Annotated in this window: 58 protein-coding genes and 3 pseudogenes (1 of these 61 cut by a window edge); 28 read left to right on the top strand and 33 right to left on the bottom strand. The window is 62.5% G+C overall.

Annotation, left to right across the window (positions count from 1 at the left end; genetic code table 11):
* The 4 genes from AC0L2K_RS30465 to AC0L2K_RS30450 form a co-directional block, all read right to left on the bottom strand.
* Window positions 1-205, bottom strand: partial view of a phosphoribosyltransferase-like protein gene (locus AC0L2K_RS30465; RefSeq protein ID WP_473533147.1) — the beginning only. It extends 626 nt beyond the left edge of the window; the window shows 205 of its 831 coding nt (coding positions 1-205); its start codon is at window positions 203-205; its stop codon lies beyond the left edge, outside the window.
* A gap of 199 nt (window positions 206-404) precedes the next feature.
* Window positions 405-644 (bottom strand): hypothetical protein, encoded by a 240-nt coding sequence (locus tag AC0L2K_RS30460; RefSeq protein WP_473533146.1) that lies wholly within the window; start codon window positions 642-644, stop codon window positions 405-407.
* Window positions 596-1060: a hypothetical protein gene (locus AC0L2K_RS30455; protein WP_287316514.1), complete on the bottom strand. Its 465-nt coding sequence runs from the start codon at window positions 1058-1060 to the stop codon at window positions 596-598. The genes AC0L2K_RS30460 and AC0L2K_RS30455 overlap by 49 nt, the downstream gene beginning before the upstream one ends.
* Window positions 1061-1450: a DUF6152 family protein gene (locus AC0L2K_RS30450; protein WP_473533145.1), complete on the bottom strand. Its 390-nt coding sequence runs from the start codon at window positions 1448-1450 to the stop codon at window positions 1061-1063.
* A 571-nt stretch (window positions 1451-2021) separates the two neighbouring features.
* On the opposite strand from AC0L2K_RS30450, the gene AC0L2K_RS30445 reads away from it, so the two are divergent.
* Entirely contained in the window at window positions 2022-2342 is a 321-nt protein-coding gene (locus AC0L2K_RS30445; RefSeq protein WP_128176348.1) for a DUF1476 domain-containing protein, read from the top strand.
* 126 nt (window positions 2343-2468) lie between these two features.
* Here the strand turns inward: AC0L2K_RS30445 and AC0L2K_RS30440 are convergent, their stop codons facing one another.
* The 5 genes from AC0L2K_RS30440 to AC0L2K_RS30420 all read right to left on the bottom strand — a co-directional run bounded on the left by AC0L2K_RS30440 (window position 2469) and on the right by AC0L2K_RS30420 (window position 6008).
* Window positions 2469-3020, bottom strand: coding sequence for a DUF4142 domain-containing protein (locus AC0L2K_RS30440; RefSeq protein ID WP_473533144.1), 552 nt, complete (start codon window positions 3018-3020; stop codon window positions 2469-2471).
* Window positions 3021-3163: 143 nt separating this feature from the next.
* Complete coding sequence (locus AC0L2K_RS30435) at window positions 3164-3907, bottom strand: DUF899 family protein (RefSeq protein WP_473533143.1); 744 nt, start codon at window positions 3905-3907, stop codon at window positions 3164-3166.
* Window positions 3908-4061: 154 nt separating this feature from the next.
* Complete coding sequence (locus AC0L2K_RS30430; protein ID WP_473533142.1) at window positions 4062-4493, bottom strand: lysozyme inhibitor LprI family protein; 432 nt, start codon at window positions 4491-4493, stop codon at window positions 4062-4064.
* A gap of 157 nt (window positions 4494-4650) precedes the next feature.
* Window positions 4651-5139: a GNAT family N-acetyltransferase gene (locus AC0L2K_RS30425; RefSeq protein WP_128169571.1), complete on the bottom strand. Its 489-nt coding sequence runs from the start codon at window positions 5137-5139 to the stop codon at window positions 4651-4653.
* A 5-nt stretch (window positions 5140-5144) separates the two neighbouring features.
* Entirely contained in the window at window positions 5145-6008 is an 864-nt protein-coding gene (locus AC0L2K_RS30420; protein WP_128169572.1) for a lytic transglycosylase domain-containing protein, read from the bottom strand.
* Window positions 6009-6186: 178 nt separating this feature from the next.
* On the opposite strand from AC0L2K_RS30420, the gene AC0L2K_RS30415 reads away from it, so the two are divergent.
* The gene (locus tag AC0L2K_RS30415) at window positions 6187-6756 is read left to right on the top strand and encodes a methylated-DNA--[protein]-cysteine S-methyltransferase (protein ID WP_128169573.1); all 570 of its coding nucleotides are present in this window, start codon (window positions 6187-6189) and stop codon (window positions 6754-6756) included.
* Window positions 6757-6767: 11 nt separating this feature from the next.
* Here the strand turns inward: AC0L2K_RS30415 and AC0L2K_RS30410 are convergent, their stop codons facing one another.
* Window positions 6768-7094: a hypothetical protein gene (locus tag AC0L2K_RS30410; protein ID WP_287176003.1), complete on the bottom strand. Its 327-nt coding sequence runs from the start codon at window positions 7092-7094 to the stop codon at window positions 6768-6770.
* Window positions 7095-7424: 330 nt separating this feature from the next.
* On the opposite strand from AC0L2K_RS30410, the gene AC0L2K_RS30405 reads away from it, so the two are divergent.
* From AC0L2K_RS30405 to AC0L2K_RS30395, 3 genes and pseudogenes are all read left to right on the top strand, one after another.
* Window positions 7425-7637 carry a cold-shock protein gene (locus tag AC0L2K_RS30405; RefSeq protein ID WP_023678332.1) on the top strand — a complete coding sequence of 71 codons (213 nt, stop codon included), beginning with the start codon at window positions 7425-7427 and terminating at the stop codon, window positions 7635-7637.
* Window positions 7638-7897: 260 nt separating this feature from the next.
* Window positions 7898-8098, top strand: a complete 201-nt coding sequence (locus AC0L2K_RS30400; protein WP_128169575.1) for a hypothetical protein — start codon at window positions 7898-7900, stop codon at window positions 8096-8098.
* Window positions 8095-8354 (top strand): annotated as a pseudogene (locus tag AC0L2K_RS30395) (type II toxin-antitoxin system RelE family toxin). Before AC0L2K_RS30400 ends, AC0L2K_RS30395 begins: the two are co-directional and overlap by 4 nt.
* An 8-nt stretch (window positions 8355-8362) precedes the next feature.
* Here the strand turns inward: AC0L2K_RS30395 and AC0L2K_RS30390 are convergent.
* From AC0L2K_RS30390 to AC0L2K_RS30380, 3 genes are all read right to left on the bottom strand, one after another.
* On the bottom strand, window positions 8363-8974 hold the full coding sequence (locus AC0L2K_RS30390; protein WP_473533141.1) for a glutathione S-transferase family protein: 612 nt from the start codon (window positions 8972-8974) through the stop codon (window positions 8363-8365).
* 114 nt (window positions 8975-9088) lie between these two features.
* The gene (locus tag AC0L2K_RS30385) at window positions 9089-9943 is read right to left on the bottom strand and encodes an EAL domain-containing protein (RefSeq protein WP_287176000.1); all 855 of its coding nucleotides are present in this window, start codon (window positions 9941-9943) and stop codon (window positions 9089-9091) included.
* Window positions 9940-10854, bottom strand: a complete 915-nt coding sequence (locus tag AC0L2K_RS30380) for an EAL domain-containing protein (RefSeq protein ID WP_473533140.1) — start codon at window positions 10852-10854, stop codon at window positions 9940-9942. Before AC0L2K_RS30380 ends, AC0L2K_RS30385 begins: the two co-directional genes overlap by 4 nt.
* 206 nt (window positions 10855-11060) lie before the next feature.
* On the opposite strand from AC0L2K_RS30380, the gene AC0L2K_RS30375 reads away from it, so the two are divergent.
* Window positions 11061-12263, top strand: a complete 1203-nt coding sequence (locus AC0L2K_RS30375) for a pyridoxal phosphate-dependent aminotransferase (RefSeq protein WP_473533139.1) — start codon at window positions 11061-11063, stop codon at window positions 12261-12263.
* Between the two features lie 62 nt (window positions 12264-12325).
* Here AC0L2K_RS30375 and AC0L2K_RS30370 read toward each other — a convergent pair whose 3' ends face one another.
* A complete protein-coding gene (locus AC0L2K_RS30370) occupies window positions 12326-13849 on the bottom strand; it encodes an MFS transporter (protein ID WP_473533138.1) in 1524 nt (507 codons plus the stop codon).
* 70 nt (window positions 13850-13919) lie between these two features.
* Window positions 13920-14327, bottom strand: a complete 408-nt coding sequence (locus tag AC0L2K_RS30365) for a (R)-mandelonitrile lyase (protein WP_023799792.1) — start codon at window positions 14325-14327, stop codon at window positions 13920-13922.
* A 370-nt stretch (window positions 14328-14697) separates the two neighbouring features.
* Here AC0L2K_RS30365 and AC0L2K_RS30360 point away from each other — a divergent pair, with 370 nt between their 5' ends.
* A complete protein-coding gene (locus AC0L2K_RS30360) occupies window positions 14698-16749 on the top strand; it encodes an elongation factor G (protein ID WP_473533137.1) in 2052 nt (683 codons plus the stop codon).
* 744 nt (window positions 16750-17493) lie between these two features.
* Entirely contained in the window at window positions 17494-17991 is a 498-nt protein-coding gene (locus AC0L2K_RS30355; protein ID WP_473533136.1) for a methyltransferase family protein, read from the top strand.
* A 231-nt stretch (window positions 17992-18222) separates the two neighbouring features.
* On the opposite strand, the gene AC0L2K_RS30350 is transcribed toward AC0L2K_RS30355, so the two are convergent.
* Together AC0L2K_RS30350 and trxB are read right to left on the bottom strand one after the other, a co-directional pair.
* Window positions 18223-19119 (bottom strand): LysR family transcriptional regulator, encoded by an 897-nt coding sequence (locus AC0L2K_RS30350; RefSeq protein WP_023799796.1) that lies wholly within the window; start codon window positions 19117-19119, stop codon window positions 18223-18225.
* Between the two features lie 72 nt (window positions 19120-19191).
* Window positions 19192-20166, bottom strand: a complete 975-nt coding sequence (trxB, locus tag AC0L2K_RS30345) for a thioredoxin-disulfide reductase (protein ID WP_027151125.1) — start codon at window positions 20164-20166, stop codon at window positions 19192-19194.
* Window positions 20167-20423: 257 nt separating this feature from the next.
* Between trxB and AC0L2K_RS30340 the strand changes: the two genes are divergently transcribed.
* Window positions 20424-20909 carry an Lrp/AsnC family transcriptional regulator gene (locus AC0L2K_RS30340; protein ID WP_077379873.1) on the top strand — a complete coding sequence of 162 codons (486 nt, stop codon included), beginning with the start codon at window positions 20424-20426 and terminating at the stop codon, window positions 20907-20909.
* On the opposite strand, the gene AC0L2K_RS30335 is transcribed toward AC0L2K_RS30340, so the two are convergent.
* From AC0L2K_RS30335 to AC0L2K_RS30320, 4 genes and pseudogenes are all read right to left on the bottom strand, one after another.
* Entirely contained in the window at window positions 20906-21571 is a 666-nt protein-coding gene (locus AC0L2K_RS30335) for a D-glycero-alpha-D-manno-heptose-1,7-bisphosphate 7-phosphatase (RefSeq protein WP_473533135.1), read from the bottom strand. The two genes, AC0L2K_RS30340 and AC0L2K_RS30335, sit on opposite strands and share 4 nt — an antisense overlap.
* Window positions 21564-22136: a D-sedoheptulose-7-phosphate isomerase gene (locus AC0L2K_RS30330; RefSeq protein ID WP_473533134.1), complete on the bottom strand. Its 573-nt coding sequence runs from the start codon at window positions 22134-22136 to the stop codon at window positions 21564-21566. The genes AC0L2K_RS30335 and AC0L2K_RS30330 overlap by 8 nt, the downstream gene beginning before the upstream one ends.
* A gap of 7 nt (window positions 22137-22143) precedes the next feature.
* Window positions 22144-23634: a D-glycero-beta-D-manno-heptose-7-phosphate kinase gene (rfaE1, locus tag AC0L2K_RS30325; protein WP_473533133.1), complete on the bottom strand. Its 1491-nt coding sequence runs from the start codon at window positions 23632-23634 to the stop codon at window positions 22144-22146.
* A gap of 152 nt (window positions 23635-23786) precedes the next feature.
* Window positions 23787-23873, bottom strand: a pseudogene (locus AC0L2K_RS30320) (LysE family translocator); the annotation flags it as partial.
* Window positions 23874-23969: 96 nt separating this feature from the next.
* Here AC0L2K_RS30320 and rfaD point away from each other — a divergent pair.
* Genes rfaD through waaC form a run of 3 tightly spaced genes read left to right on the top strand, consistent with a single transcriptional unit; the run spans window position 23970 to window position 26871 of the window.
* Complete coding sequence (gene rfaD, locus AC0L2K_RS30315) at window positions 23970-24920, top strand: ADP-glyceromanno-heptose 6-epimerase (protein ID WP_473533132.1); 951 nt, start codon at window positions 23970-23972, stop codon at window positions 24918-24920.
* Window positions 24893-25900 carry a lipopolysaccharide heptosyltransferase II gene (gene waaF / locus AC0L2K_RS30310; protein WP_287240002.1) on the top strand — a complete coding sequence of 336 codons (1008 nt, stop codon included), beginning with the start codon at window positions 24893-24895 and terminating at the stop codon, window positions 25898-25900. Before rfaD ends, waaF begins: the two co-directional genes overlap by 28 nt.
* Window positions 25897-26871: a lipopolysaccharide heptosyltransferase I gene (gene waaC / locus AC0L2K_RS30305; RefSeq protein ID WP_473533131.1), complete on the top strand. Its 975-nt coding sequence runs from the start codon at window positions 25897-25899 to the stop codon at window positions 26869-26871. The genes waaF and waaC overlap by 4 nt, the downstream gene beginning before the upstream one ends.
* A gap of 138 nt (window positions 26872-27009) precedes the next feature.
* On the opposite strand, the gene greA is transcribed toward waaC, so the two are convergent.
* Both greA and AC0L2K_RS30295 read right to left on the bottom strand, forming a co-directional pair.
* On the bottom strand, window positions 27010-27483 hold the full coding sequence (gene greA, locus AC0L2K_RS30300; RefSeq protein WP_023799806.1) for a transcription elongation factor GreA: 474 nt from the start codon (window positions 27481-27483) through the stop codon (window positions 27010-27012).
* 283 nt (window positions 27484-27766) lie between these two features.
* On the bottom strand, window positions 27767-28306 hold the full coding sequence (locus tag AC0L2K_RS30295; protein WP_473533130.1) for a tetratricopeptide repeat protein: 540 nt from the start codon (window positions 28304-28306) through the stop codon (window positions 27767-27769).
* A gap of 197 nt (window positions 28307-28503) precedes the next feature.
* Here AC0L2K_RS30295 and AC0L2K_RS30290 point away from each other — a divergent pair, with 197 nt between their 5' ends.
* The 6 genes from AC0L2K_RS30290 to AC0L2K_RS30265 all read left to right on the top strand — a co-directional run bounded on the left by AC0L2K_RS30290 (window position 28504) and on the right by AC0L2K_RS30265 (window position 34354).
* Window positions 28504-28929 carry a DUF3775 domain-containing protein gene (locus tag AC0L2K_RS30290; protein WP_023799808.1) on the top strand — a complete coding sequence of 142 codons (426 nt, stop codon included), beginning with the start codon at window positions 28504-28506 and terminating at the stop codon, window positions 28927-28929.
* Window positions 28930-29004: 75 nt separating this feature from the next.
* Window positions 29005-29988: an extensin-like domain-containing protein gene (locus AC0L2K_RS30285; RefSeq protein WP_473533129.1), complete on the top strand. Its 984-nt coding sequence runs from the start codon at window positions 29005-29007 to the stop codon at window positions 29986-29988.
* 192 nt (window positions 29989-30180) lie between these two features.
* Complete coding sequence (locus tag AC0L2K_RS30280; protein WP_473533128.1) at window positions 30181-30981, top strand: extensin-like domain-containing protein; 801 nt, start codon at window positions 30181-30183, stop codon at window positions 30979-30981.
* Between the two features lie 89 nt (window positions 30982-31070).
* A complete protein-coding gene (locus AC0L2K_RS30275; protein ID WP_473533127.1) occupies window positions 31071-31778 on the top strand; it encodes an LssY C-terminal domain-containing protein in 708 nt (235 codons plus the stop codon).
* A gap of 231 nt (window positions 31779-32009) precedes the next feature.
* The gene (locus AC0L2K_RS30270) at window positions 32010-33320 is read left to right on the top strand and encodes a hemolysin family protein (RefSeq protein WP_287316561.1); all 1311 of its coding nucleotides are present in this window, start codon (window positions 32010-32012) and stop codon (window positions 33318-33320) included.
* Window positions 33321-33418: 98 nt separating this feature from the next.
* Window positions 33419-34354, top strand: a complete 936-nt coding sequence (locus AC0L2K_RS30265; RefSeq protein WP_473533126.1) for a methyltransferase — start codon at window positions 33419-33421, stop codon at window positions 34352-34354.
* Here AC0L2K_RS30265 and AC0L2K_RS30260 read toward each other — a convergent pair.
* The 3 genes from AC0L2K_RS30260 to AC0L2K_RS30250 all read right to left on the bottom strand — a co-directional run bounded on the left by AC0L2K_RS30260 (window position 34344) and on the right by AC0L2K_RS30250 (window position 37187).
* The gene (locus AC0L2K_RS30260) at window positions 34344-35234 is read right to left on the bottom strand and encodes an alpha/beta fold hydrolase (protein ID WP_473533125.1); all 891 of its coding nucleotides are present in this window, start codon (window positions 35232-35234) and stop codon (window positions 34344-34346) included. The genes AC0L2K_RS30265 and AC0L2K_RS30260 overlap by 11 nt on opposite strands.
* Window positions 35231-36139 (bottom strand): alpha/beta fold hydrolase, encoded by a 909-nt coding sequence (locus AC0L2K_RS30255; RefSeq protein ID WP_473533124.1) that lies wholly within the window; start codon window positions 36137-36139, stop codon window positions 35231-35233. Before AC0L2K_RS30255 ends, AC0L2K_RS30260 begins: the two co-directional genes overlap by 4 nt.
* 175 nt (window positions 36140-36314) lie before the next feature.
* On the bottom strand, window positions 36315-37187 hold the full coding sequence (locus AC0L2K_RS30250) for an NmrA family NAD(P)-binding protein (RefSeq protein ID WP_473533123.1): 873 nt from the start codon (window positions 37185-37187) through the stop codon (window positions 36315-36317).
* 84 nt (window positions 37188-37271) lie between these two features.
* Between AC0L2K_RS30250 and AC0L2K_RS30245 the strand changes: the two genes are divergently transcribed.
* Window positions 37272-38204: a LysR family transcriptional regulator gene (locus AC0L2K_RS30245; protein WP_473533153.1), complete on the top strand. Its 933-nt coding sequence runs from the start codon at window positions 37272-37274 to the stop codon at window positions 38202-38204.
* 78 nt (window positions 38205-38282) lie between these two features.
* Here the strand turns inward: AC0L2K_RS30245 and AC0L2K_RS30240 are convergent.
* From AC0L2K_RS30240 to AC0L2K_RS30230, 3 genes and pseudogenes are all read right to left on the bottom strand, one after another.
* Window positions 38283-39134, bottom strand: a pseudogene (locus AC0L2K_RS30240) (AraC family transcriptional regulator).
* Window positions 39135-39254: 120 nt separating this feature from the next.
* Window positions 39255-40070 (bottom strand): oxidoreductase, encoded by an 816-nt coding sequence (locus AC0L2K_RS30235; protein WP_473533122.1) that lies wholly within the window; start codon window positions 40068-40070, stop codon window positions 39255-39257.
* Window positions 40071-40266: 196 nt separating this feature from the next.
* Window positions 40267-40689 carry a RidA family protein gene (locus AC0L2K_RS30230; RefSeq protein ID WP_473533152.1) on the bottom strand — a complete coding sequence of 141 codons (423 nt, stop codon included), beginning with the start codon at window positions 40687-40689 and terminating at the stop codon, window positions 40267-40269.
* 131 nt (window positions 40690-40820) lie between these two features.
* On the opposite strand from AC0L2K_RS30230, the gene AC0L2K_RS30225 reads away from it, so the two are divergent.
* The 5 genes from AC0L2K_RS30225 (at window position 40821) to AC0L2K_RS30205 (ending at window position 45448) form a co-directional block, all read left to right on the top strand.
* Window positions 40821-41723: a LysR family transcriptional regulator gene (locus tag AC0L2K_RS30225; protein WP_473533121.1), complete on the top strand. Its 903-nt coding sequence runs from the start codon at window positions 40821-40823 to the stop codon at window positions 41721-41723.
* A 613-nt stretch (window positions 41724-42336) separates the two neighbouring features.
* A complete protein-coding gene (locus AC0L2K_RS30220; RefSeq protein WP_473533120.1) occupies window positions 42337-43278 on the top strand; it encodes a cupin domain-containing protein in 942 nt (313 codons plus the stop codon).
* A gap of 286 nt (window positions 43279-43564) precedes the next feature.
* A complete protein-coding gene (locus tag AC0L2K_RS30215) occupies window positions 43565-43930 on the top strand; it encodes a putative quinol monooxygenase (RefSeq protein WP_023799825.1) in 366 nt (121 codons plus the stop codon).
* Entirely contained in the window at window positions 43927-44670 is a 744-nt protein-coding gene (locus AC0L2K_RS30210) for an SDR family oxidoreductase (protein WP_473533119.1), read from the top strand. Before AC0L2K_RS30215 ends, AC0L2K_RS30210 begins: the two co-directional genes overlap by 4 nt.
* A gap of 121 nt (window positions 44671-44791) precedes the next feature.
* The gene (locus AC0L2K_RS30205; RefSeq protein WP_473533118.1) at window positions 44792-45448 is read left to right on the top strand and encodes a DUF1579 family protein; all 657 of its coding nucleotides are present in this window, start codon (window positions 44792-44794) and stop codon (window positions 45446-45448) included.
* Window positions 45449-45639: 191 nt separating this feature from the next.
* On the opposite strand, the gene AC0L2K_RS30200 is transcribed toward AC0L2K_RS30205, so the two are convergent.
* Window positions 45640-46152, bottom strand: a complete 513-nt coding sequence (locus AC0L2K_RS30200) for an OmpA family protein (RefSeq protein WP_027155108.1) — start codon at window positions 46150-46152, stop codon at window positions 45640-45642.
* Window positions 46153-46162: 10 nt separating this feature from the next.
* A complete protein-coding gene (locus AC0L2K_RS30195) occupies window positions 46163-46822 on the bottom strand; it encodes a L,D-transpeptidase (protein WP_077380658.1) in 660 nt (219 codons plus the stop codon).
* 247 nt (window positions 46823-47069) lie between these two features.
* On the opposite strand from AC0L2K_RS30195, the gene AC0L2K_RS30190 reads away from it, so the two are divergent.
* Window positions 47070-47435 (top strand): helix-turn-helix domain-containing protein, encoded by a 366-nt coding sequence (locus tag AC0L2K_RS30190; RefSeq protein ID WP_473533117.1) that lies wholly within the window; start codon window positions 47070-47072, stop codon window positions 47433-47435.
* A 96-nt stretch (window positions 47436-47531) separates the two neighbouring features.
* Window positions 47532-48173: a hypothetical protein gene (locus tag AC0L2K_RS30185; protein ID WP_167366605.1), complete on the top strand. Its 642-nt coding sequence runs from the start codon at window positions 47532-47534 to the stop codon at window positions 48171-48173.
* Between the two features lie 186 nt (window positions 48174-48359).
* Here the strand turns inward: AC0L2K_RS30185 and AC0L2K_RS30180 are convergent, their stop codons facing one another.
* Window positions 48360-48860 (bottom strand): carboxymuconolactone decarboxylase family protein, encoded by a 501-nt coding sequence (locus AC0L2K_RS30180; RefSeq protein ID WP_473533151.1) that lies wholly within the window; start codon window positions 48858-48860, stop codon window positions 48360-48362.
* A 623-nt stretch (window positions 48861-49483) separates the two neighbouring features.
* Here AC0L2K_RS30180 and AC0L2K_RS30175 point away from each other — a divergent pair.
* Window positions 49484-49960, top strand: coding sequence for an NAD(P)-binding domain-containing protein (locus tag AC0L2K_RS30175; protein ID WP_473533116.1), 477 nt, complete (start codon window positions 49484-49486; stop codon window positions 49958-49960).
* A gap of 126 nt (window positions 49961-50086) precedes the next feature.
* On the opposite strand, the gene AC0L2K_RS30170 is transcribed toward AC0L2K_RS30175, so the two are convergent.
* Window positions 50087-51322: a class I SAM-dependent methyltransferase gene (locus tag AC0L2K_RS30170; RefSeq protein ID WP_473533150.1), complete on the bottom strand. Its 1236-nt coding sequence runs from the start codon at window positions 51320-51322 to the stop codon at window positions 50087-50089.
* An 884-nt stretch (window positions 51323-52206) separates the two neighbouring features.
* Between AC0L2K_RS30170 and AC0L2K_RS30165 the strand changes: the two genes are divergently transcribed.
* Window positions 52207-53931 (top strand): hypothetical protein, encoded by a 1725-nt coding sequence (locus AC0L2K_RS30165; RefSeq protein WP_473533115.1) that lies wholly within the window; start codon window positions 52207-52209, stop codon window positions 53929-53931.
* Window positions 53932-54451: the final 520 nt, after the last annotated feature.

Raw genomic sequence — 54451 nt, 5'->3', positions numbered from 1 at the left:
GAACATGAGCAGAAATTGCCTTTGTGACATCCACCATTTCGAAGGACGTTATTACTTTAAAATCATTTATAAGTTTTATAATTAAGTTACGAGACTCAACATCATGACAATCGTTCCAAAGCCTAATGAGAGCGTCATATTCGCTTACTAACCATCTGCAACTTTTGCAGACGTCAAAGAGTACTTTAAAATCGCCAGAGTCCATAAATTGAGTTGCACGAGGCGCGTCTGCAATAACTTTAGTCAGAGTTCAGCTCCCCAATTTGGCGCAACAATCTACCCATTTCTGTATCTTTCAGGCAATAGGGGCGATCGCAAAAAAGCACTATACTTAAGATGAAATGCCTACCCATAAATCGGGCTTCTTCGCTTCCCCAGGTCAAAATTTGGTGGCGAGCCACCCCTCACGCGACCGCGACACACTCGATCTCGATATTAAACTCCATCGGCCATGAGGCTACCGGCACGAAGCTGCGCGCCGGCGGATTGACGCTGAAATAACTCCGCATAGACGCCTTCAGCGACGCCTCGGTCTGCGTTTCGATGTCGCCGCGCATCATCTCGCACCTTACGAAGGCCAGTGCCGACGCTCGGTTTAGTTGAGAAACCCAATAAACCGCCCGGCGAACAGCACCGACGTCCACAGCACCAGCGACAGCAAAGCCAGGATGGTGACGGTCCCGCCGGCCGGCTCGTCACCGCCTTTTGCGTGGCGCATGAAGGTGAGAAAATTGGCGCCGGCGAGGAGTATGAGCGTCATCTTGGTGAGAAAAATCGGCATCGCCGCATACTCCCTCGCCCTGATTGAAAACAGCAGCGACCCGGTGACAAGCGCGCCGGCGAACGCGGTAAATGCGGTGCGGCGCAGCAGCGCGATGAACGCCGCCTGCGGCAGCGAGCGGAAGGCGCCCAAGATCCGGAGGTCCATGAGCCAGACGCTGGTCAGCAGCGCGCCGATCGACATGATGTGCAGCGCATTGACTATGGGATAGGCGACGAAGGAGGCCTTCAGCCCCCTTACGATGGCGAGTTGCTCGATGCCGGCGAGGAGCTCGTCCATTCACGCCGGCGGCACGCGGTCGGGATAGACGTCATAAGCCTTGCCGTTGACGATGACGCGGGCTGCTTTCATCCACTTCTCGGTCTCGTCGCGCGAGCGGTGGCCGATAGCGGTCACCTCGTCGCCGACTTTGGCGACCTCCTCGGTGAAGCCGGCGGCCATCGTGCGGGACGGCGGCGCCAAATCCACCCGCCAGGCCTCTCCGTCGGCGTCGACATCCAGCGTGGCGTGCGGATTGCCGATATAGATGGCTGTGATCTTGCCCCGGAGCTCAAAAAACCCATCCTGGGTCCACGACCAACCGTGATGGGCGTAAGCTGCGGTGCCAGCGGCAAGGATCACTGCCGCTGCCAGCGTGACGCACCGAATCCGGTTGAAAGGTGACTGCATCGCTCGCCTCCTCGGCTCATCCCGCCAATCGAGACTAGGTCACGGCGCGACAACGTCAAATCACATCGATGCGAAGGGCATCGGCCACGCGACCGATTGTCGAAGCCGGCGCGCCGCCCCTGAACCCCCTGCCGGGCACCACACGTCAAACATTCCGCAGCAGGCGCCGCCGGCGAAGCTGCCGATCTCCCCCCTTGCGGGGGAGATGCCCGGCAGGGCAGAGGGGGGTACTGTCCCTCCGACCTGTCAACCGATTATAGCCACGCCCTCAGGCTGTTTCCGGTTGGGAATGGGTTAAAATCGAGAGGTGGCGATCCTTCCCACCCCCCTCTCTCCTGCCGGACATCTCCCCCGCAAGGGGGGAGATTGGATGCCGCGCTGGCTTTCGCCAACCACCAACGCTGAAAGGCAGGGCGGTGAGCGGCAGCGCCAGCTCCCGAAGCGATTGCCCTGCGGGTTGAACGGTCCGGTCTTGCTTATGACATCCATGCACGCCATGTTCGGCCCCTACCCGCCGCCCTTCTTCTTCATCGGATGAAGGTCGGAGACCCACACCTGAACGAGGCAAATTATGAGCAGTATGAGAGACCGTCAGGAAGGCTTCGAAAAGAAGTTTGCGATGGACGAGGACACGAAGTTCAGGGCCATGGCGCGCCGCAACAAGCTGCTCGGCCTATGGGCCGCCGAAAAGCTCGGCAAGTCAGGTGAGGACGCCGACGCCTATGCGAAAGAGGTGGTGCGCGCGGACTTCGAAGAGGCCGGGGACGACGACGTGTTGCGCAAAATACGCGCCGATTTCGACGCGGCGGGCATCGCTCAGTCGGATGTTCAGATTCGCGGCGTCATGAACGACCTGCTGGCGACGGCGGTCGAGCAGATCAAAAACACCTGAGAGAGCGCCGACTTAAAGCGCGACGCGACGCGCTTTAAGCTCTCTTTTATGTGTTTCCCAAAACCGCTGCGCATCTCGGGTCAGGCCCAGAGTCAGGCCCGAGGGCATGCGTTTGGGTGACATGCATTAGCTGTGAGCGGCCACCAGATCCTTAAGGCGCTCTTCGTGCGCCCGCAGCGTCGGTAGCGTCTTCTTGGCGAATTCCTTCAGCGCCGGATCTTCACCCGACTGCGCATAGGTTGAAAACAGCGCCAGCGCCTGCTTGTGCGCCTCGCTCTGCAGGAGGATGTATTTCGCCTGGAATTCATCGCCATCGAGGTTCTTGAGCTGGTCGAGCATCGCCTGGTCTTTCGGCAGCAAAGCCGGGCCGCTCGCTGTCACCGAGGCCGTGATCTGGCTCTGCTCGAGAGCTGCCTTGAAATCCTCGCCAGCCTTGGTGTGATCCCTGATCATCAGCGAGGCGAAATCCTTCACATCGGCGGCGACATTCTTTTGTTCGGCCAGCTTGCTGCTTTCAATCTCGAACCGGTTGGCGCTGGGGACGGTTCTGGAGAAGGTCTCGGTGTCGATCCTGGTTTGGCCGACAGAAGGTATATCGGCCGGCGTGGCGGATTGGGCGAAGGCCGCCGGCGCGCCGGCAAGCAAGGCGACCATGGCAAGCGTGAGATTTGTTTTCACAGGAAATCTCCGGGTTTGTGATCCTCGGAGAGTCCAACGCGACACCAGCGGCGAAGTTGCGCGACTGGACAGGAATGAGGTGTCGGCGATCCTGCCAACACCCCCGCTCGGCGCCGATACGCCGGAAATATGCTTGGCAAAGCTCAGTGGCAGCAGGCGCCGGCATATTGCAGCTGCTCGTCCCAGTCCGGCCGGCCCTCCGGCGTGAAATCCATCAGATTCCACAAGGGCTCGCAAGTGCCGATGGCACGCGGGTCCTGACCGGGTTCGGACGGCGCGAAGCCAAGCTCCGAGCTCCAGAAATGCCGGATGCCATCGGCGTCGCGATGGAACACCGACAGCATCGGAAGTTGCGCGCCGTCGTCGGCCTCGGCGTGATAGTCGCGCTTGAAGCTGTTGCCGGGCGAGGAGAGCAGCCGCAAGTTCGTCCAGCCGCGATCGCGGCCAAGCGTGATCAGGTTTTCAAGCGCGGTCTTGCCCACAACGGCAAAATTGAAGCCGGCGGCCTCGAGATGGCCGATGGCGCCGTCGAACTGGTCGAGCAGCGCCGTGCAGGACGGGCATGGCTGGTCGGCCCGCGCGAGCTTGGCCGTGCCGCCGCTTGTCGCCACGTCGCGCGTCTCCTGCGGGTGGCGCGGAAACATCATCGAGTAGATGATCAGCGTGTCCTTGCCGGGTGAAAACAGCTCCGACAGTTTTATGCGGGCCGGCTTGCCGTCGGCGCCAAGCCCGTCGAACACATAATCCTGAGGCACCAGCCCGCCCGGCGGCAGTGCACGGCGGGCGACGGCCACATCCTCCATGGCGCGGCGCAGCTCGATTTCCTTTTGCAGCAGCGTTTCGCGGGCGGCGCGATATTCAGCGGATTCGTTGGGAAAGGTGATCATCGTCATCTCCATCAGCCGTGCTTGTGGCGGCGCGCGCCCTATGCGGCAGCGCACCTTGCCTCTCAAGGACGCATCGCGAAGCAGGGTTCCGACATTTTGCACGCCTAACCCGGCGATAAGGCCTTAACGGCTCCGCCTTAGCCAGCGACAGAGGCTACTGCGGCGGCACTGGGCAGCTCGTGTCACCCTCCTGGCAGTTGAGATAGCCCTGAAAATCCTTCAACCTGATGTTGGTGAGGCTCGCCTTGCAGCCGGCTATGACCATCGGATACATGCTGCCTGCCATATCGGTCGGGCCGCCCTGGAAAGCGCATTCGGCATCGCGAAAGGCGACCCAGGCGCGCTGCGCGCCCACCAGCAGCTTCTTCGTCGCAGCGTCGTCCTTCAGCCTGCCCTCGATCTGCCTGTAGGCGTGGTTGAGCTTCTTGTCGGCTTCGGTGAACGACTTGCCTGCGCATTCGTTCATGGTCGCCTGGTCCTGTGCGTCGGCGCAATCGTCGGCGCGCACGACGCCCGCAAGAAGCGGAAGGGCGAGGATCACCAGACCGGTTTTGGCCAGACCCGGTTTGAAAAGTAAAAGCCGCATCGTGTTTCTCCGGTTTCGGTCGAGACCCCGCCCGCGGCACGAAAGCCGCAGGATCGCAGCTTAACGCCCGAACGGTTGCCGGCAAGAAGCAGCCTGCCGACTTGGTGGACACTTCGTTTCCGCGCAATGCTCGCTGATCGGCTTCGCCAACCGCTCCTCACCCCGCCCAGTCGACTTCGAACATCCCCAGCCGCTCGTAAAGCCTGACGGCGGCAGCATTCTCAACCGTGTTGGTTTTGAGATCGACATGCGCAGCGCCGCGTGCGTGAAAGGTGGTGAAGACGTGCCACATCAGCGCTTCGGCGATGCCTCGGCCGCGCGCCTCGGGGTGGACGGCAAGGTCTTTCACGAACGCCCTCGTCCAGCACAGTGCCGCACCCGCCAGCCGACCCTTGATGTCGATAACCAGGAAACACAAGGCAGGGTCGAATTCCGCGTCGCTTGAAATGCGCGGCCACCATTCGTCGAACGGCCCGTCGGCGCCGTCGTCGAATACGGTGGTCAGCAGCGTATGCAAAGCCAGCGCGTCGGCGGCCTCAAAACCGCGCATGACGAAACCTTCCGGCCAGCGAGGCGGGGCGAGCGTGTCGTCGAGGATCTTGCGCAGCCTTATGTCGTTCGGCGCCGGCGGGCGCGGCTCAGGCATGGCGTTCAGGCGTCGGGCTGCAGGCGACGCCGACTGCGGTCGCGGCCCAGGCCGGTTTGTTCCAGCATGCCCTTGCGCTTGGCGTCGTAATAATAGCCGCTCTGGTAGAGCCGGTCGGCGCGCTTGGCGTTGCCGCCGGCCACCAGCCAGGCGCCACGCAGATATTTCACCGCATATTTCAGATTGGTCTCGGCGTCGAACAACCCGCTCGCCGGCCCGTCATAGCCCATGCCGCGCGCCGTCGCATGCTTGATCTGCATCAGCCCCCAGTGGCCGCGACTGTAGGCCTTGGGATTGAAGGTGCTCTCGCGCTTGACGACGCGGCGCACCAGATCGACCGGAACCTGATAGAGGACGGCATATTTCTCGATCAGCCGCTCGATCTCGCCGCGCGGTCCCGCGGAATACTCCTTGGCAAGGCTGGTCGAAGGCAGGGCGGACTGATTCTCAGGCAGGGCGTAGGCGACCTGCTGGACGCCGGGCATCGTCTTGCCTGTCTCGCCGGTGACCGGCATCGCAACGGCGGCGGTCGCATGGACAGGCGCTGTGCCGGCTGGCGCGGCATCGGCCATCATGGCTGCAGGTGCAGTTGCGGCCAACGGGGTCGGGCCGGCAAAGGCAGCTGGCTGGGCAGGCGTCGCGGCGAGATCGACGGCCAGCGCCGCGGTCTGGACGGGCGTGACGCCGGACGATTCCGGCAGCACCGAAACGGTGTCGGGCAGCGCCAGCGCATAGCCGGCTTCGCTACCAGCTGCGGCGGTTTCAGTCAGGGAAGGCACGGCCTTGGTCTGCGCGGTCGAAGTGCAGCCGCTGAGACCGGCCGCAGCGAGCATCACGCCGATCGCGGGAAAGATGATTTTTGCTGGCAAGCCGCGCTCGGGTCCGGTTCGTCTGTTAAGAAGTCCTTACACCAGCGGCTTTCCCCCGGCAATCCGCAGCCAGTTGGGATTTCCAATGGTTTTCGGGTGGCAACAGACCCCTGAAAATGCGATATCCGTTCTCGATATGTACTGGATTGCCATTCGTTCCCAAGGAAAGGAGCACATCATGGAAGACACCTCTCAAGCCATCGCCGGCCACGCCGTCTTCGAAACCGTGATCGGCTTCATCGGCATCGTCTGGAGCGAGGCCGGGCTGACGAGGCTTTGCCTGCCCCAGCGCAGCCGCGACGCCGTGGAACGGCGGCTGCTGCGCCATGCCGGCAACGCCGCTTCGAGCGCCCGACCGCAATGGGTTGCCGAGCTGATCGCGTCGATAAAGGCCTATGCCGCCGGCGAGGACGTGGATTTCTCCGGTGTGCCGGTCGATCTCACCGGTGTCGACGATTTCCGCCTCGCCATCTACGACGCGGCGCGCAAGCTCGCCTTCGGCGAGACTACCACCTATGGCGAACTGGCCAAGCGCGCCGGCCATGCCGGGCTGGCGCGAGAGACGGGCGCCGCGCTCGGCGCCAACCCGGTGCCGCTGGTCATCCCTTGCCACCGCATTCTTGCCGCCGGCGGCAAGATCGGCGGTTTTTCAGCGTCAGGTGGCTCGACCACCAAGGAGAAGATGCTGGCGATCGAAGGCGTGCGCGTCGGCCCGTCGCCCCCGGCGCAGGTCTCTTTTGGATTTTGAGGCCGACATTGCTAGTCCGGAAAGATGCGCCGGCGGAAATGCCGGTCTGTTTCCACGCGCTTGCATTTGTAGACGATGCAGGAGTTGGTATCGGCGCTCGGCACCGAAGCGCGTACCCTGACCTCGCCCATGTTGCAGAAACTCTCGCTCCGCACATAACGGTCGTAGAGCGGCAGCCCCGGCGTGCGCGTCGACTGATAACGCAGGATGACGGCGCCTTCCCGTGCGATGGTCGCGCGCACCGTGCCGCAGCTCATGCGGCTCGGGTCATAGCGCGAGATCGCCTGCGCCTCGGCGGCGACCAGCGTCAGGCAGGCGGCAAACAGGACAGTTTTCATGGTCCTCTCCCCAAACAGGACCGGACGCTCGGAGGCGGCACGGTCCTTCCCCGCAGCGTGCGCGATAGGCCATGCGACCCGGCGCCACGCCCGACGTTGCAACGCTTTCACGCGACTGGGGCGGCCATTGGGCAGCACGGCATCAGCGCCTTTTTTGTGCAGTCTTGTTTTTTGCGGAGAAGCGGACTATATGAGGTCCATTGATATTTCGGCCGATCGATCCGGGCCTCGCGATATTCGCGTTTGCTGACGTCTATCCCCAAAATCTCGATACAAACCGGCTGGACTTTGGTTCGGTCAAGCTAAAGCAAACGTATAAGGACTATCGAAATGGCAACAGGTACGGTCAAGTGGTTCAATTCCACCAAGGGTTTCGGCTTCATCCAGCCTGACAGCGGCGGCGCGGACGTTTTCGTCCACATCTCCGCAGTCGAGCGCGCTGGGCTGTCGACGCTGGTCGAAGGCCAGAAGATCAACTTCGAGATCGAGCAGGACCGCCGCACTGGCAAGTCGTCCGCTGGATCTCTGAGCAAGGCAGCCTGATTTTGCGAATGGCGCGCGCCGGGCGATAGCTCGGGGCGCGCGGCAAGTCACGGATGTACTGACGGTCGCGCGAGAAGCGCGTCGGAGCGGAAAGAACCCGACAAGCCGAAGCAGCAGATTGCTGCCGGCCCGGCCAAAGCGCTCCCGATCAGGCTACCAAGCATGGGAAGGCGGGATTTTGTCCCGCCTTTTTGCTGTCCGGATTTCCGGATGAAACGGCTACCTTGGCCTTACTGTACCAATCATGGTATTTTTGAATAATGAGCAAGCTTGAACAGATTGAGAAATCCGTCGCCGAACTGAGCCCTGAGGAACTGAAGGCATTTGCCGCCTGGTTCGAGGCACTGAAAGCGGAGATGTGGGATCGGCAGATCGAAGCCGACGCCAAGGCTGGCAGGCTGGATAAACTTACCGAGCAGGCCTTGGCCGACCATCGCGCCGGCCGGACCCGGTCTCTGTGACTCATGTCGCCACTCCCTTATTCTGGGAGGCTTATGCAAACTGCCTTCGTCGATCAGAGCAAAGGCGGACAAACGATTCGCCAAACTGCGTTCTGATCCGTTTCACCCGTCGTTGCATTTCAAACAGGTCGGACGCTATTGGTCGGCGCGGGTTAATCTCAACTACCGCGCCGTAGCTGTCCGCGACCACGATGACGTGGTCTGGTTTTGGATCGGCACCCACTCCGAATATGACCGCCTCCTGAAGTGGCCATAAGGACAGAACTACCCCAGCCACTCCATCGGCACATGCCCAGGATCAGTCTCGACCCGTTTCAGCCAGGCCGCCACCGCCGGGTAGGCGTCGAGCTGAAAACCGCCCATCTCGGCCGTATGCGTATAGGCGTAGAGCGCGATGTCGGCGACGCTCAAGGCCTCGCCGGCAAAGAACGCACTGCCCGCCAGATGCTTGTTCATCACGCCGAGCGCCTTGTTGCCGCGCTCCAGCGTCAGCGCCAGCCGTTCCGGTGTCGCGTCCTTGGCCCGTTCGGGAAAGGTCAGCAGCGCCTTGCGCACCGCGATATAGGGTTCGTGGCTGTATTGCTCGAAGAACAGCCATTGGTAGGCCAATGCTCGCTCGTATTTGTCGGCCGGCAGCAACCGCGTGCCTTCGGCGAGATAGAGCAGAATGGCGTTGGATTCGGCAAGCCGCCGGCCGTCGTCGAGCTCGAGCAGCGGCACCATGGCGTTCGGGTTCTTGGCGACATAGTCTGGCTTGCGCGTGTCGCCGGTGTGCGAGCTGACCTCGACATTGGTGAGAGCGATGCCGAGCTTGGCCATCAACAGGCGCGGCTTGTAGCAATTGCCGCTGTCGATCATTCCATACAGTATGGTCATTCTTGCTCCCATCGCCGCTCCCCTCGGCGGAGCCGCCTTTACCGGCAATTATCCTGGCAGCGACGGCTTCATCCAGTGATTTGTTTTGGCGCAACCATCAGCGCCGGTGATAGATCACCCAAACAACGGCACGACGTTGTTGGCCATGCCAAGCAGCCTGTCTATGGGCAGCGGCTCCTCGTCGAAGACCGTGCCGGCCAGCGCCGGCCGGGCAAGGTAAAATCCTTGCATCAGGTCAACGCCGCCGTCCAACGCGACGCGCAGATGCGTGGCCTGCTCGATGCCTTCGACCAGCACTTTGGCGCCGCGGTCATGCAGCGCGGAGACCAGCGGCCGGAAAAACCGTTCGGCGGCGGCATGGCGGCAGAATTCCGCGAACCAGGTGCCGTCGATCTTGACGATGTCGGGCTGGACAAGAGCGACCCGTTCTTCCGTCGAATGCCCGGTGCCGAAATCGTCGATGGCGATGCGGATGCCGTCACGCCGCATCTCGCGCGCCAGGCTGACGAGCACCTTGTCTTCAGCCGCCTGCTCGGTGATCTCGCAGACCAGCATGCCGGGGTGCAGGTCGAAGTCGGCGAGACGCCTGGTCATCAGCCTGATTTCTGCCAGCGCTCGCCCGGGGTCATCGTTGATCAGCGGATTGTAGTTGAAGAACAGGTCGAGCCCGCCGACGCCGATGTTGCGGAAATTCCGCAGATGCAGTACCCGGCACATCGTCTCGACGAACAGGCGATCCGCCACGGGGATGCCCTCGAAGAATACGCGCGGCGCGACCGGCCTGCCGGCGCGGTGCGGCTCGATCAGGCCTTCGACGGCGACGGCCTTCAAAAACCTGCCGCGCGGCGCAAAGATCGGCTGGTAGGCGCTCCTCAGCCGGAACGCGCCATAGACGCCATATTCGATCCCGACTTCGTCGGCAAAGATTGCCTCGCCGACATTGCGCCGCCTGTCGGGCCTTTTGGTCATGGCACCACCTTGCGCCCGAAAGCCCGTTTCGGCCGCGGCGAAGGCGAGACGGTCGCAGGCGCCGCGCCGGCGTCAGGCGCCGTCACCGGCATCTGCCTTTCCTTGCCGAAGACTTGGCTTTCGTTGCCGAAGACGTGAAAGCTGGTCGGTGCAAGCTCCGGGCGCGCCAGCGCAAATCCCTGCACCATCGAGGCTCCCGATTTCTCGGCCAGTTCAAGCTGCCAGCCCTCCTCGATGCCCTCGAACACGGTGCGGATGCCTTGCTGTTCGAAAATTGCCACCATGGCGGTCAGCAGCGCGAAGCCGGCGCCGGACTCCATCAGTTGCATGATCCAGTGGGCATCGAATTTGACGATGTCAGGCCTGAGCTCCTTGATCCGGTCGATGTCGGACTCTTCGGCGCCGTAGTCGTCGACCGCGATGCGAAACCCGTTGGCCCTGAGCGCCTCGACGAAATTGTAGAGCGTTTCCTGCGACGCCGACTTTTGTTCGGTCACCTCGCAGACGACGCGGTTCGCATCGATCTCGGCCTCATGCAGCACCAGCCGCATGTCGCGCAGCGCGCTGTCGGCGATGCTGCGATCGGTGAACACCGACGGATCGAAGTTGATGAAAATGAATGCCTCCTGCGGCAGGCAGGCGCCGGCGTTCAAAAGGTGCAGCGTCCTTGTCAGCGCCTCGATATGCAGGCGGTCGACCGTCGGACAGGCGTTGAAAAAACTCACCGGCGTCTGCGGCTCGGCGTCGCGGAACGGCCGGATCAGGCCCTCGAATCCGGTGATGGACAATTTGCCGTTGCTGAAGGCAAAAATCGGCTGGAACGCGCTTTGCAGCGTATAATTGCCCCAGACACCGCTGGCGGTGCCGTCATCGTGGCGGACGATATGGGCAAGCCCGATGCTGCGCGACACGGTTCCTCCCGTTGCGAGACTGGTGGAATGGGTCGTGATCCAGCCGACCGGAGTTTTACCGCGTGTAAGTGAATTTATTGTTGCCGGATTTGCCGGGGATTTGAGGTCTGGCTCATCCGACAATGCTTGCGCTTGGCGGGATGATGCGACATGAGAGACGCCGCGGTCGGACGCACCGCCTGGCCCTACAAGGAGACAACGCCGTCATGGCCTTTCTTGCCGACGCCCTTTCCCGCGTAAAGCCTTCCGCGACCATCGCAGTGACGCAGAAAGCGCGCGAGCTGAAAAACGCCGGCCGTGACGTGATCGGGCTGGGTGCCGGCGAACCGGACTTCGACACGCCGGACAATATCAAGAACGCTGCGATCGAGGCCATCCGCCGCGGCGAAACGAAATATCCTCCGGTGTCCGGCATCGTGCCGCTGCGCGAGGCAATCGCCCAAAAATTCAAGCGAGAGAACAATCTCGATTACCGGCCGGAGCAGACCATCGTCGGCACCGGCGGCAAGCAGATCCTGTTCAATGCCTTCATGGCGACGCTGAACCCCGGCGACGAGGTCATCATTCCGAGGCCGTACTGGGTCAGCTATCCCGAGATGGTAGCGATCTGCGGCGGCACCCCGGCATTTGCCGACACCTCCATCGACAACGGCTTCAAGCTGACGGCGGCGGCGTTGCAAAAGGCGATCACGCCGCGCACCAAGTGGCTGTTGATGAACTCGCCGTCGAACCCGTCGGGCGCCGCCTACAGCGAGGCTGAATTGCGCGCTCTGGCCGACGTGCTGCTCGAACACCCCAATGTCTGGGTGCTGACCGACGACATGTACGAGCATCTGATCTACGGCGATTTCGTCTTCACGACCATCGCCGAGGTCGAGCCGAAGCTTTATGAGCGCACCCTGACCATGAACGGCGTGTCGAAGGCCTATGCGATGACTGGCTGGCGCATCGGCTATGCGGCCGGGCCGGTGGCGCTGATCAAGGCGATGGACATGATCCAGGGCCAGCAGACCTCCGGCGCCTGCACCATTGCCCAGTGGGCATCGGTCGAGGCGCTGAACGGTCCGCAGGATTTCATTGCGAAAAACAAGGCGATTTTCCAGGCTCGGCGCGATCTCGTCGTGTCGATGCTCAATCAGGCGCGCGGCATCACATGTCCGTCTCCCGAAGGGGCTTTCTACGTCTATCCGTCCTGTTCCCAGTTGATCGGCAAGAAGACCAAAGACGGCAAGCTGATCGACAGCGACGAAGCCTTCTGCTCGGAACTGCTCGAGGCCGAGGGCGTGGCGGTCGTGTTCGGTTCGGCATTCGGCCTCGGCCCGAACTTCCGCATCTCCTATGCCACGTCGGAGGCGTTGCTCGAAGAGGCCTGCGCCCGCATCCAGCGCTTCACCGCCTCGCTGACCTGATCAAGCGCATCTCGAACACCAAAACCCGGCTCGCAATCGGGTTTTGGCGGTCGGCGCCAGCCTCATCCCTGGCGACTGTGATTGGTTTCGCGCGCCGAACGAGCCTCGGCCGGCGCCAGAATGGCGGCCAGAAGCCCGGCCGTGACGAACGAAACGATGGCGGCCGTCAGCATCGCCGCATGGAAGCCCCCGGCATAGGCGGCTGCGAACAGATCGAGCAGGCCGTCCTTGCCCATCGCCGCATCGGCTGCGAAATCGTGCCTTGAAACCGCGGCGCGGGCCACCGCTCCGGCATTGGCGACACCGGCATTTTCAAGACGCGCCGTCAGCAGGGCTGTTGCCCGCATGCTCATTAAGGCGCCGAGCAGGGCGATGCCGATGGCGGTGCCGCCCTGGCGGGTTGCGTTGATCACCGCCGACACCATGCCCGAACGCTCGCGCGGCGCAAACGACATCGCGGCAGCGCTGCCGGTCGGGATGGACAGCGCATTGCCGAGGCCGCCGACGGCAAACAGCAGGCCGATCGTCACATAGGGTGTCGAGGGTCCAACCCAGCACATGCCCAGCATGGAAAGACCGCTCGCAAGATAACCCGATGTCATCAGCGCCGAGTGTCCGTAGCGCTGACTGAGCCTGCCGATCGCCGGCGACACGACCATTTGGACGAGGAACAGCGGTGCCATGCGCAGGCCGGTCTGTGTCGGCGACCAGCCCTGTGCGTGCTGCAGGAACATCGAGTAGAGGAAGACGCCGGTGTAGGAGGTGAGGCCGAGCGCGAACGAGGCGACATTGGCGACGGCGAAGCGAACGTCGCGAAACAGGCCAAGCGGCAGCATCGGCCGCGGCGTACGCGCCTCGAAGACAAGGAAGGCTGCCAGGCCGGCGAAGCCGACGACAAGGGCGATAACAGCCTCTCGATCGCCCCAACCTTTTTCGCCTGCCGATATCAGGCCGAAGGTCAAGGCGCCCAGCCACAGAATGCTGAGCGCCAGGCCGACAAGGTCGAGATGGGCATGCTCGGGGTGTGAAGTCTCTACGATCGAAGCCGCACCGAGCGCGATCGTGGCCAGGCCGAGCGGCAGGTTGATCAGGAAAATGCTCTGCCATCCGGCGGTTTCGACCAGGATGCCGCCGACGACCGGGCCAGTGAGCAGCGAGACAGCTGCGAACGACGCCCAGCCTCCGATAACGCCGGCACGCTCGCGACCGTCGGGAAACGCCTGCGTCAGAATCGACAGCGCACCCGGAATGATCAGCGATCCGGCTATCCCTTGCACCACCCGGCCCACCAGCAGCACCGACAGGTTGGGCGCGATTGCACATATGGCAGAGCCAGCCACGAAGATGCCGATGCCTGCCAGCCAGGAGCGCTTGCGCCCGTAGCGGTCGCCGATCAGGCCTGCCGACAGCATGAAGGCCGACAGGCAAAGCGTGTAGGCGTCGATCACCCATTGCAGCCCGGCGAAATCGATGCCGAGCGCAATCTGGATCGTCGGCAGGGCGACGTTGACGATGCTGATGTCGAGCAGTGCGACGAATGTGCCGAGATAGACTGCGGCAACAAGAGGCAAGCGACGGTTCGACATGAAACCCAAACCTGAGCGTGGAAATCACCTACAATGATCAGACGCGACCATGATCAGACGAGACGCGCTTTTAGGTCCGATCAACGCCGCCATACTGCTCGTCGGTCACCTTCTCCAGCCAGTCGGCATGGACGCCGTCGAGCGCCTCCTGCATGGCGATATGGGCCATCGCCGATTTTGGACCGGCGCCGTGCCAATGCTTTTCGTCAGGCGCAAACGAGATGACGTCGCCGGCCCTGATTGCCTGTATCGGCTCGCCCCAGCTTTGCGCCAGGCCGGCGCCTGACACGACATAGAGCGTCTGGCCCAACGGATGCGTATGCCAGTGGGTACGCGCGCCGGGCTCGAAACCGACCATGATGGCGCGTAGCCGCGCCGGCGCTTCCTTCTCGATGATCGGCGTCTGCCACACGCGGCCGGTGAAGTACTTTTCCGGCGCAATGACGGTCGGCACGCTGCCGCAAGCAATGATCTTCATCGTCGCAAAGTCCTCAAACTGATGGCGGATCGGTCGGCGACGACCGTTCCTTTTTGTCGCAGGAAGCGGCACTTTCATCCGATAACCCATCGTGGCGCAACCGCTTTTGCGGCTGTTCGGCGACGGACCCTGTCACGGCATTGACGGAAAGCCCAGGCCCGCATTCGACGGCTTCGCCGATCATGGCTCAACATCCGCGACATCAGGCGATCCCCCGATTCTCAAATCACCCGATTCTCAAATCACTTGCCCTCCCGCCTAACCCGTGGGACGATGCCTTTGGGTAGGCGGCAAACTGAAAAAAGCCCCGCCCGCGACGGTCGACAGGCCGGCCGCCGCTCCCAGGGAAACGCCTGAGTGGAGGTCAGTCATGGGAACTCGCGCCGGAGGACGACGCACGGGACCGAAATGCATTGCCATCGTCGGTCCCTTTGCAAGCGGTAAGACGACACTTCTCGAAGCCATATTGGCCCGCACGGGCGCCATCCCCCGCCAGAATCCGGTCTCCTCGGGAAACACAGTTTCCGATCATTCGCCCGAGGCACGCGCCCACGCCATGAGCGTTGAGGCGACGTTTGCCACCACCGACTTCATGGGCGAGCAACTCACTTTCGTCGATTGCCCCGGCTCCATCGAATTCTCCTTCGAGGCAGAGCCGGTTCTGGCCGCCTGCGACATCGCCGTGGTCGTCGCCGAAGCCGACGAGAAGAAGATCCCTGCCCTGCAGCTGATCATGCGCAAGCTCGATGATCTCGGCGTGCCGCGCATCATGTTCCTCAACAAGGTCGACAAGGCGATATCAGGCGTGCGCGACACGCTGAAGATGTTGCAGCCGGCAAGCTCGGTGCCTTTGCTGCTGCGCCAGATTCCGCTGCGCAAGGACGGCGTGGTGATCGGCTCGATCGATCTGGCGCTGGAGCGCGCCTACATCTATCGCGAATATGCCGAAAGCGAAGTCGCCCAGATTCCCAGCGACGACAAGGCGCGCGAACTCGAAGCGCGCTTTTCCATGCTGGAGACGCTCGCCGACCATGATGATCAACTGATGGAGCAGCTGCTCGACGAAATCGAGCCGCCCAAGGACGCCATCTTCGACGACCTGGCCGCCGACTTGCGCGATGGTGCCGTGACGCCGGTGCTGATCGGCACCGCCGAGAAGGGCAATGGTGTGCTGCGGCTGCTAAAAACGATCCGCCACGACGCGCCTGATGTTGAAGCAACATGCAAGCGCCTCGACGCAGCTGACGGCAATGCGACCGTCGTCCAGGTGATGAAGACCATCCACACCGCGCATGGCGGCAAGCTGTCGATCTCGCGCATCCTGTCCGGCCAACTTGCCGACGCCTCCGAACTCTTCCTGTCGAACGGCGCGACGGCAAAGGTCTCCGGCATCTACAGAATGCTCGGCAAGGACCAGACCAAGCTCACCTCGGCCCCGGCCGGCGACACGGTCGCGCTCGGCAAGATGGACGAGGTCACGACCGGTCAGACCTTGAGCTCGGTCAAGGGCGGCATCAAGCCCTTGGTCACGCTGACGCCGCCGCAACCGGTCTATGCCTTTGCGTTGCGACCGAAGGAACGCAAGGACGAGGTCAAGATGTCGGCGGCCATCCAGCGCCTTGCCGAGGAAGATCCCTCGCTCAGCGTGCGCCACAATCAGGATTCGGCTGAAACCGTGCTGTCGGGCCATGGCGAAATGCATCTGCGTGTCGTGCGCGAGCGGCTGGAGGGCAAGAACCAGATTCCGGTCGAAGGCCATCCGCCGGCTGTGCCTTACCGCGAGACGATCCGCAAAGCGGCGCAGCAGCGTGGCCGTCACAAGAAGCAGTCGGGCGGCCATGGCCAGTTCGGCGACGTGGTGATCGAGATCAAGCCGCTGCCGCGCGGCTCCGGTTTCCAGTTCACCGACACCATCACCGGTGGCGCCGTGCCGAAAACCTATATCCAGTCGGTCGAGGCCGGCGTGCGCGATTATCTGAAATCGGGCCCGCTCGGCTTTCCAGTGGTCGACGTCGCCGTCAACCTGTCCGACGGCTCCTATCATTCCGTCGATTCGTCGGACATGGCCTTCCAGATGGCGGCAAAGCTGGCGATGAAGGAAGGCATGGCCACCTGCTCGCCGGTGCTGCTTGAACCGATCATGAAGGTGGAAATCGTCACGCCGTCCGACGCGACATCGAAAATCATCGCCCTGATCCCGCAGCGGCGCGGCCAAATCCTCGGCTACGATGCGCGGCCCGGCTGGCCGGGATGGGATGTCGTCGAGGCGACCATGCCGCAGGCCGAGATCGGCGATCTGATCATCGAACTGCGTTCGGCCACCGCGGGCGTGGCCAGCTATCGTGCCAGCTTCGACCATATGGCTGAACTCACCGGCCGCCTGGCCGACGAGGCGTTGAACGCCAATGGCAAGGCCGCCTGACACTGGAACTTGGCGACAGTCAGGCTGCAGAACACAAGGAAACGGCGTCCGGACATGATCCGGACGCCGTTCTCTTGCGGACCGTCTTCGTGGGAGGCGAAATGCCAGGTCCGCCGCACATGCCGCCAACGCTTGACAGCCTCAGCGGAAGAATAGTTCGGACGCGGTAGCCGCCTGAGCCCGGATCGTCCGAGTGATGCCCCCATCTCCCGCACGAACCACACCGCGTCCTATGATCTGCTTAGTCGATGCTGCGCGCCCGCGACATGTTACCTGAGGTTACATGTCACTGTTACATGACAATTTCGGTCGGCTTTGCGTCAGCGCCGGCAGGGTTCGGGATACAAAAAAGCCGGATCAACGAAGATCCGGCTGAGTTTGATTGGAAGTGCCTGTTAAGGCTAACCTCCAGAGGGGAACACTCGAGGGCGCTAATGGGAGGAGAACGCGCCCAGGAGATGATCTATATATGTGCTCATCATGCCCAAGAAACAAGCATCTATTTTGCAACACTCGCATGCAAAATGACACAGGCTGTGGTCTAACCCGTTGCTTGGCCTCGTAGGACCAGAAGAATCGCGAAATGCAGTGCGCAGCCAGTCAAGATTCATTGCGAAATGGCAAATCAGCGCCGATTTTCGGTCCAGAACGCAGAAAACAACGAATGATGGCGAATCAGGCAGCGCGCGTTTATTTTTGCGGCAGCCATGCATCGGCCCGAGAATCGCGCCGAAGGAACCCCCGATGAAGACCCGTCGGGCGATCGCCGGCAGCGCGCTGTTCTTCATCGCAGCGCCCGGTGTGGTCGCGGGATTGCTGCCCTGGCTGTTGACCGATCGCTATCGCATGCCATGGTCGACCCTGCCCGGCCTGGTTCCGGTCGGCTGGGTCCTGATTGTCGTCGCAACGGCCTTGCTGCTTAATGCCTTTGCCCGTTTTGCTCTCGAAGGCCGAGGCACGCCCGCTCCGGTCGCGCCAACCGATCGTCTGGTTGTCGGCGGCATCTACCGCCATGTCCGCAACCCGATGTATGTGGCTGTGCTGGCGATCATCCTTGGCCAGGCGCTGCTGTTTTCGAGCGCGGCCCTCGTCGCCTATGCCGCTATCGCCGCCGTCGCCATGGTCTCGTTCGTGAAGTTCCATGAGGAACCGACGCTTGCCCGCCGCTATGGCGCCGAGTACGAGGCCTACCGCCATGCCGTTCCAGGCTGGCTGCCCCGCCTGACGCCATGGCGTGAATAATTTCAGACGAGCGTGAACGTCAAAGAGATTGACTGCCAAGATTGCGCTGCCCCTCACCTGCCTGCCGGCATCCTCTCCCCGTATAGTGACGGGGAGAGGGCGCTCTCATCCACGGTTTCGCCAATCACCAGCGTTGCAGGAAGGTTGCCGAGGTTCCGGCAAGTCCCTTCTCCCCGTCCTTTACGGGGAGAAGGTCCCGGCAGGGGGATGAGGGGCAGCGCGAACCTTGGATCAGAACGACCAGCTTCGGGCCTTGGCGATGATGAAATCGCGGAACACGTGCAGCTTCGCCTGGTTCTTCATCGCATCGGGATAGGCGAAATAGGTGTCGAAGGACGGCACTTCGGTCTCCGGCAGCAACTGCACCAGGCCTGAATCCTTGCTGACCACATAGTCGGGCAGCATGGCGATGCCGGCGCCACCCTGGACCGCGCGCTTGATCGACAATATGTCGTTGATCTGCAGCGTCGGCACCCTTTGCCCGCCTTCGAAATCGCCGACCGTTTCCAGCCAGTTCAATTCCGACAGATGCGCCGGCACCGGCACGCCGAAGGTGACGATGCGATGGCTCTTCAGCTCGGCGATCGACGCCGGCTTGCCATATTTGTTGACGTAGGAAGGGGCGGCGTAGAGATGGAAATGCACCGTGAACAGACGGCGCTGGATGAGATCGGGCTGCTGCGGCTGGCGCAGCCGGATCGCGCAGTCCGCCCGCCGCATCGTGAGGTCGAGTTCCTCATTCGCCAGGATCAGCTGCAGGCTGATCTCGGGATAGAGCTCGATGAATTCCTGCACGCGCTCGGTCAGCCAGCCGGCGCCGAGCCCCACCGTGGTCGTCACCCTGAGCACGCCGGAAGGCCGATCCTTGGCCTCGGTCAGCCGCGACTTGATCGTCTCCAGCTTCATCAGCACGTCATGCGCCGTGCGGAACAGCATCTCACCCTGCTCGGTCAGCACCAGGCCGCGGGCATGGCGATTGAACAGCGGCACGCCGACATCATGTTCGAGCGCGCTGACCTGCCGCGAGATCGCCGATTGCGACAGATGCAGTGTCTCGGCGGCATGGGTGAACGACCCAGCTTCCGCCGCAGCGTGAAACACGCGTAGCTTGTCCCAGTCCAACGCCATGATGCCCCCATTCTGTTTTCTGGCGTCTGAATGAAAAATCAGGCTTTTGCGCGGCTTTTCTCGGCCGCTTGTTTACTCCGCCGCTTCGCGGTGAACTTCGATCCCGGCGAGGTACTTTTCCGCCTCGAGCGCGGCCATGCAGCCGAGCCCCGCCGCCGTCACCGCCTGGCGGTAGATGTCGTCGGTCACGTCGCCGGCGGCGAACACGCCCGGCACGTCGGTGCAGGTCGAATCCGGCGCCGTCCACAGATAGCCGTTCGGCTTCTGCTTCAGCTTGCCGGCGAACAGCTCGACCGCCGGCGCATGGCCGATCGCCACGAACACGCCGTCGACCGTCAGATGCATCTCCTGGCCGGTCACCAGATTGCGCAGCTTCAGTCCTTCCACCGACGGCGGCAGCGGCATCTTGCCGGACTGGCCGGTGATCTCGTCGACGACGGTGTCCCAGATGACGCGGACATTGTCCTTCTTGAACAGCCGCTCGCTGAGGATGCGCTCGGCGCGGAAGTCGCTGCGCCGGTGGATGACCGTCACGCTCTTGGCCAGGTTGGAAAGGTAAAGCGCCTCCTCCACCGCCGAATTGCCGCCGCCGATCACCGCGACATCCTTGCCGCGATAGAAGAAGCCGTCGCAGGTGGCGCAGGCCGATACGCCGAAGCCCATGAAGGTCTGTTCGCTCGGGATGCCCAGCCATTTCGCCTGCGCACCGGTGGCGATAATCAGCGCGTCGGCGGTATAGGTGGCGCCGGAATCGCCCTTGGCACGAAACGGCCGCACGTTGAGGTCGACCTCGGTGATGATGTCGTTGATGACGTCGGTGCCGACATGCTCGGCCTGTTTCAGCATTTGCTCCATCAGCCACGGACCCTGAATCGGATCGGCGAAGCCCGGATAGTTTTCGACATCGGTGGTGATCATCAACTGGCCGCCCTGTTGCAGGCCGGCGACCAGCATCGGCTTCAGCATGGCGCGGGCGGCGTAGATTGCCGCCGTATAGCCGGCGGGACCGGAACCGATGATGAGAACGGGTGCGTGCTTGGACGTCATATCAGGGCTTTCACAACAACCGGACGCGAATGAAGCGTCCGGCACAGGGATCGATTTCGGCCCTAATCTAGGTGTTGCAGGCGACGCCAGCAAGACGACCCGGCCTTCGTCCCCGGAAAGCTTCCGCACAAACAGACGATCCATGAACATCCTGGCGGCGACTGTTCGAAAATCAGTGACTGAAGGGATGGAATGGACACCAAAGTCGTTTAATTACAAGATCACGAAAGATTCTTGCGTGAAGCGCCAAGGTATCCATGCCGCTCAAAGCCGATCTCGATGCCATCGACTGGAAGATCCTGCGCGAGCTTCAGCACGATGGGCGCATGACCAATGTCGAATTGTCCGGCCGCGTCGGCATTTCTGCGCCGCCATGCCTGCGTCGCGTCAGGCGGCTGGAAGAGACCGGCATCATCCGCGGCTATCGCGCCTTGCTCAATGCGCCGGCGCTCGGCCTGGATGTCGTCGCCTTTTGCCTCATCGGCCTGCATCACCAGGCCGACGCGGAGCTGAAAACCTTCGCCGAACGCACCCGCGGCTGGCCGATCGTTCGCGACGCCTGGATGGTGTCGGGCGAATCCGACTTTTTGCTGCATTGCGTGGCGAGCGACCTCGGCGCCTTTCAGACCTTCGTCATCGAGGAACTGGCCTCGGCGCCGAATGTCGACACGGTGCGGACGGCACTGACCATCCGTCGCGTCAAGGACGAGGGCCTGGTGGCTTTCAGCGAAGCGAGACCTTAATCCCGGCCGAGCTCGGCGATGGCGTCGCAGAGTTTGCTGTGATCGTTATCGGTCGTCAGGTTACGCGTCCTGGACGCACCTTCGCCGGGAGTCCGATCGGATCTGCCGTTCACCAGCCAACCCTCGCAGAGCCCGGCTCGCCGTCCGGCTTCCATGTCATCGGCCTTATCGCCGACGATGATCGATCGGCTGATATCCACGCACAGCAGATCGCGGGCGCGCAGAAGCATGCCCGGATTGGGCTTGCGCATCGGATGATCAACTGCTGCCAGCTCGCCCGTCCCGCTCGAATGGTAGGCGCAGGCGAGCACCAGATCGATCCGGCAATTCTGCGCTTCGAGAAGCGCCAGCAGCCGGGCATTGACCGCGGCGAACTCCGGCCAGCCGAAATAGCCGCGGGCTATGCCTGATTGATTGGTCACCACGACGACCGGGATTCCGGCCCGGTTGGCGGCAGCGATCACTGGCGCGATATCTTCGCGCAGCACGATGTCAGCCGGATCGCTGGGGTAGTCGGTGTCGACATTTATGGTGCCGTCGCGGTCGAGGAACAGCGCCGGCGTGCCAGCTGGAAAAACCGAGGTACCAATCCGCTCGACCCACAGGCCCGGCGCTTCGAGCGGGTACGGCTGCGAGGTTGTGACAGCGTCCCGATCAGCCATCACAGAGGCGCGCTTCGACTATTTCGCATAGATGATGATAGAGGCACAGATGCCCCTGCTGGATGATCGGCGTCGAGGTCGAGGGCACGTTGAGCAGGATGTCGGAGAGCGGCTTGAGCTTGCCGCCGGTGTCGCCGGTCAGGCTGATCACAGTCATGTCCATCATGCGCGCCTGTTCGGCGGCGGCGAGGATGCTGGGCGAGTTGCCGCTGGTCGAGATGGCGAGCAGCACGGCCCCCGCCGCGCCATGCGCCTCGACCTGGCGTGAAAACACCGTGTCGAAGCCGTAATCATTGCCCCAGGCGGTCAGCACCGCCGCATTGGCTGGCAGCGCGATGACGTTGTAGGCCTTGCGCTCCTTCAGGAAGCGGCCGACCAGTTCGCCGGCGATGTGAATGGCGTCGCTGGCCGAGCCGCCATTGCCGCAGATCAGCAGCGCCTTGCCCTGCGAAAGCGCGGCGACGACGGCGGTGGCCGCCCGCTCCATCTCGCTGGTGAGGTCGCGCTCGACCATCGCGGTGATCGCGGCCGCCGAGCGGACCAGATAGTCGTTCAGTTCGGACATGAAAACCTCAGTTTGTGCTGCCGGCGCGCAACTTGCCGATGGTGCCGGTGGTGCTTTTGCCGGCGACGAGATCGACCAGCACGACGCGGCCGCCCGCCTTTTGCACGATTTCGGCGCCGACCACCTGATCGATCGTATAGTCGGCGCCCTTGACCAGTATGTCGGGCTTCAGCGCCTCGATCAGCGCGAGCGGCGTGTCTTCCTCGAAGACGACGACGGCATCGACCGAGGCAAGCGCCGCCAGCACGCAGGCGCGGTCATGCTCATCGTTGACCGGGCGCCCCGGCCCTTTCAGCCGGCGCACCGAGGCATCGCTGTTGAGGCCGAGCACCAGCCGGTCGCACTGGCTGCGCGCCGCATGCAAAAGGCTGACATGGCCGGCGTGAAGGATATCGAAGCAGCCATTGGTGAAACCGACGCTCAGGCCTTCGTCCTTCCACGTCGCCACCAGCCGTGCGGCGGGGGCGGCATCGAGGATTGCATCCTTGTGGGCAATCGGTCCGTGCGAGCGAAACAGCGCGCCGCTGAGTTCCTCGGCCGTCAGCCGCGCGGTGCCGCGTTTTCCCACCACCACGCCAGCCGCCGCGTTGGCGATGGCCGCGGCAATGACGCGGTCGGCGCCCGCAGCCAGAGCCAACGCAAACGTAGCAATGACAGTGTCGCCGGCGCCGGAAACGTCGAACACCTCCCGCGCCTGCGTGGCAATGTGGCGGGCATCGTCGGCGTCGACGACGCTCATGCCTTTTTCGCTGCGAGTCGCGACGACGAAATCGAAGCCATGTGCCGAGATCAGCTCACGCGCCGCGGCGACGATCTCGTCATCGGCAAACACCGCGCGTCCGACCGCCTCGCCAAGTTCCTTGCGATTGGGCGTGATCGCCGTCGCCCCGGAATAGCAAGCATAGTCGCGGCCCTTGGGATCGACCAGCACCGGCTTGTCCGCCTCGCGGCAGATCGAGATCAGCTCGCCGGCGACGCCGTCGAGCAACATGCCCTTGCCGTAGTCGGACAGGATGACGATGTCGGCTTGCGCCAGCCCGGCGCGGAAAAGCCGGATCAGCGTCGCCCGCTCTGCATCGCCCAGCGGCTTGATTTCCTCTTCGTCGAAGCGCAGCACCTGCTGGTTGAGCGCGCTGAAACGGCTTTTCGACGAGGTCATCCGGTTGGCGTCCTGCGCGAGACCGCCGGTGTCGACGCCAAGCCTGGCGAGCATGCGCATGAGATTGTCGCCGGCCGGATCGGCGCCGATCACCGAAACCGGTATCGCGGCAGCGCCGAGCGAGACGATGTTGGCGACGACATTGCCGGCGCCACCCATCGCCGAGGTTTCGCCACGCCCGCGCAGCACCGGAATAGGCGCTTCCGGCGAAATCCGCTCGATGACGCCGTTGACGAAACGGTCGAGGATGAAGTCGCCGACCACCAGCACGGTGACGTTGCCGAACCGCGAGATGGCGCGGTGAAGCGGTTCGGGAGAAGGCAGGTATTGCTCGCTCATGTCATCTTCGACGTGCAATGAGAGCCGGTCCCGATGCTGTGAAAACGCTGGACTGGCAGGGCTGGTCGTTCATGGCGAAGCCGATATACCGCAATTCGGCTCAGCGCAACGGCAGGCGCCGAACCGACCACAGCCAACGCCGGTTTGGCGGATCAACTTTTTTGCAAAGCGACGTGAACACCCAATCCGACGAGCACCGCGCCGCCCGCACGCCGCATCAGGCGTTGCCCGCCGTTTGACGCCCACCCAACCGCCGGTTTGCGACCTGCTTTATCGACAGCCCCGCAAGCCTCCCCTATAAGGGCCGGAATCGGCACAAGATACCAGAGGCTTTCATGATCATCGTCACGGGCGGCGCCGGCATGATCGGCTCAAACATCGTCGCCGCGCTCAATGCCGAAGGGATCAGCGACATTCTCGTCGTCGACGACCTGACCGACGGCCACAAGATCGCCAATCTCGCCGACCTGCAGATCGCCGATTATCTCGACAAGGACGATTTCCTGCCGCGGATGGAGGCCGGCGACCTCGGCCGCATCGAGGCCGTCTTCCACCAGGGCGCCTGCTCGACCACCACCGAGTGGAACGGCAAGTTCATGATGGAGGTGAACTACACCTATTCGAAGCGGCTGCTGCATGCCTGCCTGGCGCTGCGGCTGCCTTTCCTCTATGCCTCCTCGGCTTCGGTCTATGGCGGCGGCGCCGAGTTTCGCGAGGAGCCGGACTGCGAGCGCCCGCTCAATGTCTATGCCTATTCAAAGAAGCTGTTCGACGACTACGTCCGCCGCACCGTCTTCGATACCGACCATTCGCCGGTGGCCGGCCTGCGCTATTTCAACGTCTATGGGCCGCGCGAGGCGCACAAGGGCGCCATGGCCTCGGTCGCCTACCATCTGTTCAACCAGGTCGAGCAAGGCCACAACCCAAAGCTGTTCGGCGCCTATGACGGTTTCGGACCTGGCGAGCAGAGCCGCGACTTCATCCATGTCGGCGACGTTGCCGATGTCAATCTGTGGTTGTGGAAACGCGGCTCAAGCGGCATCTTCAACTGCGGCACCGGCCGAGCCCAGCCGTTCCGCGCCATTGCCGAAACTGTGATCGGCGCGCTGGGCAAAGGCGAGATCGAGTTCATCGACTTCCCCGACCATCTCAAGGGCAGCTACCAGAGTTTTACGCAAGCTGACATGTCCCGGTTGCGCGCCGCCGGTTACAATGGTCAGTTTCGCACAGTGGAAACCGGCGTCAGAGACTATGTCGAATGGCTGAAAGCCCAACGATCCTCGTGATCGGCCCACGCTGGGTGGGCGACATGGTGATGGCGCAGTGCCTGTTCTCGGCGCTGAGAGAGCTTCACCCGAACGCCGCAATCGACGTGCTGGCCCCGGCATGGGCCGCGCCACTGGTCAAGCGGATGCCCGAAATACGCCAGCAGGTCGATCTGCCGCTGAAATCCGGAGCGCTGGAATTCCGCATGCGAAGGCGCTTCGGCCGCCTGCTGCGCGGCCACTACGACATCGCCTATGTCATGCCTGGAAGCTGGAAGTCGGCGCTGGTCCCGTTCTTTGCCCGCATTCCGCGCCGTGTCGGCTACCTCAAGGAAATGCGCTACGGGCTGCTGACCGATATCGTTGCCTTGCCCGACGATGTGAAACGGCGCACGGCGCAGGCCTATTTCGGCCTCGCGCAAGGCGGCACGTTCCGTGCTCCCAAGCTCACTGTCGACACGAAAAACCAGGCGGTATTGCTGGGCCGCTTCGGGCTGGAGGCGAAAAAATTCGTCGCGCTGATGCCCGGCGCCGAGTTCGGGCCGGCCAAACGCTGGCCGAGCGACCGCTATGCCGGCCTTGCCCGCGACATGATGGAAAAAGGTTTTGCGGTCGCGCTGTTCGGATCGAAGAACGACGCTGAGGTGACGGCGGAAATCGCCACGCTTGCACCTGATGTTGTCGACCTCGCTGGCCAGACGCGGCTGGAGGACGCCATCGACCTGATCGCCGCGGCCAGGCTTGCGGTGTCGAACGACAGTGGGCTGATGCATGTCGCCGCCGCGGTCGGCACGCCGATCGTGGCCGTCTACGGCTCGACCTCGCCGCACAATACGCCGCCGCTCGCCGAGCAGCGCGAACTGGTCTGGCTCGGCCTGTCCTGTTCGCCCTGCCACCGGAAAATCTGCCCGCTCGGCCATCTCAACTGCCTGAACACGCTTGAGGTGGCGCAGGTCGCGGCAGCGGCGGAACGGCTGCTGGAAATGCCGGCCGCCGCATGAGGGTGCTCATCGTCAAGACATCCTCGATGGGTGACGTCATCCACAGCTTTCCGGCCGTCGAGGATGCCCGCCGCAACCGGCCGGACGTGTCGTTCGACTGGTGTGTGGAAGAGGCTTTTGCCGGCATCGTGGCGCTGCATCCGGCGATCGCGACCATCCACACCGTGGCAATCCGGCGCTGGCGCACAAGCCCGCTCGGCCGCGGCACATGGTGCGAGGCAGCGGGACTGCGCCGCGCCTTGCGGGATCGCCGCTACGATCTCGTCATCGATGCGCAAGGATTGCTGAAGTCGGCCGTGGTGGCGAAACAGGCCGCGGCGCCGATCGCCGGCTTCGACCGGTCGAGCGCTCGCGAGCCCTCGGCAACCGTGTTCTACGACCGCCGCTATGCTGTGCCGCGCGATCTGCACGCCATCGAACGCACAAGGCGGCTGTTCGGGCTGGCGCTCGGCTATGAACCGGATTTTTCCGGGCTCGGCTCCGGCATCGTGCCGCCGGCCGTCGCTTCGACTTTTGTCGGCGAAAAAACCGCTTTCCTGCTGCACGGCACCAGCCGCGAGGACAAGAAATGGCCGGTCGGCGACTGGATCGAGACGGCCCGGCGTCTCGTGGAAAGTGGAATGACGCCGGTCACCACCTGGTCGAACGACAGGGAAAAGGCGGTTGCCGAGGCGATTGCCCAAGCTGTTCCACAGACCGTGCTGGTGCCGAAATCACCGCTTGCCGAGATCGCCGCGATCATCGGCCGGTCGGTGCTGGTCATCGGCGCCGATACCGGCCTTACCCACCTCGCCAGTGCCTTCGGCCTGCCGACCGTCGCGGTGTTTGTGGCGACAGAACCCGGCCTGACCGGCCCGCGCGGGCCGTTCTCGTCAACGCTGCTGGCCGCGCCCGGCGCTCGTGTCGCGCCGATAGAGGTGGTAGCGGAAGCTGAGAGGCTGCTGGCGCTCAAATCGCAGGCCGCGACATAGGACCTTTTCAGAATTCGCTCTGGCGAGTCGAATAGCGTGGTTTTCGAGAACCGGAGCGGAGCGTACTTAAAGTACGTGAGCACCGGAAGCGCAGAAAACCGCGCTAGTCGGCCGCCAGAGTAGAATTATCAAAAGGTCCTAAATGAACTGTACCTGGACGATCTCGTAGCCCCGCGCGCCGCCTGGCGCGTTGACCTCGATGGCATCGCCGACTTCCTTGCCGATCAGCGCCCGCGCGATCGGCGAGGAGATCGAGATGCGGCCGGACTTCACGTCCGCCTCCTGGTCGCCGACGATCTGGTAGGTCTTCTTCTCTTCCGTGTCCTCGTCGACCAGCACCACGGTCGCGCCGAACTTGACCTTTTCGCCGCTGAGCTTTGTGATGTCGATCACCTCGGCGCGGGCGATAAAATCCTCGAGCTCGTTGACGCGGCCCTCATTGAGACTCTGCGCCTCTTTCGCCGCGTGGTATTCCGCGTTTTCAGAGAGATCGCCGTGCGAGCGCGCTTCGGAGATTGCTTCGATGATGCGCGGCCGCTCTTCCTGCTGGCGCCAGCGCAGTTCTTCCTTCAATGACGCGAACCCCTCGCCTGTCATCGGGACCTTGTTCATAATGCCTGACCTTTCCTGCCGCCGCCCCCGCATTCCGGGAGCGACCTTGTCGATGGGTACAAAAAGAAAACGGTCCGGCAGCCTCGGGCTAACGGAACCGTGTCACCGCAATTTCCTCCAATATAGCAATCTTCGCGGGTTTTTCACGCCAAAAAATCGGTTTTGAAAAATTCGCCCGCCATTTGCGGAAATGCCGTCATGGCAGCCCGGCTGGCCGGGCGCGCCGCAATAAAAACCGGCTGCGATTGCTCACAGCCGGTCTGAGGCGTGTTCGGGCTTAGAATCAGCCCTTCATGAAACGGTCTATCTGCTCGGACAGCATGCCGTATTCACGAGATCCCTTGCCGATGCGTTTCTCGATCTCGCGGAGCTGTTCCCGGGCGCCGGCGAGATCGCCGATCTGCAGATGCGCCTCGCCGAGATATTCGCGTACCAGCGTGTAATCAGGATCGATGCGCAGCGCTTCCTCATAATAGCCGAGACCGACGGTGACGCGTCCGGAATGGCGGTGCGAGTAGCCGAGATAGTTGAGGATGCGAGGGTCTTTCTTGTCCGCAGCCAGGCTGAGCACGGCAATCGCCTCGTCATAACGTCCTGCCATCGCCAGCGCGCGGCCGGCTTCATAGATGTTGTCGTCGTCCAGCATGCCGTGCTTGGGCGCGACGCACTTCTTCAGCTTCTTGTCCCAGACCTTGCCTTTCTTGCACTGTGTCGTCTGGCTGCCATCGCCACCGCCTCCACCTTCACCGGCCGAAAACACCGGAACAGCAAACAGCGGCAGGGCGGCAACCGCCAGAACCTGGATCAGCAATCGTCTGCGCATCGAACTCTCCTTGAAGCATGACAATGCAAGACTAACGCCGGGCAAAAGCCGTTTCATCCCGGAAAAAAGTCACGGCCAGTGAAAGCCTTTTCAACGGCCCGCGCCAGTCGGAAAATGGAAGCGCCGAACAAAACGTGACGAGCGCTGCAAATCCGCTATCATCCAGCAAACGCCAACGGAGTATGCGGAGACGGCCAGTGCAGCGGCGCCTTGAAAAAGAATGGGAGCTTTCGATCGGTCCCGACACGGTGCGCCTGTTCATCCTCAAGGCGAAGGCGTTGAGCGCCGCCGTCAACGAAGACTATGCCGATGGCGCCGAGCACGAGGTAGAACTCGATAGCGAGGCGCATGACAACCATCATCATGACGGTCTCGTCGAGGAACGTTCCGAGGACCTCACCGAAGAAGAGCTGCGCGAACTGATCAACGATCTCAATGTCGACGAGGCGGCCGAACTCGTCGCCCTCGCCTGGGTTGGACGCGGCGACTATGACGCCTCGGAATGGGCGGACGCGCTGACGGCCGCGCGCGAGCGCGCCAACAAGCGCACGGCGAAATATCTGCTCGGCATGCCGCTGTTGGCCGACTGGCTGGAGGAAGGGCTGGAAGCGATCGGTGCGTAACACCGCGGTCACCGTTTGTGATCGGCCAATGCCCTCGTTCAGGCAACTTCCGCATTCGCCCGCCGTTAAGGGCGAATGGCGGTGGTGACCTCTCCTACATCGATCAGAATGGCCGGATTGATCAGATTGGCGCTGCCTTTGGCGGCGGCGATGCTGTCCGCAGGAGCGGCCCTGGCCCAAGCTCCGGAACTGCCCGATAAGGTGCCCGTCCCGGAGCTCAATCAGTCGCAATCAGCGCAAGAAGCCGCGCCTGCCGACGTGCCGATCCCCGAGCCGCGCCCTGCGGATGCGCCAAAGCCAGATCAACCCGCGACCGACAAAATGGACCAGCAGAAGTCGGACCAGCATCAGCAAGCCCGGCCGCAGCCGCCGGCAGTCGCTCCGACGCCGACCGAAAACCCCGCCGAGGCAAAACCACCGGCCCCCGCGCCAAAACCACCGGATAAGCCGGCGCAGGCGCCGGAGAGAAAAATTCCTCCCGACCCGCGCTCGGCCGCTGTGCCGCAGGAGAAAATGCCGGACGAGGAACTGGCCTGCCGCCGGCGGCTGAAGTCGATGGGCGTCGACTTCGAGGAACGCAAAGCCGAGCACGATGCGGCGGTCGGCTGCTCTGTCCCCTATCCGATCGCACTGAAGACGCTGGGCAAGTCATTGGATATCAACCCCGAATCCGAGTTGAATTGCCAGATGGCCGAGGCCGCCGCGCGCTTCGCCGCCGATATCGTCCAGCCGGCGGCCAAGGCCGAGCTCGGCGCCGAACTCAAGTCGGTCGGCCAGGCATCCGCCTTCGTCTGCCGCCACCGCAATGGCGGCGGGAAATTGTCGGAGCACGCCTTCGGCAACGCGCTCGACATCGCCAGCTTCACGCTTTCGGACGGCAGGAGGATCGACATCCGCCCGGCGCCACCGGAAAAGGAGGCGAAATTCCTGAACGCAATACGCAAGGCAGCCTGCGGACCGTTCAAGACCGTGCTTGGCCCGGGCAGCGATGCCGATCATTCGCTGCATCTCCATCTCGATCTTGCACCGCGCCGCAACGGCGGCACCTTCTGCCAGTGATATGGTTGCGGACCGACGCGCCGCAATTTGGCCGCAGCCGTAAACGCAGCCGCTGATTTTTCCTTTACTGTTGGCGGGTAAGCTCCGTTTCATCTGATCATGACCCCGAAAAGTGGGATCCGGTTTTCGGAGAAAGATCATGATCAAACGATGACATGGAGCCTGATCGGCTCGGGGACCGGGAACCTGCCAATGGCCGGGATATTTCGCGCCGCGTCTGTCGCCGTGCGGCAAGTGAGACGCGCGCGCGTGATTGCCGGCGGGCTTGCCATCGCAGCGATCTCGGCCTGCACCACCGGCAGCGTGCTCTCGCTGGAACCGGCCGTCGATGTCGGCAGCCAGACATCAGCTGTCCCAGAGTACGCTGGAATGCAGCGCCTCGTCCCATCCAACCCTTACATGACCGCCGCCTATCCACGCATGGACGAGCCGATGGCGCCGACCGAACAGATGCCGGCCAGCGAGGTCGAGTGCCGCAAGGATTTGAAGCGCCTGGGCGTCGTCTACAGCGACCTTGCGCCGATCCGCGAAGGCCAGTGCGGCATCGACTATCCGGTCAAGATCTCGGCCATCGGCCGCATCGGGATGAAGCCGGCCGCGACGCTGACCTGCGACATGGCCGCCACCTTCGCCGGCTGGGCCAGGAATGAACTGGTCCCGTCCGCCCGCTGGCGTTATTTCTCCGGCGTCAGGACCATTCGCCAGGGCTCGAGCTATTCCTGCCGCAGGATCGCCGGCGAAGGCACGCTGTCGGAGCACAGCAAGGGCAACGCGCTCGACGTCATGAGCATCGAGCTTAGCAATGGCAAGGAGATCGACGTGCGCAAGCCCGGCCTGTTCGCCTTCCGCACCCGCGGCTTCCTCAACACTGTGCGCGCCGACGGCTGCCAGTATTTCACCACCGTGCTCGGTCCCGGCTACAATTACGACCACCGCAACCATTTCCATTTCGACATCAAGAACCGCAAGAACGGCTACCGCGCCTGCCGCTGAGCCCGAGCGCGTGCCCACTGCCCAAGGTGTGCGCCGCCGCGTAGAATGACGTCACATAAGGTGATGTCATATCACCACTGTGGTGTCGCATGAGCCGACGAAGCCTTCGACGACGCGCAACGATCTGGCTGGTGGTGTTCTGTGCCGGCTATCTCGTGCTCGCCTATTTCGCCGCGCCGGAATTCTGGACCCTGCGCGACCGCAACTTCCGCACGCAGCGCTTCGAAATGGTGACGCACACGCCGCAAGGCATCGCGGGCGATCCGATCAATGTCGGCCTCGTCGGCACCAAAAAAGAGCTGGTCCACGCCTTCGCCGTCGCCGGATGGGACACCGCCGACGCTCTCACGCTGGAGACGGCGATCGAGATCGGCGAAAGCGTGCTGTTCGATCGGCCCTATCCCGACGCGCCGGTCAGCCGGCTGTTGTTCGAAGGCCGTGCACAGGATCTGGCCTTCGAGAAGCCGGTCGGCGACAGTGCCGACCGGCGCCATCACGTCCGCTTCTGGCAGACCGATGCGAGTGGAGACGATGGCCGGCCGCTCTGGCTGGGTGCGGCAAGCTACGATCGCGGCGTCGGGCTCAGCCACGACACCGGCCAGATCACCCACCATATCGGTCCCGACATCGACGCCGAGCGCGACTTCCTGATCCGCGACCTGTCTGCCGCTGGCATGCTGATCTCGACCAGCGAGATATCCGGCATCGGTGCGACAAAGACCGGGCGCAATGGCGGCGGCGATCCCTATTTCACCGATGGCAAGGCGGTGGTTGGCCTGCTGCGGCAGCTGCCGTAGGCACAAGACGAAGAGACGGTCCTGTCGGACTGTCTCCTCGAAGACGTCGTCATGCACGCCATCTGGCCGGTGACGCGCAGCCTGACGCCAAAAGTCCGTGTCGTCGTCGACGCCCTGATCGAGCATTTTTCGTCGCCGCCATGGGATGCCGCATGAGATGGTGCGCCCGCCGGCATGAAAAATGACGGCCGTCTATTTTCGAAGACCGCGCCGCAATGCTATTGACCGCGCATGCTTTACGCTGAAATCGCTATCGTGGTCGTCCTCATCTGCGTGAACGGCCTTTTGGCAATGTCCGAGCTTGCCATCGTCTCGTCACGGCCGGCCCGCCTCAAGGCGATGATCGACCGCAACGTCACGGGCGCCGGACGCGCCCTGGCGCTCGGCTCCAATCCAGGCAAATTCCTGTCGTCGGTGCAGATCGGCATTACCCTGGTCGGTGTTTTATCAGGCGCCTTTTCCGGCGCCACGCTCGGCGAGCGGCTGTCCGTGTTCCTGGCATCGACCGGCGTCCGCGAAAGCCTTGCCGACCCGATCGGCGTCGGCATCGTCGTCGCCCTCATCACCTACTTCTCGCTGATCATCGGCGAACTGGTGCCCAAGCAGATCGCGCTGCGCGATCCCGAACGCGTCGCCTCCAGGGTTGCTCCGGCGATGACCATCCTCGCCACCGTTTCGGCACCGCTGGTGTTCCTGCTCGACATCTCCGGCCGCGCCATGCTGTGGCTGCTCGGCCAGCGCGGTGAAAGCGAGGAGAAGGTCACCGACGAGGAGATCAAGATGCTGGTCGCCGAGGCCGAGCATCACGGCACCATCGAATCGGACGAGCGGCGCATGATCGCCGGCGTCATGCGGCTCGGCGACCGCGCCGTCCGCGCGGTGATGACGCCGCGCACCGAGGTCGACTGGATCAACCTGCAGTCCGACGACGCGGCGACCCGCAAACTCCTGATGGAGACCCAGCATTCGCGCCTGCCGGCCGGCGATGGCAGCGTCGACGCCATGATCGGCGTCGTCCAGACCCGCGACGTGCTGGCCGCGATGCTCGGCGGTCGCGCGCTCGACCCGCGCCGGCATGTGCGCACCGCTCCCATCGTCCATGACCAGGCCGACGCGCTGGATGTCCTTTCGACACTCAAGGAATCCAACGTGCCGATGGCGCTGGTCCATGACGAATACGGCCATTTCGAAGGCATCGTCACCCCGGCCGACATACTGGAAGCCATCACCGGCGTCTTCCGGGCGGACCTCGACGCCGGCGACGAAGAAAACGCCGTCAAGCGTGACGACGGCTCATGGTTGCTCGCCGGCTACATGCAGGCCGACGAGATGGCCGACGTTCTCGGCATCGACCTGCCCGAGAACCGCGACTACGAGACTGTCGCCGGTTACGTGCTGGCGCATCTGCACCATCTGCCGACGACCGGCGAATGCGTCGATGCGCAGGGCTGGCGCTTCGAGGTCGTCGACCTCGACGGCCGCCGCATCGACAAGCTCATCGCCACCCGCCTGCCCGGCGGCCATCGCGAAATCGTGCGGTAGCAGTCAACGCGATGGGTAGGCAAGCCGGTCCTGGATCGCGGAAGGACATGGTGGATTCTGATCGGATCGACAAACTGATCGCAGCGGTGCCGCCCGCCTTGGCGCTTCGCGCCGGGCTGGACCTTGGCATCTTCACCCGGCTCGGTAGCAGCGCGGTGACTGCCGACAGCCTTGGAGCCGAGCTCAAAGTCGAGCCCGATCGTCTGTCGCGGCTCCTCTACGCGCTCGCCAGCATCGGTCTCCTCGAAGTCGAGGATGGTCGATTTCGCAACGGCGCCGAAGCGGCGGCCTTCCTCGACGCGTCCAAGCCGACCTATCGCGGCGGCGATCATGCGCTCCTGCGCGAGCTCTGGGGAGCCGACCTGCTGACCGCAGAGTCGCTGCGACAGAACCGGCCGGCTGCGCTGCACGACTTTTCCGAAGCCGGGCCCGAGGCAGCGGCGGCCTTCAGCCGCATGCTCGCACCGGGCGGGGTAATTTTCGGCCGCCATCTGGCCCGGGAGATGGACCTCTCGGCGATCGGCTCGGTCATCGACATCGGCGGCGGCCCCGGGACCATTCTCGTCGGACTTCGCGAGCGGCGGCCGCAGATTGCGGCGACGCTGATGGAACTCCCAACGGTCGCAGCAGTCGCGAAAGATATCCTGTCAGAATACGGTGCCGACGACGTGGTTGTCGAAGAGGGTGACATAACTGTCGCGCCGTCGATCGGTCGGCACGATCTGGCGATCCTGAAGGCCGTCGTCCAGGTCCTGCCGCCCGACCAGGCGCGCAGTTCGATCCTGAACGCGGCGCGTTGCCTCACACCCGGCGGCGAGATCGCAATTGCGGGGTGGGGTGTCGTCGATGACGACCGCCTCGGCCCGCCTGAGGGTGTGTTTCTGAATCTCACCTTCCTGAACCTCTATCGCCACGGCGAATCGTACACTGAAGGTCAGTATCGCGCGTGGATGACCGAGGCTGGATTCCGGGATATCTCCAGGTCGCGCCTGCCGGACGGCTCCGGCTTGTTTCGTGCGCGCCTCACGGGCTGATCGTGGCTGAATGGCCAATCGCAATCTGCGTTCGCTCAATAAAGTCGGTCATCAGCGCGGCTGCCGCCTCGGCGTGGGTTTCGAGCAGGAAGTGGCCGCCGTCGAAGATGTGCGCTTCCATACGTGGAAGGTCTTGCATCCACGACAGTGTTTCGGCGATGTCGAAGAACGGGTCGTGGCGGCCCCACAGCATGAGCGCCGGCGGCTGCCGCGTTTCGATATAGTCGGCGATGACACTGAAGCGAGCGGCATGGTTGGCGTAGTTGGCGAGGAGTGCGCGTTGTGTTTCCATACCGCCAGGCTGATTCATCACCCTCCAGTCCTCGATCCAGGGTTCGCCTTTGATCCGGGCAGCGACATCCTCCGGCAAGCCGCCCAAATATTGCTCGCGGGTGCCTTCCAAGGTCAAAAACGCGGTAGCCTTCCTTTCGTTCTCTTCCGTCGGGTTTGACCAGAATTCGAACGTGGCTTGCCATTGCGGTCCGAACCCTGTGCGGTGTGCGTTGGCGCTCTGAATGATGAGGCCTGAGACGAGGTCGGGGGATTGCATGGCGACCTGGAGACCTGCAGCCGCGCCCCAATCGTGCAGGTAGATGAAGCGCCGATCGATCGCGAGATGAGTTAAGAGCTCCTGGATTGCGCCGCTGAACGTTTCGAACGACGGCGCGGGCAACGGCGCCGATTGGCCGTAGCCAGGCAAGTCGGGGGCGATGACGAAGGCGACCCGCGAAAGGCCGGGAATGATGCCCTGGAAAGTACGCGACGAGCTCGGGAATCCGTGCAGGAGCAGCAGCGCGGGATTGGACGCATCACCCGCGGTGATGAAGCAAAGCTCGGTCCCGCCGGACAGGCGCAGCCGCTGTTGCGTGGGGGATGTCATGCCTGCACTCCTCGCACTGGTCCGGGATGGGCTAGGCGCCGGTGTATCTTCTGTGTTCGCTTGATGAATTCGATCGTCAGGCAGAGTGCTGGTTCGGCGTGCGTCTCAAGCAGGAAGTGCCCGCCGTCGAAAACATGCGCTTCCATCCGCGGCAGATCCTGCATCCAGGACAGCGTTTCGGCGATATCGAAATAGGGGTCGTGACGGCCCCACAGCATGAGCGCCGGCGGTTGCCATTGCTTCAAATAGGCGGCGATCGTATCGAAACGCGCGGCATGGCTTTTGTAGTCGCCGATGAGCGCGCGGTGGGTCTCCATGCGGCCGGGAAGATTCATCACCCTCCAGTCCTCGGCCCAGGGGTCGCCCCTGATCGTGGCGGCGACGTCTTCCGGCAGGCCGCCCAAATATTGCTCGCGTGTGAATTCGAAGGTCAGGTCGGGGGTCGCGGCCGCTTCGTTCTCTTTCGTCGGTTCTGACCAGAATTTCAACACGGCGTCCCAAACGGGACCGAAGCCGGTTCGATGCGCGTTTGCGTTCTGGATGATGAGACCCGAAACCAGCTCGGGCGCTTGCGTGGCGATCTGCAGACCCACGGCGGCGCCCCAGTCATGAATGTGGATGAAGCGGCGCCCGATCGCGAGGTGGGTCAGCAATTCGGAAATCGCCTCGCTGATCGCGGCGAAGGATGGTGTCGGCGGGACGTCGGACTGGCCATGGCCCGGGAGGTCGGGCGCGATCACATAGGCTGCGCCCGCCAGTCCGGGAATCACATCGCGGAATGCACGTGCGGAGCTGGGAAACCCATGCAGGAGGAGCAAAGCGGGGTTGGATGGATCGCCCGCAGTGACGTAGGCAAGCTCGGTTCCACCGGAGAGACGCATTTGGCGCGGGGCAGGCAGTCTCATGTCAGGATTCCCTTTTTGCCGTCCGGAATAGAGTTAAGTCCAAACGAGTGGCGCGAGTTCCGCACGTCGCCGACAGCGTTGGTCGGCGAGACGCGGGGGTATTGCGGCCGAAAACGTTCCCTGCAAGTGGCTGGAAGCCCGTAATCCGTTTCGGCCGTCGCTACTCGGCCGAGGATCAGCGGCCGGCTGGTGTTGCGACAACGCGCTCTATCGCCGTCGCCAGGAAGGTCGTGCCCCGCCGGTGCTCGCTGCTGTCCTGGCGCGTCAACAGGCCGTTTGCGATTCCCTCATACATGCCGAGCAGCGCGTCTACCACCTCGCCCGGCACGCCTTCCTCGGCAAGCAGCGCGGCACGTTCCTCCGGCGCAACAAGCACAGGCGTTACCGGCCGGCCGAGAACGTCCGCGAAGGCCGATGCCACGTCGCCGGCGCTCCAGTCTTCCGGTCCGCCCAACTCCACGACCCGCTTTCCGGTCCATTCCTCGCACAGCACGGTCGCTGCTGCGCGCCCGACATCGATCGTGCTCACCATCGGGATTTTCTGCGAGGGCTCGATAAAGGTCGGCAGTATGCTTTGCGACAGGACCGGTTGCGCCACCTCGCTCCAGGTTTCGACAAAATACCCCGACCGCAGGAAGGCGGTGGCCGGCGCCACGCCGCCGAGCAGCGCCTCGAACCGGTTGAGGGTGGCGATGACGCCGGTGCCGGAGGCATGCTGCGCTCCGATGGACGACAGGACGACGGCCTTTGGCAGACCTGCACGCCGTGCTGCATCGGCAAGCGCGGCGCCGATTTCTTCCGTGCGCTGATAGGGATCACCGCTCACCGGCGGCGGGTTGAGCAGGAACGCGGCCCGCGCGCCGGTCAGCGCAGCGGCCATGGCGCCGGCATCCTCCATGCTTGCGACGGCCACCTCGGCGCCGAGGGCCGTCCATTTTTCGCCCTGTTCCTTGCGACGCAGGACGACGCGCACGGCTTCGCCGCCTGCGATCAGGGCGCGCGAGACCTCGCCGCCGGCCCGTCCGTTTGCTCCAAGCACGACATACATCACTTCTTCTCCTCATCTCACTTGACGGGGAGAACGATAGGCGCAGGCTTTCCATGCGTCCAATGCATGGTGTATATAGTCACCATGCGCGAAGTGGATTTACGCCGGATCGACCTGAACCTGCTGGTGGCGCTCGAAGCGCTGCTGGACGAGAAGAACGTCACCCGTGCCGCAAGCCGGCTCGGCATGAGCCAGCCCGCCGCGAGCCGAGCGCTCGGCCGATTGCGCGCGCTGTTTTCGGATGCGCTGCTGGCCGATGGACCGGGCGGCTACGTCCTCAGCGCCCGTGCGGAAGAGGTGCGCCCGGTGCTGCGCGGCATCTTGGCGGGTGTGCGAGAGATGGTCGAGGCCAACGCGTTCGATCCCGCCACCGCCACCGGCCGGATCCGGCTGCTGATGCCCGATCTCCAGGCCGCCGTGCTGGCGCCGCATCTGCTCGCCCGCCTTGGACGCGAGGCGCCGTCCCTCGATCTCGATATCGTCGCGCTGGGCACGGACGCAGTCGAAGCGCTGGAGCAGGGTATCGCCGATGCGATGGTGGCGCTGGTCGACGAAGCCCCGGCCGGCATCCGTCGGCGCGGCCTCTATGACGAGACGCTCGTGACGCTGATGCGCGCGGAGCACCCGGCGCTCGCCCGAAAGCTGACGCTCGAGCGTTTCCTGGCGCTTGAGCATATCGTGGTGAGCGTCACCGGCGTCGGGCCTGCGCCTGTCGACGAGGTGCTTGCCCGCATCGGGCGAACGCGGCGGGTGAAGCTGCGCGTGCCGAACTTCTTCGCGGCGCTCGAGATCGCCGCTCGCTCCGACCTCATCATGACCCTGCCTTCGAGCCTGGCGCGAGCGGCCGCCAACATGAAGCGCTTCGTATCGTTGCCGCCGCCCCTCGATCTTGGCAGCTTCACGATGAGCCTTGTCTGGCACGCGCGCCAGCAGGACGCGCCCAGGCACATATGGTTGAGACGTGCCATTGTCGCGGCGGCGGCGGATATGTCATCGGCGATCGACGTTGGAATCTGAGGCCGATGCGGCTCACAACGCCTCGAGCCGACCCGCATTCGATTGCAGCTGACATGACGGCCATTGGAGGGTCAGCAATCACACCAATGGCAGGAAGATGTCGGTGATGGCCTCGTGCTCGGCAACCATCGGAACAATACTCACCCGCTGACAGTAGAGGGGAAAGTCCCGAAGTTCCTCACCGCTTGCCGGCAACCAGTTGCGATACAGGAATTCGCTCGCCGGCTCGACATTTTCTGCTCCGATTGCGCGAAGCACGGCACATCGTCCGGCCGGAAGAACACCGGCTTACACGCCCTGGTCGTTCAGCTCGATTTTCCGATCGGTCGCTGCACAGATTATGTCGGAATCCGAATGAAACACATTGTAGGTCGCACTGGACGCGGCGCTCAAACCGACAGCCCTTCGCCAGGCGATGAATTTCTGGATAGTCTCGGCGACCAGGGTCGGATTGCCTCGGTGCTGCAGGACGGCGACGGGTGTTTCCGGCACGTCGATGATGTTGACGTCAGCCAATGAATACGCCGTTTTCATGAGCTTGCTCCTCGCGTTGGTCAATGGCCACAGGCTGGCAAACCACACCTCCCAGTCGGGCGTGTCCCGAAATGCGGAAGGCAATTGCCCAAAGCTTTTCCGAAACGCGCGGGCGAAGGCGTCGGGCGCATCGTAACCGACGTCCAGCGCGGTTTCGGTCGCGCTCGCCTCGTCCTTGAAGGCAAGCACCTGTCCCGCCCGTTTCATGCGAACGAGTTGGACGTAGCGATGCACTGATATGCCGAAATATCCTCTGAATTGGCGGTGGAAATGGTACTTGGACAAGGCCGCAACGGCACTAAGCGTGTCCAGGCCAAGATCATCCTCAAGATGCCGGTCGATGTAGCTCAACACCCGTTTCATGCGCGCGTGGTAGGGATCTTGCCGCGTCGTCATCATGCTCTCCTGTGTGAGAGCAATCTGCCAGCTTGCGAGACAGCGCGCTCGACTGTTCTTGCTGAACACCCTGTTCACTTCGATGCGAAGCCGTTGGCGGTGGAGCACTGCTAACCGGGTTCAGACCGGCAGGCGGAACTGTTTGCGCAAGCTCTTGTCAAACATCTCTGCGGGGGCAAAGCGGCGCAGAATGCTGACCTGGCGCGCGGCCTTGCCGGCGGTATAGCGACGCCGCGGGCGGACATCGGTCGCCGCCTTGACCACCACATCCGCCACCACTTCCGGCGGATCGGCTTTCGGCATCACATCGCCCAGCAGCGCCTTGAGCCCGGCGCGCGCCCGATCGTATTCCTGCAACACCGAATCCGGCTCGATCCCGTTCTGGTCGAAGACGGTACGCACGAATGCCGGCTCGATGACCGAGACGCGAATATCGAAAGCACGAACCTCGTGATCGAGCGATTCCGAATAGCCCTCAAGCGCGTGCTTGACCGCAGAGTAATGAGCTGAGTATGGCGCCGGCACCAATCCCAGAATCGAGCCGATATTGATGATGCGCCCTTCGCCGCGCTGCCGCATTGACGGCAGCACCGCATTGATCATGCGGATGACGCCGAACAGATTGACGTCGAACAGCGCCTGCACCTGTGCGACCGAGGATTCCTCGGCACCGCCAAGCAAACCGACGCCGGCATTGTTGACCAGGAGGTCGATCCGCCCGGTCTCCGCCAGCACAGTCGAAACGAGGGCGCTGACAGAAGCGTCATCGGTGACGTCGCAAACCAGCATGGTCACCCCGTCCGGGCCGTTGCCGACAGGGCGGCGACTTGTCCCGAAGACGGTGAATCCTGCCCGCGCAAGCGCCTCGGCGCTGGCGTGGCCGATGCCCGAGGAGGCTCCGGTCACAACAGCGGTTTTTTCGGAATTCGCATTCATTTCGTGCTCCAAATCGTCAGGGCCAGACTTCTCTCGCCGGTTGAATTATGATCATAATAACATATTACGACCATAATGCAACACCAGAAGGGAAAGGCAGTCACGTGCTACGAAAAGGGCTGAAAGAACGCGTCACGCGGCCGGATCATGGGAGTTGCTGACCCATCCTGCGTCAGGACGAAGTGAGGGTGAACGATCAACGCTTGTCCGCCGGCTGGCCGCTGAGCGTCGAAGGGATGCGGGCGATGACCTTGATCTCGAAATCGAAGCCGGCAAGCCAATTGACGCCCACTGCCGTCCAGTTCGGATAGGGAGGTCCGCCGATCTCTTCCGCCCGGACGGCCAGCACCGTTTCGATCTGTTGGTCCGGGTTGGTGTGGAAGGTGGTGACGTCGACAACGTCGTCGAAGCTGCACCCGGCGGCGGCCAGGACCGCGCGCAGATTGGCAAAAGCCCGCCGAACCTGATCCTCGAATGCGGGCTCGGGCGAGCCGTCCTCACGGCTGCCGACCTGCCCCGAGACGAAGAGAAGATCGCCGGAGCGAATGGCCGCGGAATATCGATGAATATCGTATAACGCGTGGCGTTTGGCCGGATAGATGGCGTCACGTGCAGGCATTTCGTGTTCCTTTCTGTCTTGAAAACGGCAGCGCGCCGGAGGCGCCGAGTTGATACAGGCAGGAGATAGGGCAATCGCATTACGCGCATAAGCCGTTGAAATCGGCATGAGGTGATGCAAAATTACCATCAATGCCCCGCCTGTCCCTCAACGATCTCACCGCCTTCGTGGCCGTTGCCACGCACCGCAGCTTCCGCCGCGCAGCGGATGAGATCGGCACGGCACCTTCCACATTGAGCCACGCCATGCGTGCGCTCGAGGAGCGCATGGGCGTGCGCCTTCTCAACCGCACCACACGCAGCGTCTCGCCGACGGAAGCCGGTTTCCAGTTACTCGGCCGCCTTCAGCCGGCGCTCGCCTCGCTGGACGAGGCGCTCGACAGCGTCGCCGGGTTCAGGGGCAATGTCGCGGGCACCGTCCGCATCAACGCACCGCGACTGGTGGCCGGGCTTCTCGTTCGCGGGGTTCTTCAGCAGATGGCGGAGCGCCATCCGGACGTGATCGTGGACATCGTCGTCGAGGGGCGGCTCATCGATATCGTGTCCAGCGGCTTCGATGCCGGCGTGCGCCTCCTCGGATCGGTCCCCAAGGACATGATCGCCGTGCCGCTTGCACGCGCGTTGAGGTTCATCTGTGTCGCGTCGCCCACCTACCTCGATCGCTTCGGCGACCCGAAAACCCCCGAGGAATTGCAACGCCACCATTGCATCGGCCACCGCATGCCCAGCGGCAAGCTTTACCGATGGGAGTTCGAACGCGCCGGCCAGGAACTCGTGATCGAGGCAAACGGCCCCGTCGTCCTCGACGACGAAGAACTGATGGTCGAAGCCGCAATTGAGGATCTGGGAGTCGCCTACGTGGCCGATTGGGCCGCCGAAGCGGCCTTGTCCGACGACCGGCTGCGCAAGGTCCTGACCGCATGGATGCCCGCTGCGGAAGAAGTTGCGGTTTACTACCCCGGACATCGAGCCGTACCGCCCGCACTGCGGGCCTTTCTCGATGTCGTCAAAGACCTGCGGAAGAAAGAACCTTAGCGACGAGCAGCCGCGCCATGACCGGTCGTTGGGCCGGGGGAGTGCTCAGTTCGTTGCTATTGCGCCAACGCATCAGTGTTCTGCCTCAGTGCGGACGAATCCCGCATTGGTCCGATGACCAGTTCGATCGGTCAGGCTGAAGCAGGCGATGACGCAAGTGAGGCCGAGGGCGCACCGGCAGCTTGTAGTTTGATATGTAGGTGAGCAGACATATAGCTCGGCGCAGGGATCCCCCATCTTTTGCTATCGGATAGCCGACATTCGCGACAACCTGCGCTGATGTTCCGTTGCGGACTTCCCATATCGCACGAAAGAGCCGGACTTGATTGGAACTCTATCGTCGAGCAGATCAGCCACACGACGTAGTCTGCCAAACACCGACATTGCGCCGTCGCCTCGGTATGGGAACGCGCGAGCCGAGAAAATTCGGTAGTCGCGCAGCCGCCATCATGCAGACCTATTAGATTTAGGACCTAGAGGATCGATCCGTAGCATATTCTGCCCACCAAGAGATAACGGGATGGATAAAGAGTACGCAAAGGTTCGAGGCAAAGGAATGCATATGGACCATCCGCTTAGATAAATGAATCGGCCCGGTCTTGGACGTGCAACGATGGGCTACCAGCCGGCCGAGAATGATTTGTTGAGCGAGGTGCTGCGCGACCTGCGCCTTGCCCATGCGAGATATGGCCGCAGCGAGTTAACGGCGCCCTGGGGCATCGCCGTGCCGTTCAGGGAGGGCGTACGATTTCATGCGATGCTCGAGGGTCAGTGCTGGATACAAGCCAAGAGCTTGCCACCGCTGCTGCTGGAATGCGGCGATGTGCTTCTTCTTCCCCACGGAACAGAGCACACCATGTCCGACCGGCCCAAAGGGAGAGCCTTGCCACTGGACGATATCAAACCGGCGTTGATCGGGAATGGAACCTACGAATTGAAGTCCGGCGGCGGCGGTCCGCGATCGCTGATCGCATGCTGTACGATCGGCTTTGAGGGGCCGACGGCAAATCCGCTCCTGGAACTGCTGCCTCCGGTGATGCATATCCGCTATGCAGAGCACAGCGATACTGACCTGCCAAACCTCCTTGCTATGATGGCGCGGGAGGCTGATGGGCAAAGAATCGGATCGGCAACGGTAATGGCGCGCCTTGCTGATATTGTCATGACGCAAGTAATCAGATCCTGGGTCGAAACGTGTTCCGACAATCTGACTGGTTGGCTGGCGGCCGTGCGGGATCCGCAAATCGGGTCTGCGCTTGCAAGAATCCATCGCTCCCCCGGCGAAGACTGGCCAGTCGATCGCCTGGCGGCATTGTCTGGGCTGTCGCGATCGAGGTTTTTGCAGCGATTCAAGGGTCTGTTGTCGGTATCTCCCGCCCGCTATCTCCTGCAATGGAGGCTTAGGCTGGCCGAATCCTGGTTGCGGAACGGATATATGTCGCTGTCACAGGTCGCGTCTGAGTTGGGATATGAGTCCGATGCATCCTTCAGCAGGGCATTCAAACGCTTCATAGGCGTCTCGCCAGGCGCGGTCCGAGATTCCGGGCGCGGGTGAGCATACAGAGACGGGATCGGTCCTGCATATCGCCTGATGCGATCCACGGCTAATGTAATCAGTGCGACAAACGGTCAGACATTCAAGCGTTTCTGCCATAGCGGCGCCGCGCCAGGATCTGCAAATTCTCAAATGCCGTAACCACTTCGACCGATTCGCGAGCCAAAGCAGCGACTGCATCGTGGTGGATTATCGAAGGAGCAATAGCCGGGATTTCGCATGCGCCATGAACGCATGACGTGTGAATGCAGAATACCTCCTAGGCCGCTACCAGAAGGAGACTCATATGGCGTTGGTGTTGCCTGATCTTCCCCCACCAGCCACTGGCGAACACACGCCCTATTGCATTATCGCCAAGCATCGCGCCGCTCCTGGTCAAGGCGAAGCGCTCGTTACCCGGATGCTTGAGGATCTCGAAGCGACGAGATCAGAAACGGGCTGTCTACAATTCCACATCCATCGTGATCGATCCGACCCCGATCTCATCGTCATCTACGAAGTCTGGCGCAGTGTCGATGCAGTCAAGAGCCACTTCAGCGAAGCCTATGTCCAGAGGTTCGTCGTAGATGGTGGTGAGCTCGAACCGGGCGACATGGAGACGCAGTGGCTTGAGATGCTGAGCCCATATGCCAGCGGCAGAGATCCGCGATGACCGGTGACGAGCAGTCTCTTCTGAATCAGCGAGTCGTGATCGTTGGCGGGACAAGCGGCATGGGCATGGGGGCGGCTCTTGCGGCCTCGCGCGCAGGCGCCGAGGTCATCGCGCTCGGGCGGCGGCCACCGGCGAAATTGACTGCAGAACAAAGCGCCCACGGTTCAATCACCTTGCAGTCGCTGGATATGACCGACGATGCGGCGGTCGAGCAAGTATTCGAAACGCTGGGGGCGCTCGACCACCTTCTCATCACCGCAACTCCACCAAGTCCTGGAGGAACCTTCCTCTCCCAAACGCTGGCCGACGCGCAGGCCGTTCTGTATGGCAAGCTCCTGGGCAGTTGGTCTTGCGCGCGGCACGCGGCGCCCAAGATGCGGAAAGGCGGTTCGATCACATTCACTACTGGCGGCTTGGTGACCAAGCCTCGCATGGGCGCTTCGATGATGATGGTCGCGTTCGCTGGTCTGGAGGCGCTGACACGAGCCCTTGCGCTCGAACTCGGTCCGATCCGCGTCAACACAATCCGTCCAGGCGTCATAGACAGCGAAATGTGGGCCGGCATGCCGCAAACCAAGCGGGAGGCGTTTTTCGCGCTGGTGCGCGAGAGCTTCCCAGCAGGTCGCGTTGGAAAAGTCGACGATATCGGCAAGGCCGCACTTTTCCTGATGACTAATGATTTCGTGACCGGCGCTATTCTAGAAGTTTCAGGAGGTGAAACGCTGGTCAGCATCGAATGATCTAACAGATAGAGCCTCAAGGGTTAAGAGATCAGTATCCATCCGGTTCACGCGGAAAGTTCACAACGGTGACCCTCAACCAAGCGCGTTACAGCAATTTCCAATAAACAATGGACCGCAGATGAAAAGAATCATTGAGACACTACACGTTGCCCTAATTGTCGTTGCGTTCGCCCTCCCCGTTCCTTCCGGCGCATTGGCTCAAGATGGCTCGGCCGCGGCCGCGCCCCCGACGCAGTCCGGGTTACCCAAATGGCTTAGTCGCGGATTGCCGGGTCAGGCGCATGAGGTTCTGGCGCCACTAGTTGGCACCTGGCGGGTCCAGTTGAGCTTCTACGGCACGCTCGGCCGCAGCCCCGATCAGCCGCCGCTCGTGACGGACGACCTCATTAGCCGTCGGCAGTGGTTGGCAGGCGGCCGTTACATCGAAGACACGATGGAGGGGACGCTGGATGGAGCGCCAATCTGGCGCAAAGGCTGGCTCGGCTACAGTATCATGGACGACCGATACGAGTGGATTACGATCGATCCTGTCAACACAACCATGATGTACTACGAAGGCACCCCTGGATCCGGAAATCAAAGGCCCATCAGCATGTCCGGGGCCTTCACCGACCAGGGTGTGGCTGGCGAAGACACGGTCGGCAAGTCGATCGGCATGCGCACAGTAATCAAAATCGAGAACAACGATCGCCATGTCTTTGAGCTCTATTTCACGCGTCCCGGACAGCAAGAGACGTTGGCCACACGCGGCCTCTATACTCGGCTGAAAGAGTGAGCGTCCGCTCGAGGACGGCCCGGCGTCTCATTAGCTCGCTCGGTGCTTGGCAATGGCGCAACCGCGACCTCCAGCGCTGTCTACTTTCAAGCCGCAAAGCTGATCTTTACGGCCGACATGAGGCGCAAAAGCAGCCATGCCGCCGTCGCGTGTGAGACTCTGCTTCGGGTCACAAGCAGAACAGCAGCCCCCTACGGCTCGTCCCTCTCATCGCGCAAATTAGACACAACGCGGCGGTTCTGCGACCTGCAGGCGGTGTCGGGGCAGTCGCGGACGAGCCTGTCCTTGCCGTAGCCCTTGGCCCACATGCGGTTGCGGTCTATGCCGCCGGCGGCGAGGTAGTCCATCACCGCATCGGCGCGCTGCTGCGACAGCGCCGTTTCACTTGCGCCGGGATCGTCGGCGAAACCCTGCAGCTTGAGCAGCCAGCGCGGATGCTTTGCTAACCAGGCGATCTGGGTGTCGAGGGTGGCCTTGGCGACAGAATCGAGCGCGGCCGAACCTTGCGTGAAATAGGTGCGGCGGCCGACATTGAGGATAAAATCCTCCTCGCTGCCCGGCTGCACGTTCTGGAAGCCGGCAACCTCGGTGTTGGTGATGTCGGGCGTGGAAGGGGCCAGCGTGTTGCTGGTCGAGCAGGATGCGGCCAGCACCAGCAGGCCGGCGGCGAGCAGCCGGCGCGTGTTCTCAATCATGCGGTTCATGAGGCGCCAATCATTCGACAGTGGTGGAAGCGGGCGCCTGGTCGGCGATGTGCGGCAGGACCTGCACCGCGGTGCCGATCGGGCAGCGCTGGTAGAGGTCGATGATGTCTTCCGGGAACATGCGGATGCAGCCGCTGGAAGCGTCGGTGCCGATGCTCCATGGCTCCAGCGTGCCATGCAGGCGGTAGCCGGTGTCGGCGCCGTTGCGGTGCAGATAGAGCGCGCGCGGCCCGAGCGGATTGTTGGACGCGCCGCCTGCGACCATGTGCGGTAGGTCCGGCTTGCGCTTACGCATTTCGGGGGGCGGGACCCATTGCGGCCACAGCGCGCGGCGGTCGATCGTCGCGCGGCCGTACCATTTGAAGCCGTCCTTGCCGACGCCGACGCCGTAGCGGATGGCGGTCTTGTTTTCCATGATGACGTAGAGGAAGTGGTGGCGGGTATCGACCACGACGGTGCCGACCGGCTCGCTGCTGAAATACTTGACGATCTGGCGATGCCATCTCTTGTCGATCTTGGCGAAGTTGGTCTTGCGATAGACAAAATTGTTGTCGCTGGCGGTACCGGCGAAAAAGGATTTTGCCGCCGCGGCTTGAGCAATATTGCTGGTTGCACCCACCGCGACCAGCGCCAGGCCGCCGAGCACGACACCCCTGCGTGATAGAACCATCGGCAATATCCCCCCCATGCCAAAAGCTTGGCGGACCATAGTTGAGAATTACTTCGCCTCAAAGTGGAAAATGCTGCGTTGCTTCAGTCCGCCGTGTCCGGACATTCGGCAATTTGGCGGCGAGTGACCGAATTGTGACAATCTTGCCGAGGACGAACGTCTAACCTAAACCCCATCCAGGACCTTAACCAAATTGGCGCGACTGTTTGGGACCGAGCGTAGTTGCGACATTGCCCTATCCGGACGTGTGAGCAATGCCCACCAGCAGATTCAAAATCTTGCGGAAGCCGTGCGCCTCATAGATGCCGATCCAAACCAGGGCGTTGCTACTGCCGCGGCCGCGCTGGGGCTGTCCTATTCTTCGCTCTATCGACTGTCCCGGAACCTCGTGGGCCTTTCACCAAAACGATACGCGGGCGTCATGCGCTATTATCGACTAGTTGGGGCTCTGCTGCCCGACGCGCCCGCCGGCGGACTGGCGCAATTGGCCGCCATGCAAGGCTATTTCGATCAAGCCCATGCGAGCCGCGATTTCCGGCGTTATACAGGCATCGGGCAAGCCGAATTCCGGCGCCATTTAAACGGAATTGCCAAGTTGATGAACACTCTTTGAACATCTGCACAATCGCGGAGGCGCATGCAGCCTGTGTCGACGGCTCTGTCGCTCAGGATGCGCCAGCGGCGGCATGCTCACCACAGGAGATATAAAATGGCCGACACGACAACACCCCACACCGCGCTTCTCGCGGCCCTCACGACAGAGCATTTCGTGCAGCAATCGGCGATCAGCGCAACTATCAGCGAAATGGCGTCGCGAACGACCATCTACATCATGTCTCTATCGAGCGCTCTAGTGGCGACGGGCTTTGTCGCGCAGTCGCCTGAATTCCTTCAGCCGTTTCTCCTAGCCGTGCTGCCATCGCTCTTTTTGCTGGGTAGCTTCACCGTCTTAAGGTTGATCGATATAGCCGCCGAGAACATGCAGGCCCATATCGGCATCGCCCGGATCAGGGCCTACTACCGAACGCTGGGGGAGGATGCTGCTTTTCAGTTTTCCAAAGAGTTCGGCCGTTGGCCAGAAAACGACGCCGAACCGTCGCTGCGTGCCGGGCCGCTCCTGGCGCATCTGACCACAGCCGCGACGATGATCGCTTTCGTAAATGCCATTGTCGCGGCGGCGGGCGTGACCCTTCTAGCACTATATGTCGGATCAGCGTTGGCGCCTGCACTGTGCCTTGGTGCCGGCACAACAACCGGCTTGATGATACTATTCTATTGGTACCAACGCCTTCGAACGAAAGGCATGGTCCGTCTCGCCAAAGCTTATGGCCCTGAAAAGAGCGTTCTTTGAGCGGGAGGTCAATGCAGTCGGGGTGATACAGCGCATCCGGGCTTTGTCGCCTATCGCAGGCCACTTCAACTGGCCGGCAACATAATGACCGCTTTGAAAGCCGGGCCCATCTATTGGCGAAGCGATGTGGTTGGTAGAGCCGACGGATAGTCGCCGGCTCTACATCACGTCTTTTGGCAAGAACGCCTAGCCCGAATTCATGTCGGGACGAACGCGTAACCCGTAACTCCTCGCGCCAGCTTTCGCTTGGCGAGCGCCCAGGCAGTGGTTTTCCAACAGCGCGACCGCGGTGAAAAACGAGACTTGGCCGATGGCAACAGCGAGCGTGGCGAGCGCTTTGTCGTCGTAGAGGCTGGAAGCTCGGGCGTACAGCGCATCCGAAACGCGTTCGTTGCCGGCATCCGGGACGAAAATGGCCTCGACAAGGGCCAGTGCAACCCGTTCGCTGAAGCAGGTCGCCGCCTTCCACTGCGCTACTGCGGCGATGCGTTCGTCCGTATCCTGCGTTTTTCGCAGGTTGGACTTGTGCAACGCCGTGAGATACTCGCTGCCCACAATCTGACGTGCCGGAAGTTGGACCAGGCTTGGGAGGAATGGTTCCGGTTGCGGTGGCTTTCGCTTGACCGGGGCGGTACTCGGGCGCGGGCGGAGCCTTAGAAATGACTCGCCACCAGCTGCAAGCCCCACAAAGGTCTCGCGCGGGATCAAGGCCCGTCGAGATCAGTCGAGTGTAGAAAGGTCTCAATCGGTCCATGCGGAGGGCAGCATACAGGACAATCCATCTGCCCTTGCGCCGGGTGTGGCAAACAAGGCGTCAGCCAAGCTAGACACTTACTGGGCCCCGCTATCTATGCGGCATTGGCTTTCGAGGTGGCAGGGGAGGAAGGGCAGGCTTCGCAGTGGACGGTGTGTTGCAGCAGGCTACCACCAGCACCGCGCCCCAAGAAGTCTCTTTTGCATCATTTCCCACCGCAGCCCCGCGGCACTACGCGGCTAAGCCAACTCTTTCATGACCTTGACAGGAGGTTACGGCTGGTTTGTGAAGGCTGAGCGCAGAACGTCGACTGTCCGCAATCCCACGCGGATTGAATAGGCAGCTCTCAGGGTCAGGTTGCGGGCACATAGGCGCAAAGCCAAAGGGGCCGGGCAGTGGGAGCTGACAGCTTCTGGACAAGGTGGCGCTCACACGCCCGCACCGAGTCTCCGATCGGCGGCAGAACCCCGCAATACGACAGCATGTAAGTTGCGTACCGTAGGCCGCGCGCGACCCTCGGACGACCTTTGGTTAGCAACCTCAAGAAGGGCTACTCATGAGCGACATCACCTTAATCGGACTTGGACCCATGGGGTCTGCGCTTGGCTCCGCACTCCTTTCCCAGGGCCATGCCCTAACTGTTTGGAATCGGACTGCAAGTAAGGCCGATGCCCTGGTGGAGGCGGGAGCGCTTCGCGCAGAGACCCTCGCCAGCGCGGTTGGTGCCAGTCCGCGGATCCTGGTGTGCGTTTCTGGATATGAGGCCGCGCCTGACAGAAGACGCCATAAGAGAAGGTCACGGAGCCGACAACCTCGCCAGGCTTATCGAAGTCATAAGAAAAAGGGACTGAGAAAGCGGATGTGGAGTGTTCCGGGAACGCAGCGCCCCTTTCGAGGCGAACGAGTGGGCGGACACCTCCCAATCACGGAGGAGCGGCGATCTGAGCGGACCGGCAGCTTTTGTGCACTGGCGAGAGATTGCTCAACGGCCGGAGTTAGGCGCAAAGCTGTCATTCGTGGCCGACCGCTTTGATCTTCGGACTTGTCGATTGGTTGCACTGGCGCTTCCGTCGGACGAAGATTGACGGCGGGATGATGTCATCCGAGTCCTGCAGGGCGAGCTAACCAGCGGACCGGGCCCACGGTGTAGATAGCGAAACTACGCACTCGTCTGCATCGAGTTCAGTAGGCGTCGCTCTTCTTCGGCAATATAATCGCGGATGATTGGGACATCGTCACGGCGAGCCGAGATCAGTATCTGGAAGACAAAATTTGAACCGTTTAGGAAGCCGAGTTCGGCCGACGCCAGATAGAAATCCCACATACGGCAGAAGCGTTCGCCCATCATGGCGACTGCCTCCTCGCGCCTGGCCTCATAACCGAGACGCCAATCGTGGATCGTCCAGTAATAGTGCAGCCGCAAATTTTCGCAGTCGGCGCACCAGATCCCCGTGCGCTCCAACGAGGCAAACACCTCTGACAAAGCCGGCACATACCCACCTGGAAAGATATACTTGCGGATGAACGGCGCCGTCGTACCAGGCGGTGACATGCGTCCGATCGCATGAACCAATGCGAAGCCGCCCTCCTTCAACAATCTACTGATGATTGTGAAATAGCTGTCGAAATGAACGACGCCCACGTGCTCCATCATTCCGATCGAGACAACACGGTCGAACTGTCCGCTGACCTCGCGATAGTCGACCTCGCGAAAATCGATCTGATGAGCGACCCCGGCCTCGATCGCTCGAAGCCGGGACGCCGCCAATTGCTCCGTCGAAACGTTGATCGCCGTGACCTTCACGTCGCAATACTTGGCGAGATAGATGGCGAGAGTGCCCCAGCCTGAGCCGATTTCCATCACATGCATGCCCGGCTCTAGCTTGAGCTTCGCGGCAATGTGGCGATGCTTGTCCATCTGCGCTTGCAGCAGATTGTTGTCCGGTGCCGTATAATAGGCGCACGAATAGGTCATTGTCTCGTCGAGCCATAGCTCATAAAATTTCGTCGGGATGTCGTAGTGATGCTGAACGTTTTTTGCGGCGAGACCGAGCTTGTTGTTCTGCTGGCGTCGGCGCAACGCACGCCAGACTTTCCGCAACGCCTTCTGAACGGGGTGGGCTGCCAACCCAGTGCGGTTGACAGAAAAAAGTGACAAGAGGTCAAATGCTTTGCCACCGTTCTCGATCACCAAGCGGCCATCCATGTAGGCTTCGGCCGCCTTCAGTTCCGGATTGAAGAAGATCTCGCGTTCGACCGCTTTGTCGGTTAGGCGGATCGTCACGTCGGGCCCATCCTGTCCACTGCCGAAGGCTTGCCTGAAACCGTCCTCGAATATGACAGTCAGGCGCCCGTTTTTTACAAAACGGGAGAGCAGATTTGGCAGCAGACGCATTGTGGCTCGTTTCTCGTCACTTGCCCCGTAAGTATGACTGCCCGGTGTCGGTACATCAATACCGATCTGGGGCGGAGAGGGATCGGACTTCAGAAGTCTCCTCCCAATGCCGAAGTAGCGACCCATCCGGGGCCGCCTGCCCCGCGATCGGAAATGTCTGCCCTGGCGCAATAAGATGTCCAAGGTGGTCGCCGGCAGCGTCTGCTATCCGGCAATCGCAAAGATCGCCTCAAGGGCGGACATGCGGCGCAAAGCAGCCATGCCGCCGTCGCGTGTGAGACTCTGCTTCGGGTCGGAGAACGAACCCGCTACGCGGGAGGGCGCCTGCGGTTGAGGTAGAGATCAGGGACCGGTCGTCGCGCCCGCATTGAGCGTCATTCGGCGGCGGCAGAGCATGACGGGCTTCTGCAACAAGGAGCCTGACCATGACCCATCCCGCTCTCGATGCACACCCATCAGCCCTTTGCGCCAGCGGTTGATCGGCGACATGAACATGTGGCGTTTCTCACGGGAGACGCAGCGCAACTATCTCCGACCCATTCGGATTTGCGTAGCGGCGCGAGCCAGGCGGCGAAGGTGTCAGCCTAGTGCAAGGCCGGCCAGGTCACGGTAGAAGGCCAGATCGCCTGATCGATGCTTGGAGGCTTTCCAACGCGGGCCGATGTCTGCGTTGCGCGCCCGCATCGAAAAACCTTCACCGAGTCGGTCATCTGATGGAGGCGCCAGAGCCTCCAAAGGCGGACGATCGACAGCTTTTTGAGGTGAGCGTAACGAGATTCGTCAACGGGCGGATCCCCAAAAACGGCACCGACCAGAGAACAGTGGCTTTATCATTTTTTTGAGTCCTGCGCGGTAAGGTTCCGCGCATGTGGTTGAAGACTTACTTGATCATCACCGGCATCGGCGCGTTCGCGGCGCTGACAATGCCATGGCTGGTCATAATCGGCAGTTTCCTGATTATCCCGGGGCTCATCCTCGCGTCGATGCCAACGGCCTTCATGTATGGCGTCGCCTTCGCGTTGTTCCGCTTGCTGCTCGGGCTTTTCCTTTCAGGCGTTCCTCTGAACGTCATGTCGGGCGCCGCGACGCTGGCACTGTTCTGGACCATCCCCCAGCCAGGCCTCACCTGGGCGAGGGACATGCTGGTCAGCCTGAAGGAGCCGGACATTCAGTCGAGCGCACCGATAGCGCTCAACGGCGACATTCTCCTCGCCCGCCCGTTCGAGGGCCGTTGCGACGCATTGTGCGCGGCCTTGCTCAAGACCCCGGGCGTCACTTCAGTCCGCGTCCAGACCCTTCGCGGTCATTCCAATACCTATCGCATCGTGCCGGACTCGACGCCCGGCAAACGAAGCACCGTCATCGGGCATGGCCTGCTGGAAGAGCGGCGCTACGATGCCTCCGATCCGCTCGCCCCTCAGCGCGCGCTGGAAGCCGAATGGAACCTGATGATGTCAGAGGGCAAGGCGCTGCTGCAAAGCGACGACGCCCCCGAACCCGACCTCACTATCGCGATCGAGGACGGCCCCGCCGTGCCCGATGCCAAGCCCCGATCGGGACGGGTGGATTGGTCGCTCGAACCCTCCGCACCCCACCGCAAGGCGCTCACCATCACCGACGCCGGTGAACAGGTGCTGCTGCGGCAGTCGATCCTGTCGATCTTTGCCCCGGCGGCGCCGTTGCTGATCGGGACCTCGGGCGGGATCGAGAACTTCCGGTTCGGCTGGGCGCGTCGGCGGCTCGGTGACGGAAGGATGTACGCCGAGGTTCCGGTCAACCGGCTGCTACTCGACCACACCAGCGTTTCGCGCGGCGTGAATATGGAAGCGGCGAAAACGAGAACGCGCGAGGAACTTGCCAGAGCGCTCGACGATCCGCGTAAGCCGGTGAGGAATCCCGCGTTCGCGCTCGCCAATCAGTGGATGGACTCGTTCCGCGCGAACGACCAGCCGCTCGGCGAGAGCGACCGGCGTCTACTGGTTCGCATCTTGGAGGACCCGCGGGTGCGATCCTCAGACGGGCTGTGGGCGATCATCAAACAGGTCGATGGCGACTCCGCCGATCTGCGGCGGCTCGCCGCCCGCCGCTACCTCGCGGCCACCGACAAGAAGGAGGCGCGCCACTGGGTCAATGCCCTGGCCGGCCTTCCCTTAGGTGCATACGCCGATCCGCTGCCGGAAGAGCGCGCGATTCTCGCCGATCCGGCGGTCAGCCGCTTTGCCACCGGCCTGATCAAGCGCCAGGGCGACCGCGGCGTCGATGCCGTCCCCGACCTGTTGCGGCTGCTGCGCGAGTACTCCGTCTACGATCCGGGCAAGTATGGCTTCAGCGATCTGACCGCGGCTACCGATGCCGTGCGAAGCGGCTTTCGCCGTATTGGCCCTGCGGCCTCTGTCGCGCGGCCTGAGATCGAGCAACTCCTGGCTTCGCCGGGTTTGGAGTACCGCTACAAGACGCTCGGCCAGGAAGAATGGGACACGCTGCTGGTCGTCCTCGGAAGGCCTGTCGAAACGCTTGCCAAGCCGGAAAACCGAAGTGGAACCGAGGCGAGGTACCGTGAGCGCGTCGCTCAACGGGCCGCCAAGCCTTACGATCCGCGCCGGGATTGATCGCCGAAACGGGACGAGAACCTCGCCAATTTATTGCATGCGGATTCCGCTATTTCGGCCTAATCGTTCAAGCGATTCATCGTGCTTCGAAACATCCTGCTTTTTGGAAGAGTGTGCCGCGCTCAGAGGCAGAATCTCAGCGCAGAGTAACGTCAATGGTTTGATTCAGCCCTTGTCCGCGATGGCGGGATCGTTGGTTACTGGCGCAACCATGATCTCCAGCGTGGTCGTTGGCTATGTCTGCTTTCAGGAAACGGCAAAACTGATCTCAACGACCTGAATGAGGCGCAGGGCCGACCGACACAAGGTGTAGGGTCTTGTCGGAGGCTTGTGAGAACGCTGATCGGTGGTCTCGAACGCTTTCTGAGGTGCTAACTGCAACGATTGCGGGTAGCATGCGCCGCGGTGATAGGTTCGGCAGCCGCTTGCGACGAGGGGGCTCACATATGTCCGACTTGCTATTGAAGCAACTCGCCTCGATCGGGTGTCGCGGACCTGTGATCACGCCCGGCAGCGCGGA

It is taken from the genome of Mesorhizobium sp. WSM4817, from assembly GCF_055811135.1.
Note: the sequence above shows the minus strand (reverse complement) of the source record. Positions and strands in the feature narration are given on the sequence as shown.

Coding starts and splice junctions, on each gene's coding strand:
- waaF (WP_287240002.1), top strand. CDS start 24,893: ATGGCTGAAAGCCCAACGATCCTCGTGATCGGCCCACGCTGGGTGGGC.
- AC0L2K_RS30220 (WP_473533120.1), top strand. CDS start 42,337: ATGGGCTACCAGCCGGCCGAGAATGATTTGTTGAGCGAGGTGCTGCGC.
- AC0L2K_RS30430 (WP_473533142.1), bottom strand. CDS start 4,493: ATGCGGCTTTTACTTTTCAAACCGGGTCTGGCCAAAACCGGTCTGGTG.
- AC0L2K_RS30250 (WP_473533123.1), bottom strand. CDS start 37,187: ATGTATGTCGTGCTTGGAGCAAACGGACGGGCCGGCGGCGAGGTCTCG.
- AC0L2K_RS30175 (WP_473533116.1), top strand. CDS start 49,484: ATGAGCGACATCACCTTAATCGGACTTGGACCCATGGGGTCTGCGCTT.
- AC0L2K_RS30330 (WP_473533134.1), bottom strand. CDS start 22,136: ATGTCCGAACTGAACGACTATCTGGTCCGCTCGGCGGCCGCGATCACC.
- AC0L2K_RS30215 (WP_023799825.1), top strand. CDS start 43,565: ATGGCGTTGGTGTTGCCTGATCTTCCCCCACCAGCCACTGGCGAACAC.
- AC0L2K_RS30425 (WP_128169571.1), bottom strand. CDS start 5,139: ATGCCTGAGCCGCGCCCGCCGGCGCCGAACGACATAAGGCTGCGCAAG.
- AC0L2K_RS30195 (WP_077380658.1), bottom strand. CDS start 46,822: ATGGTTCTATCACGCAGGGGTGTCGTGCTCGGCGGCCTGGCGCTGGTC.
- AC0L2K_RS30370 (WP_473533138.1), bottom strand. CDS start 13,849: ATGTCGAACCGTCGCTTGCCTCTTGTTGCCGCAGTCTATCTCGGCACA.
- AC0L2K_RS30365 (WP_023799792.1), bottom strand. CDS start 14,327: ATGAAGATCATTGCTTGCGGCAGCGTGCCGACCGTCATTGCGCCGGAA.
- AC0L2K_RS30255 (WP_473533124.1), bottom strand. CDS start 36,139: ATGAGACTGCCTGCCCCGCGCCAAATGCGTCTCTCCGGTGGAACCGAG.
- AC0L2K_RS30210 (WP_473533119.1), top strand. CDS start 43,927: ATGACCGGTGACGAGCAGTCTCTTCTGAATCAGCGAGTCGTGATCGTT.
- AC0L2K_RS30360 (WP_473533137.1), top strand. CDS start 14,698: ATGGGAACTCGCGCCGGAGGACGACGCACGGGACCGAAATGCATTGCC.
- AC0L2K_RS30435 (WP_473533143.1), bottom strand. CDS start 3,907: ATGATCACCTTTCCCAACGAATCCGCTGAATATCGCGCCGCCCGCGAA.
- AC0L2K_RS30355 (WP_473533136.1), top strand. CDS start 17,494: ATGAAGACCCGTCGGGCGATCGCCGGCAGCGCGCTGTTCTTCATCGCA.
- AC0L2K_RS30225 (WP_473533121.1), top strand. CDS start 40,821: ATGCCCCGCCTGTCCCTCAACGATCTCACCGCCTTCGTGGCCGTTGCC.
- AC0L2K_RS30295 (WP_473533130.1), bottom strand. CDS start 28,306: ATGCGCAGACGATTGCTGATCCAGGTTCTGGCGGTTGCCGCCCTGCCG.
- greA (WP_023799806.1), bottom strand. CDS start 27,483: ATGAACAAGGTCCCGATGACAGGCGAGGGGTTCGCGTCATTGAAGGAA.
- AC0L2K_RS30230 (WP_473533152.1), bottom strand. CDS start 40,689: ATGCCTGCACGTGACGCCATCTATCCGGCCAAACGCCACGCGTTATAC.
- AC0L2K_RS30285 (WP_473533129.1), top strand. CDS start 29,005: ATGGCGGTGGTGACCTCTCCTACATCGATCAGAATGGCCGGATTGATC.
- AC0L2K_RS30205 (WP_473533118.1), top strand. CDS start 44,792: ATGAAAAGAATCATTGAGACACTACACGTTGCCCTAATTGTCGTTGCG.
- AC0L2K_RS30275 (WP_473533127.1), top strand. CDS start 31,071: ATGAGCCGACGAAGCCTTCGACGACGCGCAACGATCTGGCTGGTGGTG.
- AC0L2K_RS30270 (WP_287316561.1), top strand. CDS start 32,010: ATGCTTTACGCTGAAATCGCTATCGTGGTCGTCCTCATCTGCGTGAAC.
- AC0L2K_RS30405 (WP_023678332.1), top strand. CDS start 7,425: ATGGCAACAGGTACGGTCAAGTGGTTCAATTCCACCAAGGGTTTCGGC.
- AC0L2K_RS30340 (WP_077379873.1), top strand. CDS start 20,424: ATGCCGCTCAAAGCCGATCTCGATGCCATCGACTGGAAGATCCTGCGC.
- trxB (WP_027151125.1), bottom strand. CDS start 20,166: ATGACGTCCAAGCACGCACCCGTTCTCATCATCGGTTCCGGTCCCGCC.
- AC0L2K_RS30260 (WP_473533125.1), bottom strand. CDS start 35,234: ATGACATCCCCCACGCAACAGCGGCTGCGCCTGTCCGGCGGGACCGAG.
- rfaE1 (WP_473533133.1), bottom strand. CDS start 23,634: ATGAGCGAGCAATACCTGCCTTCTCCCGAACCGCTTCACCGCGCCATC.
- AC0L2K_RS30375 (WP_473533139.1), top strand. CDS start 11,061: ATGGCCTTTCTTGCCGACGCCCTTTCCCGCGTAAAGCCTTCCGCGACC.
- AC0L2K_RS30415 (WP_128169573.1), top strand. CDS start 6,187: ATGGAAGACACCTCTCAAGCCATCGCCGGCCACGCCGTCTTCGAAACC.
- AC0L2K_RS30245 (WP_473533153.1), top strand. CDS start 37,272: ATGCGCGAAGTGGATTTACGCCGGATCGACCTGAACCTGCTGGTGGCG.
- AC0L2K_RS30400 (WP_128169575.1), top strand. CDS start 7,898: ATGAGCAAGCTTGAACAGATTGAGAAATCCGTCGCCGAACTGAGCCCT.
- AC0L2K_RS30385 (WP_287176000.1), bottom strand. CDS start 9,943: ATGACCAAAAGGCCCGACAGGCGGCGCAATGTCGGCGAGGCAATCTTT.
- AC0L2K_RS30280 (WP_473533128.1), top strand. CDS start 30,181: ATGGCCGGGATATTTCGCGCCGCGTCTGTCGCCGTGCGGCAAGTGAGA.
- rfaD (WP_473533132.1), top strand. CDS start 23,970: ATGATCATCGTCACGGGCGGCGCCGGCATGATCGGCTCAAACATCGTC.
- AC0L2K_RS30185 (WP_167366605.1), top strand. CDS start 47,532: ATGGCCGACACGACAACACCCCACACCGCGCTTCTCGCGGCCCTCACG.
- AC0L2K_RS30335 (WP_473533135.1), bottom strand. CDS start 21,571: ATGGCTGATCGGGACGCTGTCACAACCTCGCAGCCGTACCCGCTCGAA.
- waaC (WP_473533131.1), top strand. CDS start 25,897: ATGAGGGTGCTCATCGTCAAGACATCCTCGATGGGTGACGTCATCCAC.
- AC0L2K_RS30445 (WP_128176348.1), top strand. CDS start 2,022: ATGAGCAGTATGAGAGACCGTCAGGAAGGCTTCGAAAAGAAGTTTGCG.
- AC0L2K_RS30235 (WP_473533122.1), bottom strand. CDS start 40,070: ATGAATGCGAATTCCGAAAAAACCGCTGTTGTGACCGGAGCCTCCTCG.
- AC0L2K_RS30455 (WP_287316514.1), bottom strand. CDS start 1,060: ATGGACGAGCTCCTCGCCGGCATCGAGCAACTCGCCATCGTAAGGGGG.
- AC0L2K_RS30350 (WP_023799796.1), bottom strand. CDS start 19,119: ATGGCGTTGGACTGGGACAAGCTACGCGTGTTTCACGCTGCGGCGGAA.
- AC0L2K_RS30450 (WP_473533145.1), bottom strand. CDS start 1,450: ATGCAGTCACCTTTCAACCGGATTCGGTGCGTCACGCTGGCAGCGGCA.
- AC0L2K_RS30410 (WP_287176003.1), bottom strand. CDS start 7,094: ATGAAAACTGTCCTGTTTGCCGCCTGCCTGACGCTGGTCGCCGCCGAG.
- AC0L2K_RS30390 (WP_473533141.1), bottom strand. CDS start 8,974: ATGACCATACTGTATGGAATGATCGACAGCGGCAATTGCTACAAGCCG.
- AC0L2K_RS30170 (WP_473533150.1), bottom strand. CDS start 51,322: ATGCGTCTGCTGCCAAATCTGCTCTCCCGTTTTGTAAAAAACGGGCGC.
- AC0L2K_RS30200 (WP_027155108.1), bottom strand. CDS start 46,152: ATGAACCGCATGATTGAGAACACGCGCCGGCTGCTCGCCGCCGGCCTG.